Origin of the sequence: Cytobacillus firmus NBRC 15306, from assembly GCF_001591465.1 — a bacterium.
GTDB classification, from domain to species: domain Bacteria; phylum Bacillota; class Bacilli; order Bacillales; family Cytobacillaceae; genus Cytobacillus; species Cytobacillus firmus.
The window spans coordinates 56510-102002 of sequence record NZ_BCUY01000005.1; the positions used below are offsets into that span (position 1 = coordinate 56510).

The 45493-nt window shown below is 42.8% G+C and carries 46 protein-coding genes (1 of these 46 only partly in view); 42 read left to right on the top strand and 4 right to left on the bottom strand.

Going from position 1 to position 45493, the window contains the following annotated elements; translation table 11 throughout:
* Nucleotides 1-21, bottom strand: partial view of an alkaline phosphatase gene (locus tag BFI01S_RS02650; protein ID WP_061791215.1) — the 5' end (the start) only. 1362 nt of this gene lie to the left of the window's left edge; only the first 21 of its 1383 coding nucleotides appear in the window; its start codon is at nt 19-21; the stop codon falls past the left edge of the window.
* A 190-nt stretch (nt 22-211) separates the two neighbouring features.
* On the opposite strand from BFI01S_RS02650, the gene spoIIIAA reads away from it, so the two are divergent.
* The 22 genes from spoIIIAA (at nt 212) to spo0A (ending at nt 20395) form a co-directional block, all read left to right on the top strand.
* A complete protein-coding gene (spoIIIAA, locus tag BFI01S_RS02655; RefSeq protein WP_061791216.1) occupies nt 212-1135 on the top strand; it encodes a stage III sporulation protein AA in 924 nt (307 codons plus the stop codon).
* Complete coding sequence (gene spoIIIAB, locus BFI01S_RS02660) at nt 1136-1651, top strand: stage III sporulation protein SpoIIIAB (protein ID WP_048008240.1); 516 nt, start codon at nt 1136-1138, stop codon at nt 1649-1651. It abuts the gene before it with no gap.
* Nucleotides 1652-1703: 52 nt separating this feature from the next.
* Nucleotides 1704-1910, top strand: a complete 207-nt coding sequence (gene spoIIIAC, locus BFI01S_RS02665; protein WP_009332905.1) for a stage III sporulation protein AC — start codon at nt 1704-1706, stop codon at nt 1908-1910.
* A gap of 15 nt (nt 1911-1925) precedes the next feature.
* Nucleotides 1926-2315, top strand: coding sequence for a stage III sporulation protein AD (spoIIIAD, locus tag BFI01S_RS02670; RefSeq protein ID WP_172581968.1), 390 nt, complete (start codon nt 1926-1928; stop codon nt 2313-2315).
* A gap of 86 nt (nt 2316-2401) precedes the next feature.
* Nucleotides 2402-3601 carry a stage III sporulation protein AE gene (spoIIIAE, locus tag BFI01S_RS02675; protein ID WP_048008239.1) on the top strand — a complete coding sequence of 400 codons (1200 nt, stop codon included), beginning with the start codon at nt 2402-2404 and terminating at the stop codon, nt 3599-3601.
* A gap of 12 nt (nt 3602-3613) precedes the next feature.
* Entirely contained in the window at nt 3614-4246 is a 633-nt protein-coding gene (spoIIIAF, locus tag BFI01S_RS02680; protein WP_048008238.1) for a stage III sporulation protein AF, read from the top strand.
* Nucleotides 4239-4907 carry a stage III sporulation protein AG gene (gene spoIIIAG, locus BFI01S_RS02685; protein ID WP_061791217.1) on the top strand — a complete coding sequence of 223 codons (669 nt, stop codon included), beginning with the start codon at nt 4239-4241 and terminating at the stop codon, nt 4905-4907. The genes spoIIIAF and spoIIIAG overlap by 8 nt, the downstream gene beginning before the upstream one ends.
* Nucleotides 4908-4910: 3 nt before the next feature.
* Nucleotides 4911-5450, top strand: coding sequence for a SpoIIIAH-like family protein (locus BFI01S_RS02690; RefSeq protein ID WP_061791218.1), 540 nt, complete (start codon nt 4911-4913; stop codon nt 5448-5450).
* A gap of 377 nt (nt 5451-5827) precedes the next feature.
* On the top strand, nt 5828-6334 hold the full coding sequence (gene accB, locus BFI01S_RS02695) for an acetyl-CoA carboxylase biotin carboxyl carrier protein (RefSeq protein ID WP_061791219.1): 507 nt from the start codon (nt 5828-5830) through the stop codon (nt 6332-6334).
* Between the two features lie 14 nt (nt 6335-6348).
* On the top strand, nt 6349-7701 hold the full coding sequence (gene accC / locus BFI01S_RS02700) for an acetyl-CoA carboxylase biotin carboxylase subunit (RefSeq protein ID WP_048008234.1): 1353 nt from the start codon (nt 6349-6351) through the stop codon (nt 7699-7701).
* A 20-nt stretch (nt 7702-7721) separates the two neighbouring features.
* Nucleotides 7722-8129, top strand: a complete 408-nt coding sequence (locus tag BFI01S_RS02705) for an Asp23/Gls24 family envelope stress response protein (protein ID WP_035330002.1) — start codon at nt 7722-7724, stop codon at nt 8127-8129.
* Between the two features lie 270 nt (nt 8130-8399).
* Nucleotides 8400-8789 (top strand): transcription antitermination factor NusB, encoded by a 390-nt coding sequence (gene nusB / locus BFI01S_RS02710; protein ID WP_048008233.1) that lies wholly within the window; start codon nt 8400-8402, stop codon nt 8787-8789.
* A gap of 94 nt (nt 8790-8883) precedes the next feature.
* On the top strand, nt 8884-9741 hold the full coding sequence (gene folD, locus BFI01S_RS02715; RefSeq protein ID WP_061791220.1) for a bifunctional methylenetetrahydrofolate dehydrogenase/methenyltetrahydrofolate cyclohydrolase FolD: 858 nt from the start codon (nt 8884-8886) through the stop codon (nt 9739-9741).
* A gap of 98 nt (nt 9742-9839) precedes the next feature.
* Complete coding sequence (gene xseA, locus BFI01S_RS02720) at nt 9840-11180, top strand: exodeoxyribonuclease VII large subunit (RefSeq protein ID WP_061791221.1); 1341 nt, start codon at nt 9840-9842, stop codon at nt 11178-11180.
* A gap of 5 nt (nt 11181-11185) precedes the next feature.
* Nucleotides 11186-11419, top strand: a complete 234-nt coding sequence (gene xseB / locus BFI01S_RS02725; RefSeq protein ID WP_048008230.1) for an exodeoxyribonuclease VII small subunit — start codon at nt 11186-11188, stop codon at nt 11417-11419.
* Nucleotides 11420-11421: 2 nt separating this feature from the next.
* Nucleotides 11422-12315, top strand: a complete 894-nt coding sequence (locus tag BFI01S_RS02730) for a polyprenyl synthetase family protein (protein WP_061791222.1) — start codon at nt 11422-11424, stop codon at nt 12313-12315.
* Nucleotides 12316-12685: 370 nt separating this feature from the next.
* Nucleotides 12686-14578 (top strand): 1-deoxy-D-xylulose-5-phosphate synthase, encoded by a 1893-nt coding sequence (gene dxs / locus BFI01S_RS02740; protein ID WP_061791224.1) that lies wholly within the window; start codon nt 12686-12688, stop codon nt 14576-14578.
* 3 nt (nt 14579-14581) lie between these two features.
* Nucleotides 14582-15427, top strand: coding sequence for a TlyA family RNA methyltransferase (locus tag BFI01S_RS02745; protein ID WP_061791225.1), 846 nt, complete (start codon nt 14582-14584; stop codon nt 15425-15427).
* A gap of 172 nt (nt 15428-15599) precedes the next feature.
* Nucleotides 15600-16049 (top strand): transcriptional regulator AhrC/ArgR, encoded by a 450-nt coding sequence (gene ahrC, locus BFI01S_RS02750; protein WP_009332889.1) that lies wholly within the window; start codon nt 15600-15602, stop codon nt 16047-16049.
* 90 nt (nt 16050-16139) lie between these two features.
* On the top strand, nt 16140-17822 hold the full coding sequence (gene recN, locus BFI01S_RS02755) for a DNA repair protein RecN (RefSeq protein WP_061791226.1): 1683 nt from the start codon (nt 16140-16142) through the stop codon (nt 17820-17822).
* Nucleotides 17823-18004: 182 nt separating this feature from the next.
* Complete coding sequence (gene spoIVB / locus BFI01S_RS02760; RefSeq protein ID WP_061791227.1) at nt 18005-19294, top strand: SpoIVB peptidase; 1290 nt, start codon at nt 18005-18007, stop codon at nt 19292-19294.
* Nucleotides 19295-19606: 312 nt separating this feature from the next.
* Nucleotides 19607-20395 carry a sporulation transcription factor Spo0A gene (spo0A, locus tag BFI01S_RS02765; protein ID WP_048008223.1) on the top strand — a complete coding sequence of 263 codons (789 nt, stop codon included), beginning with the start codon at nt 19607-19609 and terminating at the stop codon, nt 20393-20395.
* A gap of 121 nt (nt 20396-20516) precedes the next feature.
* Here the strand turns inward: spo0A and BFI01S_RS22200 are convergent, their stop codons facing one another.
* Entirely contained in the window at nt 20517-20657 is a 141-nt protein-coding gene (locus tag BFI01S_RS22200) for a YycC family protein (protein ID WP_082138922.1), read from the bottom strand.
* A gap of 20 nt (nt 20658-20677) precedes the next feature.
* Nucleotides 20678-20911, bottom strand: coding sequence for a DUF2627 domain-containing protein (locus BFI01S_RS02770; RefSeq protein ID WP_061791228.1), 234 nt, complete (start codon nt 20909-20911; stop codon nt 20678-20680).
* A 153-nt stretch (nt 20912-21064) separates the two neighbouring features.
* Here BFI01S_RS02770 and BFI01S_RS02775 point away from each other — a divergent pair, with 153 nt between their 5' ends.
* The 17 genes from BFI01S_RS02775 to BFI01S_RS02855 all read left to right on the top strand — a co-directional run bounded on the left by BFI01S_RS02775 (nt 21065) and on the right by BFI01S_RS02855 (nt 41786).
* Nucleotides 21065-23128: a sigma-54 interaction domain-containing protein gene (locus tag BFI01S_RS02775; RefSeq protein ID WP_061791229.1), complete on the top strand. Its 2064-nt coding sequence runs from the start codon at nt 21065-21067 to the stop codon at nt 23126-23128.
* A 205-nt stretch (nt 23129-23333) separates the two neighbouring features.
* Nucleotides 23334-24236: a phosphate butyryltransferase gene (gene yqiS / locus BFI01S_RS02780; RefSeq protein WP_061791230.1), complete on the top strand. Its 903-nt coding sequence runs from the start codon at nt 23334-23336 to the stop codon at nt 24234-24236.
* 82 nt (nt 24237-24318) lie between these two features.
* Nucleotides 24319-25413, top strand: a complete 1095-nt coding sequence (gene bcd / locus BFI01S_RS02785) for a branched-chain amino acid dehydrogenase (RefSeq protein ID WP_061791231.1) — start codon at nt 24319-24321, stop codon at nt 25411-25413.
* A 174-nt stretch (nt 25414-25587) separates the two neighbouring features.
* Nucleotides 25588-26697 (top strand): butyrate kinase, encoded by a 1110-nt coding sequence (gene buk / locus BFI01S_RS02790; RefSeq protein ID WP_061791232.1) that lies wholly within the window; start codon nt 25588-25590, stop codon nt 26695-26697.
* A 14-nt stretch (nt 26698-26711) separates the two neighbouring features.
* The gene (lpdA, locus tag BFI01S_RS02795; protein ID WP_061791233.1) at nt 26712-28133 is read left to right on the top strand and encodes a dihydrolipoyl dehydrogenase; all 1422 of its coding nucleotides are present in this window, start codon (nt 26712-26714) and stop codon (nt 28131-28133) included.
* Nucleotides 28134-28211: 78 nt separating this feature from the next.
* Nucleotides 28212-29207 (top strand): thiamine pyrophosphate-dependent dehydrogenase E1 component subunit alpha, encoded by a 996-nt coding sequence (locus tag BFI01S_RS02800; RefSeq protein ID WP_061791234.1) that lies wholly within the window; start codon nt 28212-28214, stop codon nt 29205-29207.
* Nucleotides 29208-29219: 12 nt separating this feature from the next.
* The gene (locus BFI01S_RS02805) at nt 29220-30203 is read left to right on the top strand and encodes an alpha-ketoacid dehydrogenase subunit beta (protein ID WP_035330022.1); all 984 of its coding nucleotides are present in this window, start codon (nt 29220-29222) and stop codon (nt 30201-30203) included.
* Between the two features lie 130 nt (nt 30204-30333).
* Complete coding sequence (locus tag BFI01S_RS02810; RefSeq protein ID WP_061791235.1) at nt 30334-31659, top strand: dihydrolipoamide acetyltransferase family protein; 1326 nt, start codon at nt 30334-30336, stop codon at nt 31657-31659.
* A 197-nt stretch (nt 31660-31856) separates the two neighbouring features.
* Complete coding sequence (locus tag BFI01S_RS02815) at nt 31857-33719, top strand: methylmalonyl-CoA mutase subunit beta (protein ID WP_061791236.1); 1863 nt, start codon at nt 31857-31859, stop codon at nt 33717-33719.
* Entirely contained in the window at nt 33709-35898 is a 2190-nt protein-coding gene (scpA, locus tag BFI01S_RS02820; protein ID WP_061791237.1) for a methylmalonyl-CoA mutase, read from the top strand. Before BFI01S_RS02815 ends, scpA begins: the two co-directional genes overlap by 11 nt.
* Nucleotides 35899-35902: 4 nt before the next feature.
* Nucleotides 35903-37021, top strand: a complete 1119-nt coding sequence (meaB, locus tag BFI01S_RS02825; RefSeq protein ID WP_061791238.1) for a methylmalonyl Co-A mutase-associated GTPase MeaB — start codon at nt 35903-35905, stop codon at nt 37019-37021.
* 234 nt (nt 37022-37255) lie between these two features.
* A complete protein-coding gene (locus BFI01S_RS02830; RefSeq protein WP_061791239.1) occupies nt 37256-37693 on the top strand; it encodes a BrxA/BrxB family bacilliredoxin in 438 nt (145 codons plus the stop codon).
* A 181-nt stretch (nt 37694-37874) separates the two neighbouring features.
* Nucleotides 37875-38663: a transporter substrate-binding domain-containing protein gene (locus BFI01S_RS02835; protein WP_061791240.1), complete on the top strand. Its 789-nt coding sequence runs from the start codon at nt 37875-37877 to the stop codon at nt 38661-38663.
* Between the two features lie 91 nt (nt 38664-38754).
* Entirely contained in the window at nt 38755-39414 is a 660-nt protein-coding gene (locus tag BFI01S_RS02840) for an amino acid ABC transporter permease (protein ID WP_035330029.1), read from the top strand.
* A complete protein-coding gene (locus tag BFI01S_RS02845) occupies nt 39407-40129 on the top strand; it encodes an amino acid ABC transporter ATP-binding protein (protein ID WP_061791241.1) in 723 nt (240 codons plus the stop codon). Before BFI01S_RS02840 ends, BFI01S_RS02845 begins: the two co-directional genes overlap by 8 nt.
* 114 nt (nt 40130-40243) lie before the next feature.
* The gene (locus BFI01S_RS02850; protein ID WP_061791242.1) at nt 40244-41236 is read left to right on the top strand and encodes an aromatic acid exporter family protein; all 993 of its coding nucleotides are present in this window, start codon (nt 40244-40246) and stop codon (nt 41234-41236) included.
* A 37-nt stretch (nt 41237-41273) separates the two neighbouring features.
* Nucleotides 41274-41786: a L,D-transpeptidase gene (locus BFI01S_RS02855; RefSeq protein ID WP_061791243.1), complete on the top strand. Its 513-nt coding sequence runs from the start codon at nt 41274-41276 to the stop codon at nt 41784-41786.
* Between the two features lie 235 nt (nt 41787-42021).
* Here the strand turns inward: BFI01S_RS02855 and prli42 are convergent, their stop codons facing one another.
* Nucleotides 42022-42165 carry a stressosome-associated protein Prli42 gene (gene prli42 / locus BFI01S_RS22835; protein WP_309229163.1) on the bottom strand — a complete coding sequence of 48 codons (144 nt, stop codon included), beginning with the start codon at nt 42163-42165 and terminating at the stop codon, nt 42022-42024.
* Nucleotides 42166-42295: 130 nt separating this feature from the next.
* Between prli42 and mce the strand changes: the two genes are divergently transcribed.
* The 3 genes from mce to BFI01S_RS02875 all read left to right on the top strand — a co-directional run bounded on the left by mce (nt 42296) and on the right by BFI01S_RS02875 (nt 45456).
* On the top strand, nt 42296-42706 hold the full coding sequence (gene mce / locus BFI01S_RS02865; RefSeq protein WP_061791245.1) for a methylmalonyl-CoA epimerase: 411 nt from the start codon (nt 42296-42298) through the stop codon (nt 42704-42706).
* Between the two features lie 3 nt (nt 42707-42709).
* The gene (locus BFI01S_RS02870) at nt 42710-44260 is read left to right on the top strand and encodes an acyl-CoA carboxylase subunit beta (protein ID WP_048008205.1); all 1551 of its coding nucleotides are present in this window, start codon (nt 42710-42712) and stop codon (nt 44258-44260) included.
* A 77-nt stretch (nt 44261-44337) separates the two neighbouring features.
* Nucleotides 44338-45456: a tripeptidase T gene (locus tag BFI01S_RS02875; RefSeq protein WP_035330035.1), complete on the top strand. Its 1119-nt coding sequence runs from the start codon at nt 44338-44340 to the stop codon at nt 45454-45456.
* Nucleotides 45457-45493 lie beyond the last annotated feature (37 nt).

Consider the following 45493-nt stretch of genomic DNA (forward strand, 5'->3'; position numbering starts at 1 on the left):
GTAAATGCATTTTGCTTTCATAAATGGCACCAGCCTTTCTCTATGTTCTTTTTGAATTATTTTTTGAAGAAAGATATTTTTTTACTCAGGCAAAAGCTTGTACTAAATAAATGTGAAGCTTTCAAATCTAAGTCATATTGTTTTGCCGCAGGCATACATTTTAAATAATGAGAAGCTAGTCCGAAATCAGATTGTGAATGGAGGAGCATACTTGGAAACGATTATAGCCTTTTTGCCGAAAAAAATTGCCGAACAATTACAGAGAATCCCTCCGAAAATCTTAAAGGATCTGGAGGAAATCAGGGTCCGCATTTCGAGGCCTATTGAGCTGACAGCAAGGGGAGTACCTTATTTTCTCCCTTATATAATTGATTCAGAGGATGCCGTGCATTTACTGAATAAAATAAGCCATTTTTCGATTTATACACTCGAGGAAGAGCTGAAAAGAGGTTATATCACGATTGAGGGCGGCCATCGGGTTGGGCTTGCCGGAAAGGTTATTCTTGAGCAGGGCAAGGTTAAGGCGATCAGGGATATTTCTTCTTTTAACATTAGAATTGCCAGAGAGAAAGTCGGCATTGCCCAAAAGCTGATTCCGAGGATTTATAGGGATGGCTGGCTGCATACGATGATTATTGGCCCGCCGCAGACTGGAAAAACCACATTGCTGCGCGATATTGCAAGAATCATTTCATCTGGTGATCAAGGCAGCGGCCTTCCTGCAAGTAAGGTTGGGATTGTGGATGAACGCTCCGAAATAGCAGGATGTGTAAATGGGATCCCCCAGATGACTTTTGGAAACAGGATTGATGTCCTGGATGCCTGTCCCAAAGCTGAGGGCATGATGATGATGATTCGTTCCATGAGCCCCGAGGTTCTCGTTGTTGATGAAATTGGCAGGCATGAAGATGCAGAGGCCATAATGGAGGCAGTAAATGCCGGAATAAAGCTGATTATGACTACACATGGAAATTCCCTGGAGGAAATTAAGAGGCGCCCGACTTTACAGGCCATACTTGAAATGGGCGTTTTTCAGCGATTTATTGAATTGAGCAGAAAAGATGGGCCGGGCAGCATTGACTGCATACGAAACACAGACGGTGCAAGATATCAGCATCAAGCGGGCGTGATGTAAATGATGAAACTTATTGGAGCTGTTTTGATCATCATTGCAACAACATGGGCAGGGTTTGAAGCTTCAAGGCACCTGACAGAACGGCCGCGCCAGCTTCGTCAGCTTAAATCGGCACTTCAGTCCTTGGAGGCTGAAATTATGTATGGCCATACACCTCTTCATGAAGCAGCCAGACGGCTTTCTGACCAGCTTTCCAAGCCCTTATCCTGGTTCTTTGAATCCTTTGCTAAAAAACTGACCGATTCCGAGACGACAGTAAAGGACGCCTGGGAAGAGAGCTTGACGGAAATATGGAAAATGACCGCCTTTAAACAAGGGGAATTCGAAATCATGAAGCAATTTGGCGAAACACTTGGAAGACATGACCGTCTTTCTCAGCAAAAGCAGATCATGCTGACCCTTACACACCTGGAACGTGAAGAAGCTGATGCACATGACAGACAAGTGAAATACGAGAGAATGGTCAAAAGTCTGGGGTTTTTATCCGGATTGCTCTTAATCATTTTACTAATGTAGGAAACGCCGGCTTGATTTGCCGGACGCTGATCAGAGCTTAGGGGGAGAAAAGATGGGCTTAGAGGTAGATATCATATTCAAGATTGCGGGTGTGGGAATTGTTGTAGCCTTTTTGCATACTATTCTTGATCAGGTGGGCAAAAAAGAATACGCCCAATGGGTAACGCTTTTCGGATTTATTTATATCTTATTTATGGTTGCTTCCATTGTAGATAACCTTTTCCAAAAAATTAAATCAGTCTTCTTGTTTCAGGGATAAAAGGGGGGCTCAGCCATTGAAATTCTCCAGATAGTAGGATTTTCGCTTGTTGCCACGTTCCTGGCGCTGATTGTTAAGGAGCAAAAGCCGAATTTTGCCTTTTTGCTGATTGTTTTTGTCGGCTGTGCCATCTTTCTTTTTCTTGTCGATCAAATTTACGCCATTATCCATATGATTGAAAAGATTGCCGTCAATGCAAAGGTGAATATCGTCTATGTTGAAACCATTTTAAAGATAATCGGAATAGCCTATATTGCTGAATTTGCTGCACAAATTACGAAGGATGCAGGACAGGGAGCCATTGCAGCAAAAATCGAAATGGGCGGGAAAATTCTTATTCTTGCCATGGCCATACCAATTCTTACTGTATTAATCGAAACCATTATTCGCATGATTCCGAGCTAGCCGCTGCCTGCTGAAACGACAGGCAGCAGGACTGGACAAGCTCATATTGCTGGAATTATAGAGGGTCCTTTAAAAGAGGTGAGAAAATGAAGCAAAGGATGCAGAAAATTTTAGGGTTCAGTTTATTTCTATTCTTTTTCCTGGCACCAATTGTACAAGCCTCACCTAAGACCGGCGAAGCAGAAGAAACGATATCCCCGCAGGATTTAATTGAATCCCAGGTGGATAAGTTAGATCTTAATGAATTAAAGAGCTTTTGGGAAGAAATCACAACAGAGTATGGAGGGTTTTTGCCCGAGAGCCAAAAGGGGAGTCTCTATGAATTCATAAAGGGAGAAAAGGAGTTTTCACTAAAAGAGTGGGCTGGCGGCGCGTTGAAGTTTGTATTCCATGAGTTTATAGTCAACGGGAAACTGCTGGGGACTCTGATATTGCTGACGGTATTCAGCATGTTCCTGCAATCGCTGCAGAATTCATTTGAAAAAAGCACTGTCAGTAAAGCTGCCTATTCAATCGTCTTTATGGTGTTGATTATTATCGCACTGAATAGCTTCCATGTAGCGATCACTTACACAGAAGAAACCATTTCAACTATGGTGTCATTCATAATGGCTCTCATACCGCTGCTGCTTGCGCTGATTGCTTCTTCCGGGGGTTTGGTATCTGCAGCATTTTTCCACCCGGTGATACTGTTTTTGATGAATGTCAGCGGGTTATTTATCCAGTATGTCATTCTTCCGCTTCTATTTTTATCAGCCCTGTTAAGCATTGTCAGCACCTTGTCTGAACACTATAAGGTAACTCAGCTTGCCAATCTGCTCCGAAATTGGAGCATTGGACTTCTTGGGATGTTTCTGACGGTCTTTCTCGGAGTTATATCAGTTCAGGGAGCATCTGCAGCGGTTACCGATGGAATTACCATTCGTACAGCAAAATTTATTACAGGGAATTTTATTCCGGTAATTGGGAGGATGTTTACAGATGCGACAGATACCGTAATCAGCGCTTCGGTGCTTTTGAAGAATACTGTTGGGATAGCAGGTGTAGCCATTCTCCTTATTATTGCAGCATTTCCTGCAATCAAAATTTTAATGATTGCGTTTATATATAAATTCGCGGCAGCCATTTTGCAGCCGTTGGGAGGAGGGCCGATCATATCCTGCCTGGATATAATCAGCAAGAGCATCATCTATGTTTTTGCCGCTCTGGCCATTGTCTCCCTGATGTTTTTCCTTAGCATTACAGTTATTATAGCGGCAGGCAATTTGACCATGATGGTCAGGTAGGGAGGGAATGAAGTGGATTTCATAAAAGAATGGGTAACCAACATCATATTATTTGTTCTGCTTGCCACTGTCATAGACATGCTCCTCCCCAGCTCCAAGCTTCAGAAGTACACAAAAATGGTGACAGGGCTGCTGCTGATAGCGATTATTCTTACACCGATTTTGAGAATTATATCAAGTGATTTTGAAGAAGCTCTTGTTTCCGTCCCGGTTTTTGAGGCATCCGGAGAAAAAAATATGGAAAATTTAATAGAAATGAAGAAAAAAGAAATACAAGCCTCAAGTGATGCATATATTTTAGAACAAATGGCTGTCCACATGAAACAGGACGCAGAAGAGGAGTTGATGGAACAGTACGGTCTGGAAATTGCTAACATTGATATTTTAGTAGATGAAAGCAGTGATCAAGCCTTCCCGGATAACCTGCAAAAGGTCATGATCCAACTTAAAGCAGAAGATGCAGAAGCTGAAGCTGTAGAAGTGGTTAAAACAGTGGAAATCAATGCCGGGAAACCTCTTCCATCCAGCGGGCCCGAACATGAAGATGCAGAAAGAATTGCTTCTCTTCTCGCACAAAAATGGAATGTAGACGCAAACTCAATCGAAGTTCTGGTAGAAGGGGGGAATATGGATAGGGATGGATAATGAAAAAGGTCCTTTCACATGGTTAAAGAAGATAATTTCCAAGGATGGACAGTCTGATAAGAAGCCCGGAAAATTCCACTATTTGCTGCTTGTTCTTCTTTTTGGGGCAGCGATCATGCTGATCAGCAATACGCTGTTTCAAGAAGACAGTTCCACCGGGGATTTGCCCGTTTTTAAAAATGGAGAAGAAGTGAAGCAGGAGGAAGAGGTTCCCGTATTCGGCCAGCAGAAATCTGGAGGAAATGACACCATTGCCAATTATGAAAAGGCATATGAAGCTCAAATAAAAGAGGCGCTTGATGCAATCGTAGGGGTAGAAGATGCCACTGTCGTGGTGAATGTCGATGCCACAGAGAAGAAAGTCCTTGAAAAAAACAAAACAACCCAAACTCAGAAAACCGATGAAACAGATCGGGAAGGCGGCAAAAGAAAGGTTGAGGATCAGTCACAGGAGGAACAGTTTGTGATTGTCCGAAATGGAGAAAAAGAGGTTCCCATTGTCATAGAAACCAAGAAACCTGAAATAAGGGGAGTGCTGGTTGTGGCAAAAGGAGCTGAAAATATACAAGTGAAAAAGTGGATTATTGAGGCAGTAACCAGAGCTCTGGATGTTCCAAGCCATAGAGTATCCGTAATGCCTAAAAAAACTAAGGGGGAATAATAGATGCTTTTAAAGAAACAAACGGTCTGGCTTTTAACAATGCTGAGTTTGGTGGTTGTATTATCGGTTTATTATGTAACATCACCGGAGCAAAAAGGCAGTGACCTTGCTGGAATCGAAGAAAAGTCAGAGGGCGAAATGGAGTCAGTTGAGAGTGAAGATGGCAAAGCGATCATTACAAACACTGCCAGTGATGAAATGTTTGAAAATCTCCGCCTTCAGCTTGATGATGAGCGCAGCCGCATGAAGGAAGACCTGCAGGAGGACCTCGGTCAAACTGACCTTCCTGCCGAAGAAAGAATGAAGGCGAAAGATCAAATTGATGAATTAAATGAAATTGCGCAAAAGGAAGCGATGCTTGAAACATTAATCAGAGCGATGGATTATGAAGATGTGCTTGTCCGTGCTGATGGAAAGAAGGTTCAAATTACTGTTAAGGCAAAAGATCATTCAGCTTCAGCTGCAAACAATATCATCCAGGAAGTAAGGAACGAAATTGGAAAGCTTGAGGCAGTGGCTGTTGAATTCCAGGTAGAAAAATAATAATTTAGAGGGAGCCTGCAAAATTCTGCGGGCTCCTTTTCATTTTATTTGCAGTTTGGTAACTATTACATAAACAAGTGGTATAAAAGTCCTGATTGTGAAGTGGTTTTGGATGAAATTCGATTAAATCCCATGAAACATTTCACAAACATTTAGAAAAATATTAAAATGGAACATATGGCGGATAGAGAAATTATTATCCAGTACATAATAGAATGTTGAAGTTTTATAAGGTCTTATCGTATGATATTAGTATCTAGTCATAATTCAAACCAATGCATAACGTCCCAGCCGTATGTTTCTAAATCTTTCAGCAATAAATATATGCATACAGATTAAAGGGATTATCATGCAATGAGAAAACAAGGGGTGCCAAAATGTTAAAAGTACAAGAAATCCGTGAACTGATTAAATTGGTAGATCAGTCAAATATTGATGAATTTGTATATGAGCATGAAGGTTCTAAAATTAAAATGAAGAAAAAAGGCAATGAAGGAGCCGTCGTTCAGCAAGTCCAGCCTGCAGCTGCTCAAGTGTTAGCTCCTGCTCCTCAGCCGGTTCAGCCAGCTGCTGTGAAAGTGGAGGAGCCAAAAACAGAAGCTCCGGCAGAAGCTTCTGCACCAAAGGCTGAAGCTGCGGAAGATTTACATAAGATTGTATCACCAATGGTAGGGACCTTTTATCAGTCATCCTCACCTGATGCTGATGCATATGTTAAAGCCGGTTCAAAAGTTACGAAGGATTCCATTGTCTGCATTGTAGAGGCAATGAAATTATTTAATGAAATCGAAGCAGAAGTTAATGGTGAAATTGTAGAAGTGCTTGTAAAGGACGGCCAATTAGTAGAATATGGCCAGCCACTATTTTTAGTAAAGCCTGAATAAGGAGCGGTTACAGAATGATAAAAAAACTCTTGATTGCCAACAGAGGAGAAATAGCTGTCCGCATTATCAGGGCAGCCCGCGAAATGGGGATTGAATCTGTTGCTGTCTTTTCAGAAGCTGACAGGGAAGCGCTCCATGTTCAGCTGGCGGATGAGGCATACTGCATTGGTCCGACAGCATCTAAGGACAGCTATTTAAATTTTACAAATATAATAAGTGTCGCTAAGCTTACCGGCTGTGACGCCATTCATCCAGGTTATGGATTCCTTGCAGAGAATGCGGACTTTGCCGAATTGTGCAGAGAATGCAATATTATTTTTGTAGGACCTACACCTGAAGCCATCAGCAAAATGGGCACAAAGGATATTGCAAGGGAAACGATGAAGGAAGCAGGAGTTCCGATTGTTCCGGGCTCTAATGGAATCATTAAGGATGCTGAAGACGCTATCCAGCTGGCAGAAAAGATTGAATATCCGGTCATTATTAAAGCGACTGCGGGCGGAGGCGGGAAAGGAATCCGAGTAGCGCGCAATGAGCAGGAGCTTATTAAAGGAATTACGATCACACAGCAGGAAGCACTGACAGCATTCGGAAATCCTGGCGTTTACATCGAAAAATATATCGAGGACTTCCGTCATGTGGAGATCCAGGTTCTTGCAGACAATTACGGGAACACCGTACATCTCGGGGAAAGGGATTGTTCCATTCAAAGGCGTCTGCAAAAGCTGCTTGAGGAAACGCCTTCACCTGCACTTGACGGTGAAACACGCGAAGAGATGGGAAATGCTGCTGTAAAAGCTGCAAAAGCGGTTGATTATACAGGCGCTGGCACGATAGAATTTATATACGATTATAAAAATCGCAAGTTTTATTTCATGGAAATGAACACACGTATTCAGGTGGAGCATCCTGTTACAGAGATGGTAACAGGGGTCGATTTAATCAAGGAGCAAATTAAGGTTGCTTCAGGAGAAAAGCTTAATTTCACACAAAGTGATGTGACATTTAACGGCTGGTCAATCGAATGCAGAATTAATGCGGAAAACCCGGAGAAGAATTTTATGCCATCAGCAGGAAGGATCAATATGTATCTGCCTCCTGGCGGGCTTGGTGTCCGAGTGGACTCTGCTGCCTACCCGGGCTATATGATTCCTCCATATTACGATTCAATGATTGCAAAAGTGATCACTTATGGCAATACTAGAGAAGAAGCCATTTCCAGAATGAAAAGGGCATTAAGCGAATTTGTAGTGGAAGGGGTTCATACAACAATCCCGTTTCATCTCAAGCTCTTAAGCCATGAGAATTTTGTGGAAGGGCAGTTTAATACGAAATTTCTTGAATTGCATGATGTAATGAATTCTTAAAGACTTGTGGAGGTGCTAAAATGAACGAAAATAACATTCTCGAAATGAGCCCTGAAAATTCAGGTCTAGGCAAGGTGGAAATTGCACCGGAAGTTATTGAGGTTATTGCCGGCATTGCTGCTTCAGAAGTAGAAGGTGTTGCGCAAATGCGCGGGAACTTCGCTACAGGAGTGGTTGAAAGGCTTGGTAAAAAGAACCACGGCAAAGGTGTTAAAGTTGAATTAACAGAAGAAGGCATCAAAGTCGATGTATACTGTCTGATGAAATTCGGCGTGTCCATCCCAAGCGTTGCCCAGAAAATCCAGGACAACATCCGTCAGGCACTGTTGAATATGACAGCCCTGGACGCCCAGGAAGTAAACATTCACGTAGTAGGAATCATGTTTGAAAACCAAAAGCATGAAGTTGAATACGAACAGGAAATGTAACACACACATCAAGCCAAAGACATCAGACTCGTCTTTGGCTTTTTTATGGTTCATTCTCTTCATCATTCACTCCCTAAATCGTTATAAAGGCGTTTGTAAAGGGGAAATTAATATTATAAGTTTTCTTGCATATGTTTCTGACCAAACATAATGCTCTTGTTGTAGTGCGAAGATTCCTTACTTATGCTATTATCTTCTTATGCAATTTTTGGACGTGCAAATGCTCAAAAATGAAAATTACTATGCTAGCCATAAAGGAGTTTTATAAAGATGAAGAGAAGAACAGCCAGAGAAAAAGCATTGCAGGCGTTATTTCAAATTGATGTAAGCGGGACAGAACCAGAGACCGCCATCGAACATGTCTTAGAGGGCGGAAAGAACGATGAATATCTAAGCAAACTTGTATCAGGTGTGCTGGAGCATAAAGAAACAATTGATAGTGAAATCAAAGGATTTCTTGAAAAATGGACGCTGGAGAGACTTGCCACTGTAGACCGCAATCTTCTGCGCTTATCTGTTTTTGAGCTGCTGTATTTAACAGAGGAAGTGCCAGCCAATGTGGTGCTCGATGAAGCAATTGAGATTGCCAAGCTATACGGCGATGATCAGTCAAGCAAGTTTATTAATGGTGTTTTATCAAAGGTAAAAGAAAAACTCTAAAAAACATACACTGGATATGCTGGCACTTTCTAGATGCAAGCAAGCCGGCAGTCCTTATCAAAGGCGCTTTCGAGTTTCTGATAGGGGGATACAAATGGCTGCAGAATTAATAGATGGAAAAGAAATTGCAAGAAAGAAACAGGATCGTATCGGTGCTGAAGTGCAAAAGCTTAAGGCAGAAGGAGTCACGCCAGGATTGGCTGTTATTTTAGCTGGGGATAATCAGGCATCCAGAACGTATGTGAATAACAAGCAGAAAACCTGCAATAAGCTGGGCATGTATTCTATGCTTATTGAACTTCCCGAAAGTGTCAGCGAACAAGAGCTTATCAGAAAAATCACTGAGTTAAACAAAAGTGATGCAATCCATGGAATCCTGGTCCAGCTGCCGCTCCCAAGCCATATTAATGAAAAAGCCATCATCGAGACCATATCTCCTGAAAAAGATGTGGATGGATTCCATCCCATAAATATCGGCAGGATGATGACAGCTCAGGATGCCTATATCCCATGTACTCCTGCAGGGATCATTGAAATGCTTGAAAGCATCGGGGCGGACATTTCCGGAAAGCATGTAGTGGTTATTGGCAGAAGCAACATTGTAGGTAAACCTGCAGGGCAGCTGTTTCTTAATAAAGATGCAACTGTCACCTACTGTCACTCGAAAACAGCTAATCTAAAGGAATATACAAAGCGGGCAGATATTCTGGTGGCAGCAGCAGGTAAAGCCAATTTAATTATGGAGGACCATGTTAAAAATGGTGCAATCGTGATTGATGTGGGCATGAATCGAAATGCGGCAGGAAAGCTTTGCGGCGATGTTGATTTCGAGACAGTTAAGCACAAAGCAGGGTATATTACTCCTGTTCCGGGCGGAGTGGGGCCGATGACTATTACCATGTTAATGCATAACACATTAAAGGCAGCAAAGTATTCTATAAGCAAAATCTAAAATTCCTGGCCACCATAGATGCAAAATCTGTCCATTTCCATTATCGTGTTATTGCTTTGCAAGAGGTGCAATGCGACTTCTGCATAAAGGAGATTGTTATGAAGGAACAGCAGTATCTGACAGTTCACGCACTGACCAAATACATAAAAAGAAAATTTGACGCCGACCCTCATTTACAAAATATTTTGGTTAAGGGAGAAATCTCAAACTTTAAACAGCACTCAAGCGGCCATATGTATTTCACTTTAAAGGATGAGAAAGCCAGAATTTTAGCTGTAATGTTTGCAGGAAATGCGAGATCCATGAAATTCAGGCCGGAGAACGGCATGAAAGTATTAGTTCGCGGAGCGATTTCCGTTTATGAATCCAGCGGGCAATATCAAATGTATGTACAGGAAATGCAGCCGGACGGGGTTGGTGAGCTCTATCTGGCATACGAGCAGCTTAAAGAGAAACTGGAGAAAGAAGGATACTTTTCGTCTGCATATAAAAAAAATATCCCGCGTTATCCACGTACAGTTGCTGTTATCACATCCCCTACTGGTGCGGCAATCAGAGATATTTTGACAACGCTCAAAAGACGCTATCCAATCGCGAACATACTTATATACCCTGCGCTTGTCCAGGGTAACCAGGCAGCTCCGTCGATTGTGAAAGCGATAAAGGATGCAAATGCCTCCAGGGAAGCGGATGTCTTAATTATCGGCAGAGGCGGAGGTTCCATTGAAGAGCTTTGGGCCTTTAATGAAGAAGCTGTGGCAAGGGCCATATTCAAGTCGGAAATACCTGTAATATCAGCTGTTGGCCATGAAACAGATTTTACAATAGCCGATTTTGTTGCAGATTTAAGGGCTCCAACCCCAACGGGAGCTGCTGAATTGGCAGTCCCGCATATTGATGATTTGTCAGAAAGGCTTTTTAACAGGCAATCAAGGCTGATAAGAGCGATGAAGGAACAAATTGCACTGCAAAATGAACGGCTTCTAAGGGTACAGAAATCCTATGCTTTCAGATTCCCCCAAAAATTGTATGAACAAAAACTGGAACAGCTTGACAAAGTCACCGAACAGCTGCTGCGGGGATCAAAGAGGCTGCATGATTTAAAGCAGGAACAGGCTGATATCCTGCAAAAAAGGCTGGTTCGTAGTCACCCCGGTCAGCTGATGGATCAGGCAAAAGAAAAACATGATCGGCTGCATAAGCTTTTAAACAAAACAATGGCAAATACCCTGGCTGCAAAAGAAAAGGATTTTGCGAGAGTTATTTCAACCCTTGAGGCGCTCAGTCCTCTCAAAATCATGGATAGAGGCTATAGCCTTGCTTATACAGAAAAGGAATCCCTGGTAAAGACTGTGTCTCAGGTTAAAGTGAATGATATGTTAAAATTGAAGGTATCTGATGGAACTATTGAATGCCGGGTAACGGATATTGAGGAGTGAATGGCATGGCGGATGAAAAGCAGCTTTCATTTGAGCAAGCGATGGAAGAACTTGAAGTGATTGTGGAAAAGCTTGAAGAGGGCGATGTTCCTCTTGAGGAGGCTATTAATATTTATAAAAAGGGCATGGAGCTTTCAAAATTATGCCATGATAAGCTTAAAAATGTGGAATCACAGCTTACGGAAATACTGACGGAAGATGGCCGAAAAACGAACTTCGCCATTCCGGAGGAGGAATAATCTTGCAGCAGCAATCCTTAAGTTCTTTCTCTGAATTGCATAAGCGAAAACTGGAAATTCATTTAAAAGAATATGTACATAAATTGAATGCTCCACCTGAAATCAAGGAAGCGATGAATTATTCACTTGAAGCCGGAGGAAAGCGGATCAGGCCGATGCTGTTATTTGCCACATTGGCTGCTTTTGGCGAAGATACGGCAAAAGGGTTATGGACTGCGGCGGCAATCGAAATGATCCATACCTATTCGCTCATTCACGATGACCTGCCAAGTATGGATAATGACGATTTAAGAAGAGGTAAACCGACTAACCATAAAGTATATGGAGAAGCTTTTGCCATCCTGGCAGGCGATGCCTTGCTCACATACAGCTTCCAAACCATTGCGGAAACCCCGGACGAATTTGCTTCAGCCGAAACCAGGCTGTCTTTAATTAAAGTGCTTTCAAAAGCTGCAGGTGCTGAAGGGATGGTTGGAGGCCAGGCAGCAGACATTAAAGGAGAGGGCAAACAGCTGGACTTAGAGGACCTGGAGTATATCCACGTGCATAAGACCGGCAAATTGCTGGAATGCAGTGTGGTTTCAGGTGCTATTTTGGCAAATGCCAATGAAGACACGATTCAGGCACTATCCCATTTTGCTTATCATCTGGGACTTGCTTTTCAAATCAGGGATGACATTCTCGACCTTGAAGGAACAGAAGAGATAATCGGGAAGCCCGTTGGCAGTGATGAATCAAAAAATAAAAGCACCTATCCAGCACTTCTTACAATGAACGGCGCGAAAGAGGCGCTCGAATACCATATCAGATCTGCAAAAGAGAAGCTGAAGGAAACAGGCCTTCAAACAGAGCTGCTGGAAGAAATAACAGATCTAATTGCAAACAGGGACCACTAATTTCTATTTTACATACTCATAATCTCAATGATCAGGGCACAAAAATGTATGAAGAAGAAACGATGGTTTTGCCGCTGTACTATTTGTACCAGCGGCATTTGCTGTTTAATAAAATGATGGTCTTCGATGTGTATATTTTGGTATGATAGGAATTGCTGCCGGGAGTCTTTCCACAGAATGCCTGGCCGGAGTGAGAGACTGTTTAAAATGAAAAGCATTTGGAAAATCTCCTGTAATAAGGTAATCTTAAGATATTATCTTTTAGACAGGCTGGACGTCGTAATAAACAGACTTTGTTTAGTAATAAACATGATTGCAAAATATACGTAAAAAACGGACGAATAAGAAACGAAAGTGAGTGGTCCGCAGTATGGATCTGTTATCAATTAAAGACCCTTCCTTTTTAAAAGGGCTCTCGAATAAAGAATTGGAAAGTCTCAGTCAGGATATCCGCACTTTCCTGATTGAAAAGCTATCAGGCACTGGGGGACATATTGGCCCTAATCTTGGAGTTGTTGAGCTGACTGTTGCATTGCATAAATGTTTTGACAGTCCGAAGGATAAAATTATCTGGGATGTCGGACATCAGTCATACGTTCATAAAATCCTTACTGGCCGTGCGTGCCAATTCGATACTCTTAGGCAATATAAAGGTCTTTGCGGCTTTCCAAAGATGATTGAAAGCGAGCATGATGTATGGGAAACGGGTCATAGCTCTACTTCTTTATCTGCCGCGATGGGAATGGCCATTGCAAGAGATTTGAAAAAAGAGAGCAATTATGTCATTCCCGTTATAGGGGATGGTGCCTTAACAGGCGGAATGGCATTAGAAGCCTTAAATCATATCGGCCATGAAAAAAAAGATATGATCGTCATATTGAATGATAATGAAATGTCGATTGCTCCTAATGTAGGTGCCCTGCACAATGTACTCGGAAGGTTAAGGACTGCAGGCAAATATAATTGGGTAAAAGATGAACTTGAATATTTATTAAAAAAGGTTCCGGCAGTCGGCGGCAAATTGGCTTCAACTGCTGAAAGACTGAAAGACAGCCTAAAGTATCTGTTTGTGTCAGGCATGTTCTTCGAAGAATTAGGCTTTACCTATTTGGGGCCTGTCGATGGGCATAACTATGAAGCTTTATTTGAGAACCTTGCTTATGCCAAAAAAACAGAAGGCCCGGTGCTTCTCCATGTTATAACGAAAAAAGGGAAAGGCTATAACCCTGCAGAAAACGACAGGATTGGCACTTGGCACGGTACAGGCCCTTATAAAATGGAAACAGGGGACTTTGTGAAACCTGCAGCTGCGCCGCCTGCATGGAGCAAACTTGTGTCAGAAACCGTCAGGGAACTTGCGAGAGAAGATGAAAGAATTGTTGCAATCACTCCAGCAATGCCTGTTGGTTCGAAGCTTGAAGGCTTTGCAAGTGAATTTCCGGATCGAATGTATGATGTCGGTATTGCCGAACAGCATGCAGCAACAGTAGCTGCAGGCCTGGCAACGCAAAACATGAAGCCGTTCCTTGCTATTTATTCTACTTTCCTGCAGCGTGCTTATGATCAGGTCGTACACGATATTGCACGCCAGAATTTGAATGTATTTATTGGAATCGACCGGGCAGGGCTTGTTGGTGCAGATGGGGAAACCCATCAGGGTGTATTCGATATCGCATTTTTAAGGCATTTGCCGAATATGGTTCTGATGATGCCAAAGGATGAAAATGAAGGCCAGCATATGGTGAAAACAGCCATTGAATATAACGATGGCCCAATCGCCATGCGGTTCCCGCGCGGAAATGGCATCGGGGTGCCTATGGACACAGAACTTAAAGCTATTCCAATTGGAACATGGGAAGTTCTGCGCGATGGCAGCGATGGAGCAATTTTAACCTTTGGGACAACCATTCCAATGGCATTGAAGGCAGCTCAACTCCTGGAAAAACAAGGACACTCCATTAAAGTCATTAATGCAAGGTTCATTAAGCCAATTGATGTAAAGATGCTGCATGAATTGTTCGCAGCGAATATGCCTATTCTTACGATAGAAGAAGCTGTACTGCAGGGGGGCTTTGGAAGTGCAATACTTGAATATGCACACGAGCATGGCTTCCATCATTCCGAAATAGACCGTATGGGGATACCTGACACATTTATTGAACATGGCAGTGTAAATGAACTATTGGAAGAAATCGGGATGACTGTAGACGATGTTGTGGAAAGAATGGGAAAACTGGCAAGAAAAAAACAAAAAAGGGCTTAAAAAATGAAAACAAAGAAAGAACGATTAGATGTTTTATTAGTTGAAAGAGGCCTTGCTGAAACGAGAGAAAAAGCGAAGAGGGCTGTTATGGCTGGTTTGGTGTTCAGCAATGAAAGCAGGCTGGATAAACCGGGAGAGAAGGTAAGTGAAGACATTCCGCTGACAATCAAGGGAAAGGTCATGCCATATGTCAGCCGCGGAGGATTAAAGCTTGAGAAAGCTCTGAAGGTTTTTGATTTAGAAATCAAAGGCAAGATCCTCCTTGACATTGGCTCCTCAACCGGCGGCTTTACTGATTGTGCTCTGCAGAATGGCGCCAAAATGTCCTATGCTTTGGATGTCGGATATAATCAGCTTGCCTGGAAATTAAGGCAGGATGAACGGGTTGTTGTCATGGAAAGGACCAATTTCCGGTATGTAACTCCAGCAGACCTTTCAGCGGGTATGCCTGATTTTGCTTCCATAGATGTTTCGTTCATCTCTCTAAAGCTTATATTGCCGGTATTAAAAACACTGCTAGTTCCTGGCAGTGACACAGTTGCTTTAGTGAAACCGCAATTTGAAGCCGGACGGGAGCAAGTTGGAAAAAAGGGAATTGTCAGAGATCCAAAAATACATGAAGCCGTCCTTGATAAAATAATCGAATTTGCTTTGGGTCTTGGCTATGATGTCAAAGACGTTTCCTATTCACCCATTACCGGCGGTGACGGCAACATAGAATTTCTCCTCCATCTGTATTGGTCCGGCAGGAAAGAAGAAGGGGAAAACCTCCTTAAAGCCCAGACAGGTGATGTTGTAAAAGAAGCCCACGCCGAATTGAAAACGAAGCATGTTAAAGAAGAGGGATAGGCTGATGCCTGTTCCTTTTTTTAAAGGAATTTGTCGAGATAGGACGAATTATAATAATAATATACGGGAAAATTGTACTTTATTGAGAAAATCAGCTAACATTAAAGTACAACACACTATAAATTAATTTTTTTCTGCCTGCTTTCAAGCGGCTGATTATAGAGGTGAAAAAATGAATAAAGGGCAAAGACATATTAAGATACGCGAAATTATTACTAATAATGATATCGAAACACAGGATGACCTGGTGGATGAATTGAAAAACGCGGGGTTTAATGTTACCCAGGCGACAGTCTCAAGAGATATTAAAGAGCTTCACCTGGTAAAAGTTCCTTTAATGGACGGCAGATATAAATACAGTCTTCCAGCTGATCAGCGTTTCAATCCGCTGCAAAAGCTTAAAAGAAATTTAATGGATGCCTTTGTTAGAGTGGACACTGCAGGACATCTCCTTGTAATGAAGACTCTTCCTGGGAATGCCATGGCTATAGGCGCACTTATAGATAACCTTGACTGGGAAGAGATTTTGGGGACAATCTGCGGGGATGACACATGCCTGATCATTTGCAAAACCCCTGAAGACACTGAAGCCATTTCAAACCGTTTTCTTGAAATGCTATAGATAATTTTTTCTAGCTCAAGACGCGCCTGCCCCCCTCGAGGTGTCCCGGCTGGCAAGGCGCTTCTGCTTTTTTCTAATGAGGTGATAAGTTTGTTAAATGAAATAACCATACGAAATTTTGCTATAATCGAAGCCCTTTCTGTCTCATTTGAAAAGGGCTTAACTGTTTTAACTGGTGAAACAGGAGCAGGGAAGTCCATTATTATCGATGCTATTCACTTGCTGGCTGGAGGCAGGGGGTCTGCAGAATTTGTCAGGCATGGTGAAGATAAGGCTGAATTAGAGGGGCTTTTTATCCTGGATGATCCTAAGCACCCCTGCTATAAACGAACAGCAGAATTTGGGATAGAGATTGAAGATGGAATGATTGTTCTCCGCAGAGATATATCAAAGTCAGGAAAAAGCATCTGCAGAGTGAATGGAAAACTGGTCACTATTTCTGTTTTGAGGGAAATCGGAAGTTCACTTATTGATATACACGGTCAGCACGAACATCAGGAACTAATGAATGAAACCTTGCATCTTCCTCTCCTCGATCAGTTTGGAGGACAAAAAATTTCTGCTTCCCTTACTGAATACCAGGATATCTACAGGTTATATGAAAGCACTTTGAAAAAGCTTAAGAATTTAAGTGAGAATGAACAGCAAATGGCTCACCGGCTTGATTTGATCCAATTTCAGCTTGATGAAATCCAGTCGGCACAGCTGAAACTGAATGAAGATGAGGATCTGATTGAAGAAAAGAGAAAGCTGTCCAATTTTGAACGGATTTTTGATTCTGTTCAGTCTGGCTATAATGCTCTTCAAGGAGAGCAAAAAGGGCTCGATTGGATTGGGATGGTTATGGGGTATATGAATGATGCCGCGGAATTGGACCCATCATATAAAGAAATAGCGGAAAATGTGGCAAACAGCTTCTATTTGCTTGAAGATGCAGCCAGTTCACTCCGCAATGAAATGGACTTTATGGAATATGATCCCCAAAGGCTTAATGAAATCGAAAACAGGCTGAATGAAATTAATGGGTTAAAAAGAAAATATGGAAAAACGGTTGAAGAAGTGCTGGAATACGCCGCAAAAATAGAAGAAGAAATTGAAACCCTGCAAAATAAAGAAACCCATATTGATAAGCTGCAAAAGGAAGTAGCTGCCCTGAAAAAAGACCTTATGGTTGAAGGGGAAGAACTGAGCCAGCTGCGGAAAAAATCTGCCCTGAAACTTACGAAGTTAATTCATAAAGAGCTTAAGGAATTATACATGGAAAAAACAGTTTTTGAGGTAAGATTCTTTTCTGATCCCGAAGTCCTTCTGAAAAATGGCATTGACAGAGCGGAATTCTATATTTCCACCAATCCGGGAGAACCGCTCAAGCCTCTGTCTAAGATTGCATCGGGAGGGGAATTATCCCGAATCATGCTTGCCTTGAAGAGTATTTTCTCAAAACATCAAGGTGTTACAAGTATTATCTTCGATGAAGTGGATACAGGCGTGAGCGGAAGAGTGGCACAAGCTATCGCGGAAAAGATTCATCATGTTTCCGTGGATTCACAAGTGCTTTGCATCTCTCACCTGCCACAGGTTGCAGCGATTGCAGATACTCATTTATTTATTGCTAAAAACACGAATGAAGGACGGACCAAAACTACAGTGAAGCCTCTGAATGAAGAAGAGAAGATAAAAGAAATCAGCCGTATGATTTCTGGAGTGGAAATAACCGATTTGACGAAAGAGCATGCAAAAGAGCTGCTGCATATGGCTAAACAGCTGAAATAATTATGACCCAATATCCGGTGTGTGCCCTTAAGCTGCGCAGCGAGATCTAATACCTTGAAAAGCTATCCAAAGCAGGATAGCTTTTTTTATGTCACTGGCAGTTATAAATGCGATCGATGCAGGCAAAATTAAAGATGTAGCCATTTGACGTGGATGGACTAGAAGCGAGGAGAGTGAAAAATTTGACATATGATGTTTTGCGCAAAATAATTGGTGGAATTCTCCTTGTTTCATTAATTGCTTTAGGTTTTTCCAAGCCTGTTCAGGAATATTTGCAAATACCTGCAAATATTACCCTTTTTGAAGGGCAGCAGCTGGATATTGCAAAGGCAGAAGCAGTGTCAGCCGGGCTGTCCATAGATAATACAAGTGTTGCACTTAAAGAAGATAACCATTCGATTTTGCTTTCAGCAAAAGAAAATGGAAAAAATGAAATGCTTCTCGAACTGGCAGGTTTTCCGATAAAGAAGGTTGATGTAAATGTCTTAAAAGATTTTAAAGTAATTCCAGGAGGCCAATCAATCGGGGTTAAACTAAATACAGTAGGTGTGTTAGTAGTGGGGCACCATCAGGTTAATACGGCTGAAGGAAAAGCTTCGCCAGGCGAAACGGCCGGGATTAAAATCGGAGATATCATTACAGAAATCAATGGCAAGAAAATTGAAAAGATGTCAGATGTTGCCCCTTTTGTTCAAGAAGCAGGCAAAAGCGGCAACCCGCTCCAAATCATTTTAAGCCGTGAAAGCGGAAAGGTGAAAACGGAGCTGACTCCTCTTAAAGAAAACGGGGAAGAAACCTATAAGCTTGGATTATATATACGTGATTCAGCAGCAGGCATTGGGACGATGACATTCTATCACCCGGAATCGAAAAAGTATGGAGCACTCGGACATGTTATTTCCGATATGGATACGAAAAAACCCATTGTTGTTGAAGACGGCCAAATTGTAAGATCGACTGTTACTTCCATTGAAAAAGGAAGTAATGGCAATCCAGGCGAAAAACTTGCACGATTTTCCTCAGACAAAGAAATAATCGGGAATATTGTCAGGAACAGTCCTTTCGGAATTTTTGGGGAATTAAACAGGGATATGAAAAATGGGATCTTTGACAAACCGATGCCAATAGCACTATCCCATCAGGTGAAAGAGGGAGCTGCTCAAATATTGACTGTAGTTGACAATGATGAAGTACAATTGTTTGATATTGAAATTGTCAGCACGATTCCGCAAAAGTTTCCGGCAACAAAAGGAATGGTCATAAAAGTGACGGATCAGAAGCTCCTCGATAAAACAGGCGGCATTGTCCAGGGGATGAGCGGAAGCCCGATTATACAGGATGGCAGAATTATTGGAGCGGTAACGCACGTATTTGTAAATGATCCTACTTCAGGATATGGTGTTCATATCGAATGGATGCTGAATGAAGCGGGGATCAATATATATGAAAAAGCAGAAGAAAAAGCATCCTAATAAGGGAATGGATCAAATAAAAAGGCGGGGAAATCCCGTCTTTTTGATTTTTTATGTTAAAATGACGATAATTAAAGATTTTTCGACAAGTATACACGTATTGTAAAGAGTATGGCGAAACTAGTCGAAAACAGAAGAAAACCAAAGAAAAAATGAGATTTCGGTGGTTTTTTAAGAAAATTTCAAAAAAGTAGAGGAATTTTTGTTGCATTGTCGAATTTCTCATTTAGAATAGAAAATAGAAATCATAAAAAGAGCGTGTTCAAATGAACATTCATTAAAGAGACCATAATGGGCCGAGGAGGAAAGTAAGTGAAGAAAATAAAAGTTTGTGTTGTGGATGATAATAGGGAGCTGGTCGGGCTTTTAGAGGAATATATATCTTCTCAGGAGGATATGGAAGTTGCGGGTGTTGCACATAATGGACAGGATTGCCTCGACATTTTAGAGCAGACACAGCCTGATGTTCTTGTGCTGGATATCATCATGCCTCACTTGGATGGACTTGCTGTACTCGAGAAAATGAGAGAATTAAATTTGAATGCACTTCCTAATGTAATTATGCTTACTGCATTCGGCCAGGAGGATGTCACCAAAAAGGCAGTGGATTTAGGAGCATCTTACTTTATTCTTAAACCATTTGATATGGACAATTTGGCAAGCCATATCCGTCAGGTCAGCGGAAAATCCAGCTCTTTTCTCCGCAAACCCGTTCCATCTTACCGTCCCCAGGCAGAAGCAAAGCCGAAGAACCTGGATGCCAGCATCACCAGCATCATCCATGAAATTGGCGTTCCTGCCCATATTAAAGGATACTTATATCTTCGTGAAGCGATTTCAATGGTGTACAATGATATTGAACTTCTCGGTTCCATTACAAAAGTGCTGTACCCCGATATTGCTAAAAAGTTTAATACGACTGCAAGCCGGGTTGAGCGTGCGATCCGCCATGCGATTGAAGTTGCTTGGAGCCGCGGTAATATAGACTCGATTTCCTCTCTTTTCGGATATACAGTCAGCATGACCAAAGCAAAGCCGACAAATTCCGAGTTTATTGCCATGGTCGCTGATAAGCTTCGTCTTGAGCATAAGGCTTCTTGAAAGGGTAAGAACTTATAACAAAATTTTATTATTTTTTGCTGCGCTCCTAAAGGGGCGTTTTTTATTTTTTCTCAGGAAGTAAAAAAGGTTCAGTTTGAATGCTTCAAACTGAACCTTTTCTTTATTTGTTTTCTTCTTTCTCAAGCTCCATCATTTTTTGAATCAGGATATGCTGAGGCATGTGCATGATTTGCTCAAGAGGAAGATTAAGTTTTTCAGCGAGCTTTAATGCTGTTTCCGGTGATATCTGCAGCGGCTTCACTATTATCCCCCACTAACTTATTAAGATTTAAAACGATCCTGGACTTTGTTTCTTTTTCGGTCACGATAAAGAATAAATCCTGCGATGAAGCCAAGCCCTATAATCAAGAAAAGGAAACCTGACACAAATTGAAGCCATAAATAGGGAAATGGGCTTTGCAGGATGCCAAAGACCATATCTCTCATTAATTTTATCCCATACACAGCCAATATGCCCGGCAAGAGTAAAATTAATAAAGCAATTAGTCTAATCATAAAAAAATTCCCTTCAAATCGAGTTGCCTACCGAAATCATAAATCATTAAAGAAATTTGTCAAGTGCCTCTGCTATGCTAAAATAAAACATGAAGAATATTGCAGAAATTACTATCGGATGTGCAAGAATTTTCAATGAAAGCAGGAAAACCTATGCAAACAGTGATGATTGTCGGTGCAGGAAAAGGCGGTACCGCCATCCTTAAAATAATTAAAGAAACGGCAGTTTTGGATGTAAAAGCCATGGTGGATATCGATCCCGATGCCCAAGGACTTCAGCTTGCCAAAGAAAGCGGCATCCCAATCGGCACTGATTGGCGCCAGTTCATGGATCAGGATATTGACATCATTATTGAAGTTACCGGAAATGAGCAGGTATTTATCGACATCAGGGAAGCAAGAAGCAAAAATACAGTTCTAATACCTGGAAGTGTAGCTTTTTTAATCGCAAAATTACTTGAGGAAAAGGAAGAGCTGATTTCAAAATTCAGAAATGAAGCCTATAAGCATGACTTGATTTTTAATTCGACCGATGACGGAATGATTGTAATTAATAACCTCAATGAAATTATAGTCTTTAATCGCAGTGCGGAGAGAATGACAGGAATAAAGAGGAAAGATGCCTTAGGGAAAAAAATAAATGAAATCATTACAGACAGCATGCTTCCCAGAGTTATGGCGACAAGGAGAATTGAAGCGAATCAGGAAATGACTTTGGCTAATGGCCTGAAGATTATTACGACAAGAATCCCTATGCTCGGTGAAAATAATGAATTAATGGGTGCCTTTGCCGTTTTTAAGGATATTACAGAAGTTGTTTCACTTGCGGAAGAAATAACGAACTTGAAAGACATACAGACGATGCTTCAGGCAATTATTCAATCAAGTGAGGAGGCCATCTCCGTTGTTGATGAAAATGGGAAAGGGATTTTGATCAATCCGGCATACTCCAGGCTTACAGGTCTGGAGGAGGAAAAGGTAATCGGAAAGCCTGCTACAGCAGATATATCAGAAGGTGAAAGCGTTCATATGAAGGTCCTTCAAACGCGAAGAGCGATGAGAGGTGTGGCCATGAGGGTTGGTCCAAAGAGAAAGGATGTAATTGTAAATGTTGCGCCTGTTATTGTTGATGGGAAATTAAAAGGGAGTGTTGGTGTTATACACGACGTCTCGGAAATTCAAAATCTGAACCGTGAATTAAACCGGGCCAGACAGATTATTCGTACACTGGAAGCGAAGTATTCATTCGAGGATATAATTGGAACATCTGAAGAGATGACCATTGCAATCGAACAGGCAAGACTTGGAGCTAAAACTCCTGCCACAGTTTTGCTGAGAGGAGAGTCCGGGACAGGTAAAGAGCTTTTCGCCCACGCTATACATAATGCAAGCGACCGAAAATATAACAAGTTTATCAGGGTAAATTGTGCGGCATTATCAGAATCTCTTTTGGAAAGTGAATTATTCGGTTATGAAGAGGGGGCATTCTCGGGTGCAAAAAGAGGCGGCAAAAGAGGTTTATTTGAGGAAGCTGATAAAGGCAGTATTTTTCTTGATGAAATTGGCGAGCTGACAGCTAACACTCAGGCAAAGCTGCTCAGGGTTCTTCAGGAACATGAAATTACAAGAGTGGGAGGGACTAAGCCTATTACAATTGATGTTCGGATAATTGCCGCGACCAATGTCAATTTAGAAAAAGGAATTGCAGATGGCACCTTTAGGGAAGACTTATACTACAGGCTGAATAGAATGCCCATACATATTCCTTCATTAAGACGCAGGAAGGAGGATATTCCTTTGCTGTGCAGCAGACTTATTCAAAAGATAAACCAGGAATATGGGCGGAATGTAGAAGGTGTGACAGAAGAAGCTGTTGATAAGCTGATGGCCTATAATTGGCCGGGGAATGTGAGGGAACTCGATAATATCCTTGGCAGAGCCATCATTTTTATGAATTATAACGAAACGAAAATAGAAGAACGGCATATTCCGGATCTGGGTGCCAATAATCCATCACCGAGTATTGAAATAAGTGATGAAGCGCAAAATAAATCATTAACTCAAATGGTTGAGCAGTATGAGGCAAAGGTGATCAGGCAAACTCTTCAAAAGCTGGATGGAAATAAAACCAAGACAGCTAAAATGCTTGGACTCTCAGTCAGGAATCTTTACTACAAATTGGAGAAATACGAAATTGCAAAAGATTGCATGCAATAAATTTCATGGTGTGCAGTAAATTGCGTACTTTAGTTTAATGAATAAAGCGTTTTCACAGTATTTTAAAATTGGCACACTTCTTGCAAGTATAATAAACGGAAGAACATCAAGAAAAAGGCGTCGATTATTCTTAAGTTCCTAAACTTATCCACTGGTATCCGGGTGGGCAAGGCGCCTGCGCTTTTCATGTAAGGGGGTTGAACAGATGACATTGGATTCGCTTCTAACGAAAGCAACCCAATATGGTGAGAAAACGGTAGCCGTAGCTGCAGCGGAAGACGAAGAAGTTCTGGAAGCAGTAGCTGAAGCAATTAAGCTGAACTTAGCAAGCTTTTTATTGTTCGGGGATGAAGGGAAAATCCGTCAAATCCTGAACCAGAAGCATAGCGAAGCAGCTTTAAGCCCTAAAGTTGGAATTGTTCACACAGAATCGGCTGCGCATGCAGCGGAATTGTCAGTAAGGGCTGTGAAAGAACAGAAGGCCAATGTGCTGATGAAGGGGAATATCCCGACGGCAGGCATTTTAAAAGCTGTCTTAAATAAAGAATTTGGTTTAAGAACAGGAAATGTTTTATCACATGTGGCTGTTTTTGAGGTTCCGGGCTTTGAACGGTTTACAATCGTAACGGATGCAGCTATGAATATTGCACCAGATCTTAATCAAAAAGCACAAATACTGAAAAATGCAGTTCATATTGCAAGAAGCATAGGGATTGAAAATCCTCTCGCAGCTCCGATTGCTGCAGTAGAGGCGGTTAATCCTGCTATGCAGGCAACTTTGGATGCCGCAGCATTAACTCTTATGAACCAAAGAGGCCAGATTAAAGATTGTATAGTCGATGGTCCTCTGGCTTTGGACAATGCTATTTCTTTTGAAGCAGCTGAACATAAAGGAATCAAAAGCGAAGTTGCCGGACAGGCAGATATTTTATTGGTGCCGACTATAGAAGTTGGGAATGCTTTATATAAATCACTTGTCTACTTTGCGAAAGCTAAAGTAGGAGCTGTTATCGCAGGAGCCAAAGCGCCGATTGTTCTTACTTCAAGGGCGGATTCGGCAGAAAGCAAGGTTTATTCATTGGCATTAGCGATATGCTCAGCAAAGTAATAGCGCTGATATTTCAGCATTTTATATAAAAATATTATTCAAACGAACATAAATTTCTTATAATCCGGGGAGGAAATATAACATGGAAATCTTCAAATACTTAGAAACTTATGATTACGAACAAGTGGTGTTCTGCCAGGACAAACAATCAGGCTTAAAAGCTATTATTGCTATTCATGACACTACTTTAGGTCCTGCGCTTGGCGGTACACGCATGTGGACTTATGAATCTGAAGAGGCAGCTATTGAGGATGCACTGCGCCTAGCACGCGGCATGACTTATAAGAATGCAGCAGCAGGCTTAAACCTTGGGGGCGGTAAAACAGTTATTATCGGCGATCCGCGCAAAGACAAAAACGAAGAGATGTTCCGTGCTTTCGGACGTTATATCCAAGGATTAAATGGACGTTACATTACTGCAGAGGACGTAGGCACTACTGTAGCTGATATGGATCTGATCCATGAGGAAACAGATTATGTAACAGGTATTTCACCTGCCTTCGGTTCTTCAGGCAACCCTTCACCAGTTACAGCTTATGGCGTATACAGAGGAATGAAGGCAGCAGCAAAGGCTGCATTCGGGACTGACTCTCTGGAAGGCAAAACAATTGCCGTTCAGGGTGTTGGAAACGTTGCGTTCAATCTTTGCCGTCATCTGCATGAAGAAGGTGCACAGCTAATTGTAACGGATATTAATAAAGAAGCAGTTCAGCGTGCAGTTGAAGAGTTCGGTGCTAAAGCAGTTGAACCAAATGAAATTTATGGCGTTGAATGTGATATTTATGCACCATGTGCTTTAGGTGCAACGGTTAATGATGATACAATTCCTCAGCTGAAAGCAAAAGTAATTGCAGGAGCTGCCAACAATCAGCTTAAAGAGACCCGCCATGGTGATATAATCCATGAAATGGGCATTGTTTATGCACCTGACTATGTAATTAATGCAGGCGGAGTTATCAATGTTGCAGATGAGCTGTACGGATACAACCGTGAACGTGCAATGAAAAAAGTTGAAACTGTATACAACAATATTGAAAAAGTTATTGATATTGCTAAAAGGGATGGAATTCCGACATATAAAGCGGCTGACCGCATGGTTGAGGAAAGAATTGAAAGAATGCGTAATTCACGCGGACAATTCCTCCAAAACGGCCATCATATCCTGAGCCGCAGATAGGTTTTAGGAAAAAGGTGAATATAGCCTGTCTTTCCTGAAATGCAAAGCGCTGAATTAAGAATTCAGCGTCTTTGCCTTTAAAAGCAGAGTAGAAAAAATGCAGCGGCAGATTAAGTACCTGAGTAAGAGTATGCTTTTACAAGGGAGATTTCCGCTCTTTATGGAGGTTTAAACGTGCTAGAACAAGAACATCGAATTCTCGTCATCAATCCGGGGTCCACTTCAACTAAGATTGGAGTTTTCGATAATGAGATCTCTGTCCTGGAGAAGACATTGCGCCATGATGCAGATGTCATTAACTCTTATGAAAGTATTATTGATCAGTATGAATTCCGCAAGCAGACCATTTTAGAGACGCTGGATCATGAAGGAATCAATATTTCCAAATTAAGTGCAGTGTGCGGCCGCGGCGGGCTGCTTCGCCCTATTGAAGGAGGCACATATTCTGTTAATGATGCAATGCTTGGGGATCTTCGTGCCGGTTTTGCTGGCCAGCATGCTTCTAACCTTGGCGGAATCCTGGCATATGAGATTGCTTCGGGTTTAAATATTCCATCGTTCATTGTTGATCCGGTTGTGGTTGATGAACTGGACCCAATTGCCCGTATTTCAGGCTTTTCAATGATAGAAAGAAAAAGTATTTTCCATGCTTTGAATCAGAAAGCTGTTGCCAGGAGAGTGGCCAAGGAGCTCGGCAAAAAGTATGAGGAGCTTAGCCTGATCGTCACACATATGGGCGGAGGTATTACTGTTGGCGCTCATAAAAAAGGCAGAGTAGTGGATGTCAATAACGGACTTCATGGAGACGGGCCGTTCAGTCCGGAACGGGCAGGTACAGTACCTGCCGGTGATCTGGTGGGACTTTGCTACTCCGGCAGCTTTTATCGTGAAGAAGTGATGAAGAAACTTGTTGGACAAGGCGGCCTTGTTGGTTATCTGGGAACAAATGATGCTGTAAAGGTTGAAAAGATGATTGAAAACGGAGATGAGAAAGCAAAGCTTGTCTACTCCGCAATGGCTTATCAGGTGGCTAAGGAGATTGGTTCTGCCAGTGCAGTGCTTGGCGGAAAGGTTGATGCCATTATCCTTACAGGTGGTCTCGCCTATGGCAAGGGCTTTGTAAAAGAAATCAGTGAGCGGATTAACTGGATAGCAGATGTCATCGTCCAGCCTGGTGAAAATGAGCTTCAGGCACTTGCGGAAGGTGCACTTCGCGTTTTGCGCGGTGAAGAGACTGAAAAAGAATATCCCGGAAAAACAGCTGGGAAAGCAGCATTGAAATAGAAGGGGGAAGCAACTTGGCACAGGAATATGATTTGGTGATTTTAGGCGGAGGCACAGGCGGTTATGTAGCAGCCATCCGTGCTTCACAGCTTGGTTTAAAAACGGCAATCGTTGAAAAAGGAAAACTTGGAGGGACTTGCCTTCATAAAGGCTGCATACCAAGCAAGGCATTATTAAGAAGTGCTGAAGTGTTTGCAACTGCAAAGCACAGTGAAGATTTTGGCGTAATCACAAGTGATGTATCAATCAATTTTGGTAAGGTGCAGGAACGAAAAAACAAAATCGTTGATCAGCTTCATAAAGGTGTTCAGCACTTGATGAAGCAAGGCAAGATTGATGTTTTTGAAGGCACAGGCCGCATTCTTGGTCCTTCTATTTTCTCTCCAATGCCAGGGACAATTTCTGTTGAAATGAACAATGGGGATGAAAATGAAATGCTGATCCCTAAAAATGTTATTGTAGCAACTGGATCTCGCCCCCGTACCCTGCCAGGATTGGACATTGATGGACAACTTGTCATGACTTCTGATGAGGCTTTAGCTTTGGAAGAAGTGCCAAACTCCATTATCATTGTTGGCGGCGGAGTCATCGGCATCGAATGGGCATCCATGTTATCAGACTTTGGGGCTGATGTAACAGTGATTGAATATGCTGACCGCATTATACCTACAGAAGACAAAGAAATTTCAAAGGAAATGCAGCGCCTTATGAAGAAAAAAGGAGTCAAAATTGTTACTGGAGCAAAGGTTCTTCCTGAAACCCTTCAGAAAGGTGAAGGAGTAAAGATTTCAGCTGAAGTGAAAGGTTCCCAAAAGGAATTTTCCGCTGAGAAATTGCTTGTTTCTGTGGGCCGTCAGGCAAATACAGAAGGAATCGGCATTGAAAATACGGATATTCAAATTGAAAAGGGATTTATTTCCGCAAATGAATACTTCCAGACAAAGGAATCTCATATCTATGCGATTGGCGATGTCATTGGCGGTCTTCAGCTGGCACATGTTGCTTCTCATGAGGGAATTGTTGCAGTGGAGCACATTGCAGGCCAGAATCCTTCTCCAATTGACTACAGCCTGGTTTCTAAATGCATTTACAGTTCTCCTGAAGCAGCAAGTGTAGGATTAACAGAGGATGAAGCTAAGGAAAAAGGCCATAATGTCAAAACTGGCAAGTTCTCTTTCCGGGCAATCGGAAAGGCGCTTGTATTTGGCGAATCCGACGGTTTTGTAAAAATTGTGGCAGATAAAGATACCGATGATATCCTTGGTGTCCATATGATCGGCCCGCACGTAACAGATATGATTTCAGAAGCAGGCCTTGCACGCGTTCTTGATGCAACTCCATGGGAAGTAGCACATACTATCCACCCGCATCCGACGTTATCTGAAGCAATCGGTGAAGCTGCCCTTGCTGTAGATGGAAAAGCAATCCACGGATAAAGATCCGATTAAATAAAATAAGTCGAGGTCTCCAATTGGAGACCGGGCTGATACATATTAGCTTAGGAGGTTGTATAAATGGCTGAAAACCGTCATAAAGATTTAGGTTTAAGTGATGAGAAAGTTCTTGAAATGTATGAGACGATGCTATTAGCCCGCCGTCTTGATGAGCGCATGTGGCTTTTGAACCGTGCGGGGAAAATTCCGTTCGTTATTTCATGCCAGGGGCAGGAAGCTGCACAGGTAGGTGCCGCTTTTGCTCTTGATCGTGAGAAGGATTATGTTCTTCCTTATTATCGTGACATGGGTGTTGTTCTGACATTTGGCATGACTGCAAGGGAGTTAATGCTGTCAGGGTTTGCTAAAGCTGAAGATCCAAACTCAGGCGGCCGCCAAATGCCTGGACACTTCGGCCAAAAGAAAAATCGTATCGTGACAGGTTCTTCTCCTGTTACTACACAGGTGCCCCATGCTGTTGGTGTAGCTCTCGCCGGAAAGCTTGAAGGTAAAGACCTGGTTACTTTTGTAACATTTGGTGAAGGTTCCTCAAACCAGGGAGATTTCCATGAAGGTGCGAACTTTGCGGGTGTTCATAAGCTTCCTGTAATCTTCATGTGTGAAAATAATAAATATGCAATCTCTGTTCCGATTGAAAAGCAGCTTGCTTGCGAAAACGTATCTGACAGAGCAATCGGCTACGGAATGCCAGGTATAACAGTTGACGGAAATGATCCGCTTGAAGTTTATAAAGCTGTGAAAGAAGCAGCAGACAGAGGCCGCCGCGGAGAAGGGCCGACTTTAGTCGAAACCGTTTCATATCGTCTAACACCTCACTCATCTGATGACGATGACCGGAGCTACCGTGCTCCTGACGAAGTGGCTGAAGCGAAAACAAAAGATCCGATTATTACTTTTGGCGCCTACCTGAAAGAAAATGGCGTTATGGACGATGCGATTGAAAAGGAAATCAATGACCGGGTTATGAAACTGGTAAACGAAGCAACTGATTATGCTGAAAACGCTCCATATGCAGAAGCGGAATCTGCTTTAAAGCATGTATATGCTGAACAGTAAGGGGGAGAGAATATGGCTGTAATTTCTTATATCGATGCGGTAACTATGGCAATCCGCGAGGAAATGGAAAGAGATCCAAAGGTATTTGTTTTAGGTGAAGACGTAGGTAAAAAAGGTGGCGTATTTAAAGCGACACAAGGACTGTATGATAAATTTGGCGAAGACCGCGTAATTGATACTCCGCTTGCTGAATCAGCAATTGCAGGGGTTGGAATCGGTGCAGCAATGTATGGAATGCGTCCAATTGCAGAAATGCAATTTGCCGACTTCATTATGCCGGCTGTTAATCAGATTATTTCAGAAGCGGCACGCATCCGCTATCGTTCCAATAATGACTGGAGCTGTCCGATTGTTGTACGTGCACCATATGGCGGCGGTGTTCATGGAGCACTATATCATTCCCAGTCTGTTGAAGCAGTATTTGCGAATCAGCCGGGACTTAAGATCGTAATGCCTTCTACTCCTTATGATGTTAAGGGATTATTAAAAGCGGCAATCCGTGACGAGGATCCTGTGCTGTTTTTTGAACATAAGCGTGCATATCGCCTGATTAAGGGCGAGGTTCCTGATGATGATTATGTGCTGCCAATCGGAAAAGCGGATGTAAAACGCGAAGGTGAAGATATCACGGTCATCACTTATGGCCTATGCGTCCATTTCGCTCTTCAGGCTGCTGAAAGACTTGCTAAAGATGGCATTTCAGCGCACATCCTGGATTTAAGAACGGTTTATCCATTAGATAAGGAAGCAATTATTGAAGCTGCTTCTAAAACAGGAAAAGTGCTTCTTCTTACTGAGGATAATAAAGAAGGCAGTATCATGGGCGAAGTTGCTGCCATTATTGCAGAGAACTGCCTGTTTGAACTGGATGCACCTATCAAACGCCTTGCAGGTCCTGATGTGCCAGCAATGCCTTATGCTCCGACTATGGAAAAATACTTTATGGTTAACCCTGATAAAGTAGAAAAAGCAATGCGAGAATTGGCTGAATTTTAATAATGGCATCTTAGTTAATAAAAATGGAAAGCTCGCAGAGGGTGCGGCTCTCAGGCTGGACTCCATTCCGGATCAGCTGCACCTGCTGCATGACCCGCAAAGTGCGGGCAGCTAGAAGGAGGTTACTCAGGTGGCTATTGAACAAATTAAAATGCCCCAGCTTGGGGAAAGTGTTACAGAAGGGACTATCAGCAAATGGCTGGTTTCCGTTGGAGATAAAGTAAATAAGTATGACCCGCTTGCTGAAGTAATGACTGATAAAGTTAACGCAGAGGTACCGTCCTCTTTCTCTGGTGTAATCAAAGAATTGATCGCAGAAGAAGGCGAAACGTATGAAGTAGGCCAGGTGATTTTGACAATTGAAACTGAAGGCGGCGGTGAAGCTGCCGAGGACGCACCAGCAGAGACAAAGGCAGAGGAAAAGACTCCGGCTTCAGCCGCGGCGCCTTCTGCACCTGCGGCACCTGTTAAAGCAGCAGATGCCCCAAAAGGAGTCCGCTATTCACCTGCTGTCTTAAAGCTTTCTCAAGAGCATGGCATCGACTTGAACCAGGTAGCAGGTACAGGCGGCGGCGGACGCATCACCCGTAAAGATCTTATGAAAATCATTGAGTCCGGTGATATTCCGACAGCTGCAGCGGCTGCGGCCGCACCGGAAAAGACAGAAGCGCCAGCACCGGCAGCTGCACAAGCACCTTCCCAGCCTGCAGCATCCAAGCAGGCGGCACCAGCACCTAATGTACCGATAATGCCAGGTGATGTTGAAATCCCTGTTACCGGAGTGCGTAAGGCGATTGCTGCCAATATGCTCCGCAGCAAACATGAAGCACCTCATGCCTGGACAATGATGGAAGTGGATGTTACAAATCTTGTTGAATACCGCAACAGCATTAAAGGGGAGTTTAAGCAAAAAGAGGGCTTTAACCTTACATTCTTTGCTTTCTTCGTAAAAGCTGTGGCACAGGCTCTTAAAGAATTCCCGCAGATTAATTCCATGTGGGCAGGAGATAAGATCATCCAGAAGAAGGATATCAACATTTCCATTGCAGTTGCAACAGATGACGCTTTATTCGTTCCAGTCATCAAAGCGGCAGATGAAAAGACGATTAAAGGTATTGGCCGTGAAATAAATGATCTTGCCTTAAAAGTACGTACAGGAAAACTGACATCTGCTGAAATGCAGGGCGGAACTTTCACTGTGAATAATACCGGATCATTCGGTTCCGTACAGTCCATGGGCATTATCAATTATCCGCAGGCTGCAATTCTTCAGGTTGAATCCATTGTGAAACGTCCTGTTGTCATGAACAATGGCATGATTGCTGTCCGTGATATGGTTAACCTTTGCATGTCACTTGATCACCGTGTGCTTGACGGCCTGGTATGCGGACGCTTCCTGCAGCGCATAAAAGAAATTCTGGAGAACACATCTAAAGAAAATACATCCATTTATTAATAGTAAAAATACCGCTGCCCTGCTTTGGGGCAGCGGTTTCTTATTGTTCATTGCTTGTTTCTTCTTTGTATACTAAAATAGGTGTATGGAGAATTTAGAATTTTATTATAATTTTCTTGCGGCATTGTTTCTTAATAGAAACGGGTCCGCTGTCGCACGAAGGGAGGGAACGCTGTCAGCTACAAGGACAGCAGATTATGTCATTAAAAAAAATGATTGAAGAAAAATTCCCGCAGCAGACTAATGAAGACTGGGAACAAAGTGCAGAAAAAGCTCTTAAAGGGAAATCCTTAGAAACATTATCACGAAATACATATGAAAACATAAAATTGAAACCGCTTTATTTAAGAGAAGACCTGGCCGAACGTCCCTTATCTCAGTATCCGGGCATAGAAGACTTCAGAAGGGGTTCATATGCTGCCGGATATCTTAGAGAAGAATGGAAGGTTGCACAGAAAGTTAGTGCTTCAGCTTCTGAAGAGCTGGCAGAAAAACTCCTAGATGCCGTATCGAAAGGGCAGACAGCACTGGCTTTCCAGCCTGAACAGTTAACAAATCCAGAGAAGATCAGCATCGCTGTTGGAGAACTTTATAAAAAATATCCTTTCAGTGTGGATGCCGGTCAAAATCACCGTCAATTAATAGAAGAACTTGCGAAATTAACTGAAAGTGAAAAAATCACAGGGTATATTGCAGCAGACCCGCTTGCTATTAGTGCTGCAGACAAAATGAACGATCGCTCAATCGATGAACTTTACGAAAATTTGAATGAAACGGTAAGTGTGGCAGCTGACCATATGCCAAGCCTTAAAACCATCATGGTGAATACTGCTGTTTATCATAATAGCGGCGCGAATGCCATCCAGGAACTTGCTTTTGCACTGGCAGCAGGAGTAAATCACCTGCAATATTTTCTTGGAAAAGGCAAAAAAATCGAAGAAATACTATCAAAAATGCTATTTAAATTTGCTGTTGGCTCAAACTTTTTTATGGAGATTGCCAAGCTTCGTGCGGCAAGGGTTTTATGGGGAAAGGTGGCAGAAGTATATGGAGCTGAGAGAGACAGTAAAAAAATGGTCATTTCAGCAGAAACGTCATCATTTACTAAGTCAGCTTACGATTCTTATGTGAATGTGCTGAGAGCGGGGAATGAAGCATTTGCAGCTGTTTTGGGAGGAGTCCAATACCTGCATGTCAGTCCGTATAATGAACCGGAAGGAGCACATTCTCCTTTTTCAGACCGAATTGCCCGAAACACCCAGCTCATTCTTATGGAAGAAGCGCATCTGCTGAAGGTCTCTGACCCGGCGGGCGGCTCCTGGTATGTGGAGCATCTGACGAATGAACTGATTGATAAAGCCTGGGAACTTTTCCTAGAGACAGAAGAGATGGGAGGAATGGCTGAAGCTCTCCAGACAGGGTGGGTTCAGAATCAGCTTTCTCAAGTACTTGAAAAAAAGCAAAAAGATGTTCATACGAGAAAACAAAGTATCATCGGAATAAATATTTATGCTAACCCTGATGAAAAGCCGCTTCAAATAGAGGCCGAAACCATTGAAAACAGCAAGAGTGTTATCAAGCCAATCCCGCAGGTTCGGCTTTCAGAGTCCTTCGAAGGTTTGAGGAATTTATCGGAAAGATTAAAGGAAAAGGGGATACGTCCTCAAGCAGGACTAATCTGTCTGGGAGATTTGAAGAATCATAAGACCCGTGCTGATTTTATTGCAGGCTTCCTCGCACCCGGAGGGGTTGGGGCAGTCAGAAGCGGCTCAGTAGTGAACCAGGAAGATGCTAAAGCATTTATCCAAGAAACAAATTGCAGGCATTATTTTATTTGCGGATCAAATGACCAGTATGACAGTATGGCTGTTCCTTTAATTAAACAACTGAAAGAAGCTTTCCCGTCAGCTGCAATCTATTTAGCCGGCCTTCCTGAAGAGAGAAAGAGGGATGAATTTAGAGGTGCTGGAATCAGAGGATACATTCACGTGAAAAGCGATTGCTATGAAACTCTCTTGACGATGCTGAACGAGATGGAGGTGGCAAACAATGGCCAATAAACCAGATTTTAAAAGCCTGGATATTCATAAAGTAAAACAATCAGCAAAGGATGACTGGAAAAGAAAAGCGGTGGAAGAAATCAATGCATCCATCGATCATCTTCTCTTTGAAACAAATGAGAGAATAAATATAAAACCGCTATACACAAATGAAGACCTAAAAGATATGGAGCACTTAAACGATAAGCCGGGGCTTCCTCCATATACAAGGGGGCCTTATTCAACCATGTATGTGAACAGGCCCTGGACTGTCCGTCAATATGCCGGATTTTCTACTGCAGAGGAAAGCAATGCTTTCTACCGCCGCAATCTCGCCATGGGGCAAAAGGGTTTATCAGTCGCTTTTGACCTTGCCACCCATAGAGGCTATGATTCTGATCATCCAAGAGTCGAAGGGGATGTAGGGAAAGCTGGCGTGGCCATTGATTCCATCCTGGACATGAAGACACTGTTTGATGGTATCCCTTTAGATCAAATGTCTGTATCCATGACGATGAATGGCGCAGTTTTGCCTGTTATGGCTTTTTATATCGTCACAGCGGAAGAGCAGGGAGTAAGCCAGGAGAAGCTTTCGGGAACGATCCAAAATGATATTTTAAAAGAATATATGGTGCGCAACACCTATATATATCCGCCGGAAATGTCTATGAAGATTATTGCTGATATATTTGAATATACATCAAAATACATGCCGAAGTTCAATAGCATCAGCATCTCAGGATATCATATGCAGGAAGCTGGTGCACCAGCTGATATTGAGCTTGCCTATACGCTCTCAGATGGACTTGAATACGTAAGAACCGGACTTAAAGCCGGAATCGATATTGATTCCTTTGCACCGAGGCTCTCGTTTTTCTGGGCCATCGGCATGAACTACTTTATGGAAGTGGCAAAAATGAGGGCAGCCCGCTACATTTGGGCGAAAATGATGAAGACCTTCGAACCCGGCAATCCGAAATCAATGGCGCTCAGGACGCATTCTCAAACCTCAGGCTGGAGCTTAACCGAGCAGGACCCATTCAATAATGTAACAAGGACTCTTATTGAAGCGCATGCTGCAGCGATGGGGCACACTCAATCCCTTCATACGAACGCTTTGGATGAAGCCATCGCATTGCCGACAGATTTTTCAGCCCGCATAGCGAGAAATACACAGCTGTACCTTCAGGAGGAAACAGGGATCACGAATGTAATCGATCCATGGGGCGGCTCTTATTATGTAGAAGCTTTAACAGACCAGTTAATTAAGCGCGCCTGGGAGCATATTGAAGAAATCGAGAATCTTGGCGGAATGGCCAGGGCAATTGAGACAGGATTGCCAAAAATGAGAATCGAAGAAGCGGCCGCCAGAAGGCAAGCTCAAATCGATTCCGGAAAAGAAACCATTATTGGTGTGAATAAATACAGGCTGGAAAAAGAAGAGCCGATTGACATTCTGGACATCGACAACACAGCTGTACGATTAAAGCAAATCGAAAAGCTGGAGCGGCTAAAGTCGTCCCGCGACAATGAGAAAGTTGCTGAGGCCCTGGAGGCTATTACAAAAGCTGCTGATTCAGGGGAAGGCAACCTTCTTGAGCTTGCGGTAAATGCAGCACGGGTTAGAGCCACTCTTGGCGAAATTTCTGAAGCAATTGAAAAAGTGGCCAGCCGCCATAAAGCGATTATTCGTTCAATCAGCGGCGTGTACAGTTCTGCTTTTTCCAATGAAGAAGAAATTGCAGAAGTAAAGCAGATGACAGATGAATTCCTTGAAAATGAAGGAAGAAGACCGCGGATTCTGATTGCCAAGATGGGGCAGGATGGCCATGACAGGGGAGCAAAAGTCATTTCAACAGCCTTTGCCGATCTCGGTTTTGATGTGGATATCGGCCCTCTGTTCCAGACACCGGAAGAAACAGCTCTTCAGGCGGTCGAAAATGACGTTCATGTCATTGGCATCAGTTCACTTGCTGCAGGCCATAAAACCCTTCTGCCGCAGCTTGCTGCTGAACTGAAGAAACTGGATAGGGAAGATATTATTGTTGTCATCGGCGGGGTTATTCCGGCACAGGATTATCAATATTTATATGAGCATGGTGCTTCTGCCATTTTTGGCCCGGGCACCGTCATTCCAGCGGCTGCCCAAAAGGTCATCAGGGAGATATACAGCCGTCTCGGGTACGAGGAAGTGACCTAGTAAAATGACTGAGGATAAGAAACCGGAATGGTTTGATGAAGAAAAGGCAGAAAATTTTACAAGCATCGTGCGCAGTGGTGTGGATTCAGGTGAGCCGAAGCAGAAATTCGGGAAAATAGGCAGGTTTCAAAAAAAGTCTGCCTCTCTGCCTGATCTTGACGTTCTTGAAGAAGGCATCATGAGTGGCAGCAGACCTGTTCTTGCCCGAGCGATCACTCTGATTGAAAGTAACGCAGAGCATCATTTTCGCCATGCACAGGAACTCCTGCACAGGCTCCTGCCTCATTCAGGGCGATCGCTTAGGATTGGGATAACCGGAGTGCCGGGGGCAGGAAAGAGCACGTTCATTGAATCTTTTGGGACATATCTATGTAATGCGGGTTTAAAAGCAGCTGTGCTTGCCGTTGATCCCAGCTCAAGCTTGAGCGGCGGCAGCATCCTTGGCGATAAAACAAGAATGGAGCAGCTATCAAGAAACCCGCGTGCTTTCATAAGACCTTCTCCTTCAGCAGGGAAACTGGGAGGAGTCCACAGGAAAACAAGAGAGACCATGCTGCTGTGTGAAGCAGCAGGCTTTGATGTTATTCTCGTTGAAACAGTCGGCGTGGGACAAAGTGAAGTCATTGTCAGGGAAATGGTGGACTTTTTTATGCTTTTAACATTGACCGGGGCAGGGGATGAATTGCAGGGAATGAAAAAGGGCATTATGGAACTGGCTGATGCGGTAATTGTCAATAAAGCCGATGGAAGCAATAAAAAATTGGCCGAGAAAACAAAAGCCGAGTATAACCGTATCCTTCACTTTCTTCAGCCAGCTACTAAAGGATGGCAAACGAAAGCCTATACCTGCTCATCTGTCTTTGATGAAGGCATCCCTGAGATCTGGAATGTGATCAAAACGTTTGAAAATACGGCAAAGACATCAGGAGTTTTTGAAGAAAGAAGAAGGCTCCAGACAAAACAATGGATTCATTCCATGATCCTGGATCAGCTTCAATTCAGCTTTTTTTATCATCCTGCCATAAAACCGCTGCTTCCAAAAATAGAGAACGAGGTCATCGCAGGGAACAGGACGGTTACATCTGCAGTTGAAGAATTGTTTAATGTCTATACAAATAGATAGAGCTTCCCGTTCCGGAGCAGCCTTTTCCTGAAGGCAAAAAAAAATGGCCAGTGCCTTGCGGGCACTGGCGAATCTAGGGAGTTTAGGGGTATGGATCTAGCTGTAGTTTCATCTTTCCCCGATAACCCAAAAGCTAAACTTTTTTGTTCGAAAAATTGACTTGATTGTAAAATTTACTCTTGTATTGGTATTATGTATATAGTCAAGAGAATTTTTAACTGAGGAGCGATGACTTTGAATATGGATTTCAATTTATTTATGAATGATGTTGTCAGGCAGGCGCGGCAGGAAATAACACATGCCGGCTTTACGGAATTAACGACACCGGAAGAAGTGGTTGAGGCCCTTAATAAAAAGGGAACCACACTTGTAATGGTGAACTCAGTCTGCGGATGTGCAGGCGGAATTGCCCGTCCTGCCGCCATGCATTCCCTGCATTATGATAAGCGCCCTGACCATTTGGTTACGGTATTTGCCGGACAGGATAAAGAAGCAACCGAAAAAGCCAGATCTTATTTTACAGGCTATCCGCCATCATCACCTTCTTTTGCACTTCTCAAAGATGGAGAGCTATGCACGATGATCGAGCGCCACGAAATCGAGGGCCATGAGCCAATGGCAGTTGTCCAAAAACTGCAGGATGCCTTTGAGAAATATTGCGAAGAGCTATAAACAGAGAAAAGTCCCGAATTACGGGACTTTTTTTTGTATCCAGTTATCTGAATAATTAAACTTCTGATAAATAATTAAAAACCTTATTGCATAAATATAAAAATCTGTTAAAATTCATTTTAGTGAATATTTATTAATAGTTATGCAGAGATTATTCATATTTTTATAGGGGGAAACAAAAATGAAAAAAGTGATCATGATTTCTTTAAGCATGCTCTTAGTTGGTTTATTAGCTGCATGCGGGACTAGTGAAGAAACTGGTAAAAGCGGCTCTGGAGAAAGCTCAGATAAAAAGGTTCTAACAATGGGTACGTCAGCGGATTATCCGCCATTTGAATATGTAGATTCAGCAAAAGGGGAAGAAATCATCGGCTTTGATGTGGATTTGGCCAAAGCGATTGCTGAAAAATTGGGCTATGAAATCCAAGTGAAGGATATGGACTTTAACGGACTGATCCCTGCACTGGAAACGAGCCAGGTTGATTTTGTTTTAGCGGGTATGACTCCTACTGAAGAGCGTAAAGAAAACGTAGATTTCAGCGATGTATATTATACAGCGAGCCACATGATTGTTTCTAAAAAAGGCAGCGGAATTGAATCATTGGAAGATTTAGACGGAAAAACAATAGGTGTGCAGCTTGCTTCCATTCAGGCAGATAAGGCAGAAGAAATTGCTGAAACAGTTGATATGACTGTGGAAAACCGCAACCGAATCCCTGAATTAATTCAGGAAATCATGGCAGGCCGATTTGATGCAGCTATGATTGAAGACACAGTTGCAAAAGGATATTTTGAAAAAAATAAAGACCTGGCCGGTTTCACAATTGAAGAAGATGAAACAGAGGCAGGCTCTGCCATTGCTTTTCCTAAAGGCAGTGAATTAACTGAAAAATTCAATGCAGAGCTTTTGAAGATGAAAGAAAACGGTGAATTGGAAGAATTGATCGTAAAATGGTTTGATAACAAATAATTCGCTGGGAATTGGCGTCCAAGGCATATCTTCCTTTGGACGCTTTATTCTTCTCAGAAAATAAATTACTTACAGAAAGGATGGAAAGATAGTGAATCTGGATTTTCAGCAGTTCATTCCCTCCCTTCCATATATACTTAAAGGCATTGGTGTAACGCTGCAAATTGTGTCTATGGCAGGCATACTGGGTTTTGTATTAGGTATTATTCTATCATTCTTTAAAATTAGCAAATTTAAATTTCTTGGCTGGATTGCAGATGCCTACACATCCGTTTTTAGGGGAACACCTCTTGTTCTTCAGCTGATGCTTATCTATTATGGGTCACCCCAGCTGATCGGATATAAAATTGATCCTTCCACAGCTGCCGTCCTGTCTTTTGGGCTTAATTCAGCGGCCTATATCTCGGAGATCATCCGGGCGGGAATCTTGGCGGTGGATAAAGGCCAAAGTGAAGCGGCAATGGCACTGGGCGTTCCATACAGGCCGGCCATGATGGATATCATACTTCCGCAGGCAATGAAAAACATTTTGCCTGCATTAATGAACGAGTTTATTACTCTTACAAAAGAGTCTGCGATCGTAACAGTCATTGGAGTAACAGACGTGATGCGCCGGGCTTACATCGTGGGAGGCGAAAAGTTTTCCTACTTCGAACCGATACTGATTGCCGGGCTGATTTATTACATTATGGTAATGGTCCTGACTGTGCTTGGAAAAGGAATTGAAAGGAGAATGAGACGCAGTGATTAAAGTGGAAAATTTGCATAAGCATTTCGGTAAACTTGAAGTTCTTAAAGGAATTTCAACCAATATTCAAGATGGCGAAGTAGTGGCTGTAATAGGTCCGTCCGGTTCCGGGAAGTCTACATTCCTCCGCTGCATCAATCTTCTGGAATTGCCAACAGACGGCAGGATTATGATTAATGGGCAGGACATTACGGATAAAAGCACGAACATAATGAAAGTGCGCCAAAATGTGGGGATGGTGTTTCAGCATTTTCATTTATTCCCCCATAAAACTGCCCTGCAAAACCTGACCTACGCACCGATGAAGGTTAAGGGATTATCAAAATCGGAAGCCGAGAAAACAGGGCTCGAGCTTTTGGAGAAGGTAGGATTATCTGCTAAAGCACACGAATACCCCAATCGTTTATCCGGGGGGCAGAAACAAAGGGTTGCGATTGCAAGAGCTCTTGCCATGCAGCCTGAAGTTATGCTTTTTGATGAGCCAACATCTGCTCTTGACCCGGAAATGGTGAAAGAAGTGCTGGACGTTATGAAGAATTTAGCACATACTGGCATGACAATGGCGATTGTTACCCATGAAATGGGCTTTGCCCGTGAAGTGGCAGACAGGGTGCTGTTCCTGGATGGCGGTGTGCTTGTAGAGGATTCTTCGCCTGAAGAATTTTTTTCTAATCCTAAGAGTGAACGTGCAAGGGATTTCTTGCAAAAAATGATATAATCGATATATGCTATGGGAGAAGATGGTCAACATGATCATCTTCTCTTTCACATTTAAATACCTGAAAGCCTTCTTAAAATTAGATGGGGCAATTGAATATAGGAGTTTGAGTAAATGAAGTACAGAATTGGCTACCGGACAATCAAGACTGCAGTGGGGACTTCCATTAGCATCATGATTGCACAGATGCTGCAGCTTGATAATTTTGTTTCTGCAGGCATCCTGACTATATTATGCATAAAAGTCACAAAGAAAAAATCACTCCGGGCTTCATGGGACCGATTTTTTGCCTGTCTGCTGGCAATGGCATTTTCTTCTTTGTTTTTTGAGGGCATTGCTTACCATCCGCTTGTAATTGGACTTCTGCTGCTGTTTTTTATTCCGGCAGCTGTCATGGCAAAGGCCAGCGATGGAATTGTAACAAGCTCAGTTATAATTTTGCATATTTATTCTGCAGGAGAGGTTTCAAAGGACCTCTTGCTGAATGAATTGGGCATAATTATTGTCGGAATCGGTGTTGCACTAATCGCGAACCTTTACATGCCGAGCCTGGAATCGAAGCTTAAGGAATATAGACTTGAAATAGAAGAAAACTTTAAGATTATCTTTGACGAAATCGTGAGGTATTTGCGTACCCATGAAAGCAGCTGGGACGGCAGAGAAATTACTGAAACAATGGAATTGATTGATGAGGCAAAAGCATTGGCCTTCAGGGATGTTGAAAACCGCTTTCGAAGAGATGAAAATTTATATTATCATTATTTCAAAATGAGGGAAAAACAATTTGAAATTATTGAAAGGGTTCTTCCGAGCGTAACTTCCATTGCACTTCCTGTTGAACAGGGGGAGATGATCGCTGATTTTATTGAAGAATTATCAGAGCATATCCATCCAGGCAATACGGCTCTGCTATTCCTGGAGAAATTGTACCGTATGAAGGTTTCTTTTGAAAATATGGATCTCCCCAAAACAAGGGAGGAATTTGAAGCACGTGCTGCCCTGCTTCACTTTGTAAAAGAAATGGAACAGTATTTAATTATAAAGAGCTCTTTTAAAGGGTTAAAGGATAAGGAAATGAATCAAAGCGGGACTGGAGAAGCAAACTAAGGAAAAGGAATTGGAGCGTGAATTGTCATGCTGAAGTTTGCTGCAGCGGCCATCCTGTTTTTTTTCGCTTTCCCCAATCTGGCCATTGGGACCTAATCCGCTGCCTGGAGATCCATTTCTGATTGTCAATAAACGGACAAATGAAGTTGCGTTTATACAGGATCATAAAGTGCAGGATGTCATCACAGCTGCAACCGGGAAAACGGATGACCTTACACCGGAAGGGCTGTTCACAGTGACTGTAAAGGCAGCTGATCCTTACTACAGAAAAAAGGACATAAAAGGCGGTGACCCCCGGAATCCACTCGGTACAAGGTGGATTGGGTTTGACGCAGAAAATACTGATGGCAGAATCTATGGCATTCACGGGACGAACGATCCTTCGTCCATTGGCAGATATGTCTCCAATGGATGTATCAGATTGCAGAATGAGGCAGTCGAGTCTCTATACGAATCCGTGCCGCTTGGAACAAAAATCTTAGTAGTCACCTCAGCTAAGAGCTTTGACGAACTTGGAATAGATTACGGCGCCATAAAAATAGATAATTGAAAGAATGTACAGCTGCATCTGAATGGATGCAGTTTTTTAATGAGCTGGATGAACGCCAGCTTCGGACTCTGACCCCCGGGTTTTTGCTTTTTGTGTTCGAAGTTCATACAGCTCGTGAGGTTAAAATTAATAGCATCAACAAAAAACAAAAAAGTGCACAGATTCTGTTCTGCCAGAAAAAAAGCTGCCCGGAATTGCCATCCGGAGCAGCTGAAAAATGAATAGAGTTCCTTTGTTATAAAAACATCGACAAACCCATAATGAGGGTAGATGCGAGCATTGCAAATATCATTAGATAGACAATAACTTTCGCCAGTTTCTTATTTGACATTCTATGCCTCCTCGTCCCAATTCTTACTCTTATTTTACTAAGAATCATCAAATTGAACAACCGCTCAATTTTTAAAAGGGTTTTCGACACTTTTAACGAATATTTAAATAATAGACTCAAAATATGCCTGTTTAATGCAGGAAGTTCATAATTTCGACATCCAAGAGGAGGGAAACAGATGATTAAGAAGGTGGACCATATTGGAATTGCTGTCAGGTCTATTGATGAAGCGCTTCCATTTTATACTGAAACGCTCAAGCTTGAATTTCTCGGATTAGAGGAAGTGGACAGCCAGGGAGTAAAGGTGGCGTTTATTAAAGCGGGGGAAACGAAACTCGAGCTGCTGGAGCCGATAAGTGAAGAAAGCCCAATTGCCAAGTTTATTGAAAAGCGGGGAGAAGGGCTGCATCATGTAGCACTGGGAGTTGACAGCATACAAGAACGCATAAACGAAATGATAGAACAGGGTATCTGGATGCTGCAGGATGAACCGAAGATTGGTGCGGGCGGTGCTCATGTAGCCTTTATGCATCCGAAATCAGCAGGCGGTATTTTATATGAATTCTGTGAAAAGAAAGGATTGAAATAAGGCATGGCAGACATCTATGAGAAAATAAATGAGTTATACGACAGGCGCAGGGAAGTAGAACTGGGCGGAGGGGATGAGCGTATACAAAAACAGCATGAAAAAGGGAAACTGACTGCCCGGGAACGAATCGATTTATTAGTAGATCCGGGCACCTTCGTTGAGCTGAACCCATTTATTGAGCACCGCAGCACGGATTTTGGACTGGAAAACCAAAAAGGGCCCGGAGATGGTGTAGTAACTGGCTATGGAAAGGTCAACGGACGTCCTATCTTCTTATTTTCACAGGACTTTACCGTTTTTGGGGGCGCTCTCGGGGAGATGCATGCAAAAAAAATTGCCAATGTAATGGATTTAGCAGCTGAAAATGGAGCACCATTTGTAGGCTTGAATGATTCCGGCGGCGCCAGAATACAGGAAGGTGTTGTTTCCCTTGATGGGTACGGGCATATTTTCTACCGGAATTCCATTTATTCAGGAGTGATTCCGCAGATTTCAGTTATTATGGGACCTTGTGCCGGTGGTGCAGTGTATTCTCCGGCGATTACGGATTTTGTCTTTATGGTGGAAAAGACGAGCCAGATGTTCATAACCGGACCAAAAGTAATCGAAACGGTGACTGGGGAGAAAATTTCTCCTGAGGATCTTGGCGGTGCACTTGTCCACAATACGATCAGCGGAAACGCTCACTTTAGAGGGGAGTCCGAAGAGGAAGTGATTGGGCAGGTGCGGAGTCTGTTAAGCTACCTTCCGCAGAATAACGAAGAAAAACCGCCTATGTCCGAATGGGATGAAGAAGATGATTACCGTCCTGATTTGACAGACGTGATTCCTTTTGATGCCCTTCGTCCATATGACGTCCGAAAAGTCATTGAACAGGTAGTGGATAAAGATACTTTTATGGAGGTGCAGCGCGACTTCGCTAAAAATATTGTAGTCGGCCTTGCCCGGATCAAGGGTGAGACAGTGGGACTTGTCTGCAATCAGCCGAAGGTAATGGCGGGAGGCTTGGACATAGATTCTTCTGATAAGGCTTCAAGGTTTATCCGGTTCTGTGATTCCTTTAATATCCCACTTATTACATTTGAGGACGTCACAGGCTTTTTCCCGGGTGTTAAACAGGAGCATGGCGGAATTATACGGCACGGAGCAAAGATTCTCTATGCTTACTCAGAAGCAACGGTGCCAAAGCTTACTGTTATCTTAAGAAAAGCATTCGGTGGGGCTTACGTTGCCCTTAACAGTAAATCTATTGGCGCAGATCTTGTTTTTGCATGGCCGAATGCGGAAGTAGCCGTAATGGGTCCTCAAGGTGCAGCCAACATTATTTTTGCAAGGGAAATCCAGAACAGTGATGATCCCGAGGCCACAAGGGCACAAAAAATCGAAGAGTACAGAGAAAAGTTCGCCAATCCATATGTGGCGGCAAGCCGGGGCATGGTGGATGATGTCATCGATCCGCGCGAAACCAGAATCAAGCTCATTCAGGCGCTTGAAATGCTGCGCAATAAGAAAGAAAGCAGGCCTCATAAAAAGCATGGAAATATCCCTCTATAATGGATTCCTGATTTGCTGTGCCAAAATTTTGGAGGTATACTTGCTTAGTAAGCTTAAATTTGGAGGTTTGTACATAAATGATAAATGAGGAACGCTTATTAAACGAATTTTTGGAACTGGTGCAAATTGATTCTGAAACAAAGTATGAAGCTCAAATTGCCAAAGTTTTGAAGAAAAAATTCAGGGATCTTGGGGTTGAGGTGTACGAAGACGATACAACTGCACAGACCGGACACGGTGCAGGCAACCTCATCTGCACTCTTCAGGGAACGAAAGAAGGAATTGATACCATTTATTTCACTTCACACATGGATACAGTTGTTCCTGGAAAAGGAATTAAACCTTCCATCAAGGACGGATATGTTGTAACCGATGGAACAACAATCCTGGGGGCAGATGACAAGGCGGGACTTGCCGTTATGCTCGAAATTGTTAAAGTTCTGAAAGAGCAGAATATTGCTCATGGAACTATTCAGTTCATTATCACAGTTGGTGAAGAATCCGGACTGGTTGGAGCTAAGGTTCTTGATCCTTCACTTGTTAAAGCAAAGTTTGGCTATGCATTGGACAGTGACGGAAAAGTCGGAAATATAATCGTTGCCGCTCCAACCCAGGCTAAAGTGAAAGCTGCTATTCTGGGAAAAACAGCTCATGCCGGTGTTGCTCCTGAGAAGGGCATTTCTGCCATCACGATGGCATCAAAAGCGATCTCAAGAATGCCGCTGGGCCGCATTGATGAAGAGACAACGGCTAATATCGGACGTTTTGAAGGCGGACAGCAGACGAATATCGTATGTGACCATGTTGATGTATTAGCAGAAGCACGTTCATTAATTCCTGAAAAAATGGAACAGCAGGTAGCTAAAATGAAGGAAGCTTTTGAAAGTGCTGCCGAAGAAATGGGCGGCAAAGCTGAAGTGGATGTTCAGGTTATGTACCCTGGCTTTAAATTTGGCGAAGGTGATCATGTCGTTGAAGTAGCACGCAGAGCGGCTGCAAAAATCGGCCGCAGCTCCGAGCTTCTTCACAGCGGCGGCGGAAGTGATGCAAATGTGATCGCCGGCTTTGGCATTCCAACAGTTAACCTTGCTGTCGGCTATGAAGAAATTCATACAACCAATGAGCGCATGCCTATTGAAGAATTAAATAAACTGGCTGAAATGGTCATTGCCATTATTGAAGAAGTATCAGCTTAAACAGCAAGAGAGAGAACCAATGAGGTTCTCTTTTTTT

What these genes read in the sequence shown, in the direction of transcription:
- spoIIIAB (WP_048008240.1), top strand. Translation starts at nt 1,136, where the DNA reads ATGATGAAACTTATTGGAGCTGTTTTGATCATCATTGCAACAACATGG.
- spoIIIAC (WP_009332905.1), top strand. Translation starts at nt 1,704, where the DNA reads ATGGGCTTAGAGGTAGATATCATATTCAAGATTGCGGGTGTGGGAATT.
- spoIIIAE (WP_048008239.1), top strand. Translation starts at nt 2,402, where the DNA reads ATGAAGCAAAGGATGCAGAAAATTTTAGGGTTCAGTTTATTTCTATTC.
- spoIIIAG (WP_061791217.1), top strand. Translation starts at nt 4,239, where the DNA reads ATGGATAATGAAAAAGGTCCTTTCACATGGTTAAAGAAGATAATTTCC.
- BFI01S_RS02690 (WP_061791218.1), top strand. Translation starts at nt 4,911, where the DNA reads ATGCTTTTAAAGAAACAAACGGTCTGGCTTTTAACAATGCTGAGTTTG.
- accB (WP_061791219.1), top strand. Translation starts at nt 5,828, where the DNA reads ATGTTAAAAGTACAAGAAATCCGTGAACTGATTAAATTGGTAGATCAG.
- accC (WP_048008234.1), top strand. Translation starts at nt 6,349, where the DNA reads ATGATAAAAAAACTCTTGATTGCCAACAGAGGAGAAATAGCTGTCCGC.
- BFI01S_RS02705 (WP_035330002.1), top strand. Translation starts at nt 7,722, where the DNA reads ATGAACGAAAATAACATTCTCGAAATGAGCCCTGAAAATTCAGGTCTA.
- nusB (WP_048008233.1), top strand. Translation starts at nt 8,400, where the DNA reads ATGAAGAGAAGAACAGCCAGAGAAAAAGCATTGCAGGCGTTATTTCAA.
- folD (WP_061791220.1), top strand. Translation starts at nt 8,884, where the DNA reads ATGGCTGCAGAATTAATAGATGGAAAAGAAATTGCAAGAAAGAAACAG.
- xseA (WP_061791221.1), top strand. Translation starts at nt 9,840, where the DNA reads ATGAAGGAACAGCAGTATCTGACAGTTCACGCACTGACCAAATACATA.
- xseB (WP_048008230.1), top strand. Translation starts at nt 11,186, where the DNA reads ATGGCGGATGAAAAGCAGCTTTCATTTGAGCAAGCGATGGAAGAACTT.
- dxs (WP_061791224.1), top strand. Translation starts at nt 12,686, where the DNA reads ATGGATCTGTTATCAATTAAAGACCCTTCCTTTTTAAAAGGGCTCTCG.
- BFI01S_RS02745 (WP_061791225.1), top strand. Translation starts at nt 14,582, where the DNA reads ATGAAAACAAAGAAAGAACGATTAGATGTTTTATTAGTTGAAAGAGGC.
- ahrC (WP_009332889.1), top strand. Translation starts at nt 15,600, where the DNA reads ATGAATAAAGGGCAAAGACATATTAAGATACGCGAAATTATTACTAAT.
- BFI01S_RS02770 (WP_061791228.1), bottom strand. Translation starts at nt 20,911, where the DNA reads ATGATTAGACTAATTGCTTTATTAATTTTACTCTTGCCGGGCATATTG.
- BFI01S_RS02775 (WP_061791229.1), top strand. Translation starts at nt 21,065, where the DNA reads ATGCAAACAGTGATGATTGTCGGTGCAGGAAAAGGCGGTACCGCCATC.
- yqiS (WP_061791230.1), top strand. Translation starts at nt 23,334, where the DNA reads ATGACATTGGATTCGCTTCTAACGAAAGCAACCCAATATGGTGAGAAA.
- bcd (WP_061791231.1), top strand. Translation starts at nt 24,319, where the DNA reads ATGGAAATCTTCAAATACTTAGAAACTTATGATTACGAACAAGTGGTG.
- BFI01S_RS02800 (WP_061791234.1), top strand. Translation starts at nt 28,212, where the DNA reads ATGGCTGAAAACCGTCATAAAGATTTAGGTTTAAGTGATGAGAAAGTT.
- BFI01S_RS02805 (WP_035330022.1), top strand. Translation starts at nt 29,220, where the DNA reads ATGGCTGTAATTTCTTATATCGATGCGGTAACTATGGCAATCCGCGAG.
- BFI01S_RS02815 (WP_061791236.1), top strand. Translation starts at nt 31,857, where the DNA reads ATGTCATTAAAAAAAATGATTGAAGAAAAATTCCCGCAGCAGACTAAT.
- scpA (WP_061791237.1), top strand. Translation starts at nt 33,709, where the DNA reads ATGGCCAATAAACCAGATTTTAAAAGCCTGGATATTCATAAAGTAAAA.
- meaB (WP_061791238.1), top strand. Translation starts at nt 35,903, where the DNA reads ATGACTGAGGATAAGAAACCGGAATGGTTTGATGAAGAAAAGGCAGAA.
- BFI01S_RS02835 (WP_061791240.1), top strand. Translation starts at nt 37,875, where the DNA reads ATGAAAAAAGTGATCATGATTTCTTTAAGCATGCTCTTAGTTGGTTTA.
- BFI01S_RS02850 (WP_061791242.1), top strand. Translation starts at nt 40,244, where the DNA reads ATGAAGTACAGAATTGGCTACCGGACAATCAAGACTGCAGTGGGGACT.
- prli42 (WP_309229163.1), bottom strand. Translation starts at nt 42,165, where the DNA reads ATGATTCTTAGTAAAATAAGAGTAAGAATTGGGACGAGGAGGCATAGA.
- mce (WP_061791245.1), top strand. Translation starts at nt 42,296, where the DNA reads ATGATTAAGAAGGTGGACCATATTGGAATTGCTGTCAGGTCTATTGAT.
- BFI01S_RS02870 (WP_048008205.1), top strand. Translation starts at nt 42,710, where the DNA reads ATGGCAGACATCTATGAGAAAATAAATGAGTTATACGACAGGCGCAGG.
- BFI01S_RS02875 (WP_035330035.1), top strand. Translation starts at nt 44,338, where the DNA reads ATGATAAATGAGGAACGCTTATTAAACGAATTTTTGGAACTGGTGCAA.